Raw genomic sequence first — 56,174 nt, forward strand, 5'->3', positions numbered from 1 at the left:
GTCTGGCCATGGCCCGGGTCAACCTGGACACCGCCGCGGCCATGGCCTGGATCGTGCTGGTGGTCGCACTGCTGCTGGCCGCCGAGCATGGCCTGCTGCGACCGCTGCAGCGGCGCATGGAGCCCTGGCGTCAGCACGGGCGGGGAGGGTTCTGATGCTCAGGCTCGAAGCGGTTGGCCACGTTTTCGGCCGTGATCGAACGCTGGAGACCATCGACCTGACGGTGGCACCGGGAGAGTCGGTGTGCCTGGTGGGGCCTTCGGGCTGCGGCAAGACTACCTTGCTGCGCATTGCTGCCGGCCTGGTCGTGCCCACGGAAGGCATTGTCAGCGATGCGTTTCATCGCAGTGCGGTGGTGTTCCAGGAGCCGAGGCTGCTGCCCTGGCGGCGCCTGCTCGACAATATCGCCCTGGGTCTCAAGGCGACGGCGGTACCGCGTCGCGAGCGCCTGGCTCGGGCCCGGGCGCTGGCCGACGAGCTGGGGCTCGGCGAACGTCACGACCACTATCCCCACGAGCTTTCCGGTGGCATGCAGCAGCGTGTGGCCCTGGCGCGGGCGCTGGCTGTCGATGCCGACCTGCTGCTACTCGACGAGCCCTTTAGCGCCCTCGACGTGGGGCTGCGCAGCGAAGCTCAGACGCTGCTGCTGGGGTTGCTGGGGCGGCGCGGCATCGCCTCGCTGCTGGTCACCCATGACCTGACCGAGGCCCTGCGCCTGGGGCACCGCATTCTGGTGATGTCGCCCTCCCCGGGCCGCATCGTCCACGAGGAGCGCGTCGAGCGGCCCTTCGGCGAGCGCGATGCTGCCTTTCTCTATGAAGCGGCGGGAGCCCTGCTGCGCCAGCCCGCCGTGGCCGACGCTTTCCTCTTCCGTCAATGCGAGGTGACCCCATGATCGACATCCAACGCCGCCAGCTGCTGCAATTCGCTGTTGCTTCGGCCGCCCTGAGCGCTTTTCCGGGGCTGGGCCTGGCGGCCTCCGCCGGACTGCAGGTGGCTTCCCCGCTGGGCCTGCCTCAGGTGATCCTGGCGCGTGCCTTGAGGGATCCGCGCCTCATCGAGCACCTCGGCGAGCGTGAGCTGCGTACCTGGCGCGACCCCGATCAGCTGCGCGCCTGGATTGCCGGCAGCGAAGTCCAGCTCACGGCGACACCCACCAACGTGGCGGCCAACCTCTACAACCGTGGCGTGCCGGTGGTGCTGATGAACGTCAACGTCTGGGGCACGCTGGGGATACTGGGCCTCGACGGCGAACTGGCAAGCCTTGCGGATCTAGCCGGAATCCATGTCGGGGTACCCTGGCGCGGCGACATGCCCGACCTGGTGCTGCGCTACCTGCTGGACCGCGAGGGAATGGAGATCGGCCGTGACCTGCGTGTCACCTATCAGGCCAGCCCCTTCGAGACGGTGCAGACCCTGCTGGCGCAGCGCCTCGATGCCGCCGTGTTGCCCGAGCCGATGCGCACCTCCACGCGCCTGCAGGCATCGTCTCTCGGCCTGGATACGGTCGAACTCGATCTGCAGGCGGAGTGGGCGCGGCTGACGGGAACGCCGCCGGGGCTACCCCAGGCCGGCGTCATCTGTCGACGTGAGCTGTTCGAGTCGCGTCCCGAGTGGATTGTTGCCGTGCAGTCAGCGGTGGCCGGCGCGGTGGACTGGGTGGCGGCCAATCCCGCCGAGGCTGGGCAACTGGGCGCCCGGTACTCGTCGCTGCCGGCCCCGGTGATCGAGGGGGCCATCAAGCGCACGCGGCTCGAGATGCGCAGCGCAACCCAGGCCCGCCCCGAGCTGGAAGGCTTCCTCGGTGCCCTGGCCGAGCTGTCGCCGGCCTTCATTGGCGGGGGGGTGCCCAACGACGGCTTCTACCTGGCCGACGACCTGCCGGCCAGGGGCTAGGGAGGCACGCGATGACGACGACAGCCGCACTCCGTGCCGGCCAGCCGTGGCCGATCCTGGCCTACGCCTTTCGCCCTTTCTTTTTACTTGCCGCGCTCTATGCCCCGCTGGCGCTGTTGCCCTGGGTGGGGCTGCTGTTGCATCAGCTAACGCTGCCGCTCGGCATGTCACCGATGCTGTGGCACGGCCACGAAATGTTGTTCGGCTTCGCCTCGGCGGCGTTGGCCGGCTTCCTGCTCACGGCCATCCCCTCCTGGGCGCGGGTCGAACCGTTGGTCGGCGTCAGGCTGGCGGGGCTGGTGGGGCTGTGGCTGGCCGGGCGGATCGCCTTCTGGTTCGCCGGTGTGCTGCCGGGTTGGCTGGTGGCGGCGATCAACCTGGCCTTCTCGCTCTGGGTGCTGGTCTGGGCGCTGCCGGCCCTGTTCTCCCCCGAGGGGCGGCGGCACCTCAGCTTGGGCCTGCTGGCGGGGCTGTTTCTGCTGGCCCAGCTCGGCTTCTACCTGACCTGGCTCGACCTGCTACCGGCGCAATCCGGTGGCCTGGGCATGCTGCATCTCGCCGCCAACCTGCTGCTGGTGATGATCGCGGTGACCGCCTCGCGCATCGTGCGGGTGATCTCGCAGGTCGCGGTGGGGGAGAGCGGCAGCCCGAGGCCGCTGCGCTTCACGCCGGCCCGCGAGCACCTGGCCGTGGTCACCCTTTGCCTCTTCGCCCTGGCCGATTTCGTCGCCAGGGGGCATCCGGTCACCGGCTGGGTCGCCCTGGCTGCCGCGGCTGCCCAGGCCGACCGTCTCAGCGAATGGCCTTGGGGGCGTGCCATGGGGCGGCTCTACCTCTTGCTGCTGACGCTGGCCTATGCGTGGCTGACGCTGGGCCTGGCGCTGGTGGGTATCGCGGCCTTGAGCGATGGCCTGCCGGCCTATGCCGGACGCCACCTGCTGTTCCTGGGTGCGGTGGGCGGGGCGGTGCTGGCGGTGTTCTGCATCGCCGGGCTGCGTCACACCGGGCGACCGCTGGTGCTGTCGCGGCTGATCTGGCTGGCACTCGTCTGCCTTGTCCTCGGGACGCTGCTGCGCAGTGCGGTGCCGCTCTTCTGGCCGCAGCATTACCTGAGCGGCAGCGTACTGCTGCCCACGCTCTGTTGGCTGCTGACCTTCTGGATTTATGCGCTGAGTTTTGCCCGCATGCTGTTGAGCGCCCGGCCCGATGGTCTGCCGGGCTGAACCGACCTTGGTGGAATTGCCGAAAATCCTCAAGAACGTAGAAACTGTGGATTAGCACCTTCATGCGGGAGCGTGCTAGTTTTTGTCAGGAAGCGGCCGGGCACGCCCGGCTCGCATCCCAGGAACAACCATAAACGATCCGGTTTCAGGACGGAGGATTCCATGCGAGCTCTCAAGTACGCTGCAGCAGCCACGCTGCTGGCCACGGCTCCGCTGGCTGCCGCTCAGCAGCTTTCCATTGCCACCGGCGGTACCGGCGGCGTGTACTATCCCATCGGCGGCGGTTTCGCCGAGATGATCAACAATCACATCGAAGGCTCCACCGCTACGGCGGAAGTGACCGGCGCCTCGGTGGAGAACATGGGCCTGATCATGCGCGGTGACGCCGACCTGGCGCTGGCCCTGGCCGACACCGTCTACCAGGCCTACAACGGCACCGGCGACTTCGAGGGCCGCCAGATCGAGGACACCCGTGCCCTGGCGTCCGTCTACCCTAACGCCGTGCAGTTGGTCACCCTGGCCGATTCCGACATCCAGTCGCTGGAAGATCTGCGCGGCAAGCGCGTCTCGGTCGGCGCACCGGGCAGCGGCACCGAGCTCAACGCCCGCGCCCTGCTGGAAGCCAACGGCATCACCTACGACGATTTCCGTCCGCAGCGCCTGAACTTCAATGAGACCGCCGATGCCATCCGCGATGGCGACATCGACGCCGGCTTCTGGAGCGTGGGGCCGCCCACCAGCTCGATCCTCAACCTGGCGGCGACCCGCGATATCCGTCTGGTTGGCTTCAGCGAGGAGGAGATCGACAACGCTCGCGAAGTCGAGCCCACCTTCGCCGCCTACGAGCTGCGTGCCGGCATGTACGACGGCATGGACGAGGCGGTGCAGACCATCAGTATTCCCAACGTGCTGGTCGTCAACGCCGACATGGACGAGGAGCTGGCCTACCAGCTGACCAAGCTGCTGTTCGAGAACACCGACGAGCTGATTGCCGTGCATCCGGCGGCCAATGACACTACCGTCGATTTCAGCATCGATTCCACGCCGGTGCCGTTCCACGACGGTGCGCTGCGCTACTACGAGGAAGTGGGCGCCGAGGTCCAGGATCACCAGCGTCCGTGATGACCGTATAGCCTGACGCGGTTACTCATGAGTCGCTGCGCCAGGTCTGTCAGCGAGAGTCGCTGCCCACTTTGGGTGGCGACTTTCTGCATGCTGGCCTTGGGCTGCAGCATGGCCTGGGCCGGTGATGCACGTCTGCAAGTGTTGAGCGACGATGACACCCTGCTGGTCGAGCTGCCGATGCCGGAAGGCGAACGCTGGTGCCTGGAGTGGAATCACTCCGTCACGGGTATCCGCGTGCAGGATTGCTATCGCCATGACCAAGGGAGAATGGTGCTGGAACGCAGCCATCAGCCCGATTTTGCCGCCGGACTGGGCCATGTGCCGGGCCGGGGGCGCCAGGTCTCCGACGGCCAGGGCGGCTACTGGATCGAGGAGATCAACGAGCCGGTGGCGGGCAACCGCTACCGACTGAGGGTCGGCTCCGACAGGGTCGACCATAGATTGCTGCATGAGGGTCGCCGGATCAGCCTGAGCGCACTGGCAGCCGGCGAGCGGGTGACGATCCACCTGCGCACCCCTGACACCACCCCTTGAGAGGCGCGCATGAGCGAATCTGCCAACCCTCCCGTCACCGTACCCGGTGGCAATGCCATTCAGCCCCGACCGATCCTGTGGTTGATCACCCTGGTCGCGGTAGGGCTGTCGCTGTTCCAGCTTTACTCCGCCGGTATTCAGCCGCTGGGGTTGTTCTACCAGCGCAGCGTCCACCTGATGCTGATCATGATGCTGGCCTTCCTGATCTTTCCGGTGTTCGGCCCCAACCGCAAGCGCGGCGTGCTGGGCTGGGTGATCGATGCCGCCTTCTTCGCCGGTGCCATGATCACCGGCGGCTACATGGTGCTCTACCTGGATGAGATCATCCGCCGCGCCGGCTTCTGGAGCCAGACCGACATCATCGTCGGCTGCATCGCCGTAGTCACCGTGCTGGAGGCTAGCCGCCGGGCGGTGGGCCTGGGCATGACCATCATCGGCGTGATTGCCATTCTCTATGCCTTTGCCGGGCCGCGCGGCGAGCTGCCGTGGCTTGGCCAGTTCATGCCCGGCATTCTCGAGCACCGTGGCTACAACCTCGACCGGGTGGTGGGCCAGCTCTACCTGGGCCAGGAGGGCATCTTCGGCCTGCCGCTGGGGGTGGCGGCGACTTTCATCTTCGTCTTCGTATTGTTCGGCGCTTTCCTCGAAAGCACCGGCGCCGGCAAGTTCTTCATCGACATGGCCTACGCCGCCACCGGCCGGCAGCGCGGCGGCCCGGCCAAGGCCGCGGTCATCGCTTCGGCTGGCATGGGCTCGATCTCCGGCAGTGCCATCGCCAACGTGGTGACCACCGGCGCCTTCACCATCCCCTTGATGAAGCGCCTGGGCTACAAGCCGCACCAGGCCGGCGGCATCGAGGCGGCGGCATCCACCGGCGGGCAGATCATGCCGCCGCTGATGGGGGCCGGCGCCTTCCTGATCGCCGAGTACACCAACACGCCCTACCTGGACGTGGTCAAGGTGAGCATCCTGCCGGCAATCATGTATTTCGCCACCGTCTATCTGTTCGTGCACATCATCGCCCTCAAGCAGGGCATGCAGGGCATGGCCAGGAGCGAGCTGCCGCAGATGCGCGACGTGCTGCGCGAGGGCTGGCACTTCCTGCTGCCGCTGGCGGTGCTGGTGTGGCTGCTGGCAATGCACATGTCGCCGATGCGGGTGGGCTTCTACGCGGTGGTGACCATGGTCGCCGTGGCCGCGCTGCGCTATGCCATCTGGTTCCTTTTCGTCGCCCCGCGCCAGGGCCAGCCCGTCACCCTGGCCAGCACCGGCCGCGTGGTCTGGGCCGGCTTCCTCAAGCTGGTCGAGGGACTGGAGCTTGGCGCCCGCAACGCCGTGTCGGTCTCCCTGGCCTGCGCCGTGGCCGGCATCATCGTCGGGGTGGTGGGGCTCACCGGCCTGGGGCTCAAGTTCTCCGCCATGATGATGGCCTTCTCCGGCGGTAATATAGTGCTGGCACTGCTGATGGTGCTGCTGGCCAGCCTGATCCTGGGCATGGGCCTGCCGGTCACCGCCAGCTACATCGTGCTGATCGTGCTGGTGGGCCCGGCGCTGACCGCCGAGTTCGGCATCCCGCTGCTGATCGCCCACCTGGTGGTGTTCTGGTACTCCCAGGATTCCAACGTGACGCCACCGATAGCCTTGGCCGGCTTCGCCGGGGCGGCGATCGCCGGCTCCAAGCCCATGGCGACCGGGGTGCAGGCATGGAAGTTCGCCAAGGGCCTCTACCTGATCCCGATGTTCATGGTCTTCAACCCGGAGATCATCATCGGTGGCCCGCTGCACATCCTGGCCTGGAACGGGCTGATCGCGATACTGGCGCTGGGGGCCTTTGCCGCAGCGCTTGAAGGGTACTTGTTCACGCGCATGTCGTGGCTGCCTCGTATCGCCATCTCGGGCGCGATCGTGGCGGTGTTCTATCCCAACTTCATGCTGGAGGCCATCGGGGTGGCGGTAATGATCGTCGCCATCGGCGCCAACTGGTTGGCCAGCCGGCGGGAAACCCACCCGGCCGGCACGGGAACGACATGACGGCTGCGACCGCCTGCACGAGCCGGCGGTCGCTTGCCCGACTGGTCAAGATGACGGCGCCTGCGGGCGCCGTTAGAATACCTGCCCTTCGCCAACCAGCGTCATCACGGGGAACCGCAACTATGCCATCCAACGAGCCGCCACGCGTAGGCGTGATCATGGGGTCGAAATCCGATTGGCCGGTCATGGAGCACGCCGTCACGATGCTCGAGCGCCTGGGCGTGCCCTATGAAACCCGCGTGGTGTCAGCGCATCGTACCCCGGATCTGCTGTTCGACTACGCCAAGGCGGCAGCCGGGCGTGGCTTGCAGGTGATCGTTGCCGGTGCCGGTGGTGCCGCCCACCTGCCGGGCATGGTGGCCTCCCAGACCGCGCTGCCGGTGCTCGGCGTCCCGGTGGAATCCAAGGCGCTGAAGGGGCTCGATTCGCTGCTTTCCATCGTACAGATGCCGGGCGGCATCGCCGTGGGCACGCTGGCGATCGGCAAGGCCGGGGCGACCAATGCCGGCCTGCTGGCGGCCCAGATCGTCGGGTTGCAGGATGAGAAGGTGCGCGCTGAGGTCGAGGCCTTCCGCGCCGAGCAGACGCAGACAGTGCTCGACAATCCAGACCCCCGGCCCGTAGACGAATGAGCCAGCGAGAGGAGACAGCGACATGAATATCGGCGTACTCGGTGCCGGCCAGCTCGGCCGCATGCTGGCCCTGGCCGGCTACCCGCTGGCTAATCGCTTCACCTTCCTCGATACGACCGGCCACCCCAGTGCCGGGATCGGTGATGTCATGGTCTATACCGATCAACACCATCTGCTCGATGACTTCCTGGCCAAGGTCGACCTGGTTACCTACGAGTTCGAGCACCTGCCCGTGGCGCTGGTGCAGGCCATCGAGGAGGTCAAGCCGGTGTACCCCTCGAGCGAGGCGATCCGCATCTGCCAGAACCGCGCCGAAGAGAAGGCGCTGTTCGATCGCCTGGGTATTCCCACGCCGACCTACCGCATCGTGGAGAGCGCCGAGGCGCTGGAAGCGGCGGCCCGGGAGCTGGGCACCCCGGTAGTGGCCAAGTCGGTCACCGAGGGCTACGACGGCAAGGGCCAGGCGGTGTTGCGTGACCCTGCCGAGGCGGCTGAGGCCTGGCGTTCGATCAATCATCCCAAGCTGATCGTCGAGGCCTTCGTCGACTTCGTGCGCGAGGTGTCGATCATCGCCGTGCGCGGCCGCGAGGGCGAGATGGCCTTCTACCCCATGGCCGAAAACGTGCACGTGGACGGCATCCTGCGTTACTCGCTGGCGCCGATGCCGGATCTCGACGAAGCAGTGCAGCAGACCGCCGACGGCTATATTCGCGCGCTGCTCGATGAACTGGACTACGTCGGCGTGCTGACCCTGGAGCTGTTCCAGACCCGCGACGGCAAGCTGCTGGCCAACGAGATGGCGCCTCGGGTACACAATTCCGGCCATTGGACCATGGACGGCGCGGTGACCAGCCAGTTCGAAAACCATCTGCGCGCGATCCAGGGCCTGCCGCTGGGTGCCACTGCAGCGCGCATGCCGACCTGCATGGTCAACGTGATCGGCCAAGAGGGCGATCCGGCGGCAATACTCGCCATCTCCGATGCCCACCTGCACCGCTACGACAAGAGCGAGCGCCCCGGGCGCAAGCTGGCCCACGTCAACCTGCTAGCGTCGACCCACGGCGAGCTGCTGGAAAAGGTCCACGGCTGTGCCTGGCTGCTGCCCGAAGCGCCGGAGCCGCGCTTCAGCTTCGAGGATGCGTTCCGCCAGGGCAACCTCTAACCACGCAATCGACGTAACGTAGCGAGCCCCGCCATTGGCGGGGCTCGCTGTTTTTTGCCTCTCTCTTATGCGCCGATGATGCCGCCGTCCTCTCGGGTAATCACCAGCGTCGCCGAACGCGGAATGGCATTGCCACCGTCCGGCCAGTGGCTGACCAGCTCGCCGGCGGCGAACGCCTCGGCGCTGGTAGTGGCGCCGGGGTGCTGCACGTTGACGAACATGGTGCGCTGGTCCGGGGTAGTGATCACGCCGGTGATCTCCTGGCCGATGGGGCCGGTGAGGAAGCGGCGGATTTCGCCGGTTTCTGGGTTGGCGACCAGCATCTGGTTGTTGCCGAACACCTCGTGGATGCCACTGTTCATCACCGATTCACTGATGTCGCTCTGGATCCATACGCGGCGGTCCGGGTCGATCCACAGCCCGTCGGGGCTGGAGAAGATCGCCTCCTGGCCCAGCGGCTCGCCGGCCAGGTCGCGGCCGCTCTCAGTGTCGCCCGCCAGCACGAAGATATCCCACGCGAAGCGCTCGGCGGCGTGGGTGCCGTCCTCCTGCCAGCGAATGATGTGGCCGAAGTGGTTCTCGGCGCGTGGGTTGGCGGCGTCGACCTGCTCTTCGCTGCGGCGGGTGTTGTTGGTCAGGGTGAAGTAGACCTGGCCTGTGGCCGGGTCGACGGCGCCCCACTCGGGGCGGTCCATCTTGGTGGCGCCGACGTGGTCGGCTGCGCTGCGGGTGTTGACCAGGATGTCGGCCAGCTCGGCGAAGCCGTTCTCCGGCGTCAGGCCGTTCTGGCCCGGGGCCAGGGCCAGCCACTCGCCGCTGCCGTCGTCGTTGAACCTGGCGACGTAGAGCGTGCCCTCGTCGAGCAGCGAGCCGTCGGCGTTGGAGGCTTCGTAGGGTCGCGCCGAGACGAACTTGTAGATGTATTCGAAGCGGGCGTCGTCGCCCGAGTAGGCCACTACCGGCTGGCCTTCCACTGCCGGGGCGAAGATCACCCCTTCATGGGCGAAGCGGCCCAGGTGGGTGCGCTTGATCGGCGTGCTCTGCGGATCGAAGGGGTCGATCTCCACCATGTAGCCGAAGGCGTGGGGCTCGTTGCGGTAGTCCTCGCTGGGTGCGGCGCCACGGGAAGTGGCGTCGAAGCGCACGAACTCGTCGGCGCCGCCCTGGGCGCGGTGCCATTGGTAACGGCCTTCGGCGCGCGTCTCGATGCCGTAGCGGCTCTGGCGACGGTCGATCTCGGCATCCTCGTTGGCAAAGTAGCCAGCCCAGTTCTCTTCGGCGGCCAGGTAGGTGTTCCACGGCGTAACGCCGTGGGCGCAGTTGTTCAGGGTGCCGCGGGTCATGCGGCCGTCGGGACTGTACTTCGTCACCACGTGCTCGGTGCCTGCCACCGGCCCGGCCAATTGCATCGGCGTAAGGCCGGTAACGCGGCGGTTGAGGCGATCCTGCACCACCTGCCACTGGCCGTCGTCACCCTGACGCACCCGCACCACCGAAACGCCATGGGCATTGAGTTCCTTGCGTACCTGGTCGGCATCGCGGCTGCCGTCCTCATGCTGCGGGAAGCCGTTGCGGTCCAGGGGCATTCCAGCGGCTGCGGCATGCAGGAAGCGCGGTTCGATATATTCGTGATTGAGGACCAGCAGGCCATCGCGAGAGCTGCCGTCGATAGCGAAGTAGTGCATGCCGTCGTGGTGGCTGCCGATCTGGTGGGCCTGGTTCTCGCCGCTGGCATCCAGCGAGAAAGCCGGCATGTCGCCGCTGATCGGTGTGCCCCATGGAATGAAGGCCTGCACCCGGTAGCCCTCCGGCACCACCACGCTGTCGCCGGTGCCGACGGGAATCGCCTTGAAGCCGATGCTGGGCGCCTCAACGCCTGGCCCAGCGGCCAGTGCCCGGCCGAAGGGCAGCTGCGTTGCCATGACGCCAGCGACCGCCGCCGCCAGGCTGCCGCGCAGCAGTGTGCGACGGCTCAAGCGCGTCTCCAGGATGTCGCCAAAATAGGCGTTGCCGGAAGCGTTGCTCATCGGCTCGTCGCCGGCGGCAAGGATGGGGTCGACATGGCCGGGGTTCTGCGGCTGGTTCATGTGCTGCCTCGCAATAGGATGGAGATTGGCGAGGCTCGATCATGCCGCCCATATGTGGCGCTTCCGTGTATAGGAGATGGCGGTTGCATGACGTTGCCGTGACTGAGGGAGGCGATGAATGGATATGCGTCATGTCTGATGCTCTTCAGCTTTGTTGAACTGGCAGAGTCTGTACAATCGGCAACAATGGTAGACACGATGGGACACAGGGGGCTCAGCGATGCCTTGGCTTCGCCGAAGCGGTGACGTTTTCCTGATAGTACTGATTTTTCTGCCCCTGCTGGTGGCACTGCCTCGCCTGGGCGGGCCCGGCGGGCCGCCTGGGGAGTGGCTGACCTGGGTCGGCCAGGTGAGCGGTATTCTGGCTCTGGCCATGATGTTGCTGGCGGGTGCGGTGAGCTGCCGGGTGCCGGGATTCGACCGCTATTTCGGTGGGCTGACGCGGCTCTGGCGTATTCACCACTGGTTGGGCTTTGCCTCCTTCATCCTGGTGATGATTCACGCCCTGGCGCTCGGGCTTGCCGCGGTGCCAGCTTCCCTGGATGCAGCGGTGGCCACGCTCTTTCCGCCGCTCTCCCACGGCGCTCTCTGGCTCGGCTGGCTCGCCTGGGCGGCCATGGTGATCTTTCTGGCGCCTACCTTCGACTTCTTCGGCCAGCCTCACTATCAACGCTGGAAACATCTGCATCTGGTGTCGGCGGCGGCACTGCTGCTGGGGCTCTGGCATGCCCTGTTGCTGGCCGGCGAGGCCTGGCCATGGTGGCTGCTGGGTATCGCCGGGCTTGGCGCCATCGCCTGGCGCAAGGGCGTGGCACCGCAGCGGCGTCACGCCTACCGGGTAGAGGAGGTAGTGCCGCTGGCGCGCGGCGTGGTCGAGCTGGTGCTTCGCCCTGAGCACCAGGGCATACGTCACGTGACGGGACAGTTCGTCTACCTGACGCCGCTGGATCAGACGCTCTCCGCCGGGCGTGGCGAGGAGCATCCCTACACCATCGCTTCGGCGCCCTCGGACGGTCGGCTGCGCATCGGGATCAAAGACCTGGGCGATGCCAGCCACGCCCTGCAAACGGTGACTCCGGGAACCCGAGCGCTGATCGAAGGCCCCTACGGGGAGTTCTTCGAACGCCGCTTTCCGGAGCGAGACATGCTCTGGCTCGGTGGTGGCATCGGCATCACTCCTTTCGTGGGTGGTGCTCGCGACCTCGCGACAGGAGCCGTCATGGAGGGGCGCATTCACCTGTTCTATCTTGCCAGCGACGCCGTTCGCGCCTATTACCAGGAAGAACTGGTCGACATTGCCGAGCGGGTCGAGGGGTTCACCTTCACCCAGCACTACTCCCGGGAGAAAGGGGTAATGACCGAGGCCTACCTGCGCCAGTACTGCCCGGACTTCACCGAGCGTGAAATCTACATTTGCGGTCCCCCAGGAATGAATCACCACCTCAACCGACTGCTGCTCGACCAGGGAATTCCCGCCTCACGCATCCACAGCGAGGTCTTTGATTTCCTATGAATATCAATAAGATCGCTTATTCTGCCTTTATCGCCTTCGTGGCCAGCCTGTTTACCCTGGTCTCGATCAGCGCACTCTCCAGTAGCGAGCGTGAAGAACAGGACGATACCGACCTGGATCCCATCACCCTCGATGAACTGGCCGAGCATGACAGCGCCGAGAGCTGCTGGAAGGCCATTCATGGCAGGGTCTACGACTTCACCGACTACTTTCCCGACCATCCCACCGACGAGGAGGTGTTTCTCGAGTGGTGCGGCAGAGAGTCCACCGAGGGTTGGGACAACAAGCGCCCCGGCGTACCCCACAGTGCACGGGCCGAATCAATGCTCGACGAGTACCTGATCGGACGCCTGGTGGACGAGGAGGGCGAGCCGCTCGAGCCCGAGGCCGCCCCCGAAGAGATCGTCGAGGATGAGGAGCGCGAGGCGCGGCTCTCGCCCGCCGAGGATGAGCGCCTGCACCGGGCGCTGCTGGGGTTGCCCCTGGATGGCCGCTATCGTGGCGTGTTCAGCGATGGCGGCGAAATGCAGGTCAACGTGCAGTTCGACCTGCGCGACGGCCGGATGTCGAACATCAGCTACCGGTACCTGGCTTATCGCGGCGTCGATTACCGGCAATTGGAGGAAGATGACGAACTCTATGCGGTGTTGGAGCAGCACCGGCAGCTGGCCGAGCGCCTCGAGGGTCAGCCTGTGACGGCCATCTTCGCGCTCTACGAGCCCGAGCGTCTGGCCGACGATATCGACGGCTACAGCGGTGCGACCCTGCGCGGCAACAAGGTCCACTCCGCTTTTCGGGATGCCCTCAACCGCGGTGTGTACAGCTGGCCCTAGCTCATCGGTACCAACGGGTTGATGCGGCCTGTCGAGTCGGGTAATGCCATGCGTTGAGACGCATGCTCGCCAAGCCCGGCTTGATCGGTTAAAGATAGGAGTCTCCAACAATAACCCCGGGAACCGGGCATGCCCTTACCGCTTCAGGACGAGCCACCGTTTACCGAAGTCGAGTTGGACCTTTCTCACCGACGTCAGCTGGCCCATGAGCAGGTGCGCCTGCTCTACGAGCGGCTATGGCAGCCATTACTCACGAGCGTGCTGGCAGCATGCCTGCTGGTGGCCGCCATGTGGCCGTTCACGTCTCCTGTGCTACTGCTAGTCTGGCTTGCAGCCATGTTTCTGGTATCCGGTGGCCGTCTCTGGTTGGCCTGGCACTACCACCGCCAGCCGGAAGAGGTGCGCCGCAGGCGCCGCTGGCTCTATCGCTTTGCCTGGGGAGCCGGTATTGCTGCCCTGCTGTGGGGGGCGGCCGGCCTGCTCATGTTCACCATGGAGCATCATGGCCAGCTTGCGGCGCTGGCCATCGTTCTCACGGGTATTGCGGCCGGCGGGGTGACCACTCTCTCTTCGGTGGCGTGGATAGCACCGGTCTACGTGCTGGTCGTGCTGCTGCCGTTGCTGGGGCAGTTGTTGGCGCAGGGCGACTCCCTGGCGCTGCTGCTCTCGGCCATGGTGGTGCTGTTGCTGGGCCTGGTGCTGGTGACCAGTCGCCGGCTGCATCGAAACATTAGTGACAATATCGCCTTGCGCTTGATCGTTTCGTCGCGAGAGCGTCAGCTGCGCGTCAGTGAAGCGCGCTACCGTGCTATTTTCCGCCACACCCCGCTGGGGGTGATGCACTTCGACCGCCAGGGCAAGGTGGTGGATTGCAACGAGATGTGCCTCGATATCCTGGGGGCCAGCCGTCAGCGGCTGTTGGGTATCAACCTCCTGACTCAGCTCGAGGACGAGCGTGTGAGCAAGGCGGTACGCGATGCCCTGGAGAGCGGCACCGGCTATTTCGAGGGGACTTACCGCAACCTGTTCAGCGGCAAGAAGACCCCGCTGCGGGCTTTCTACAGCGCTCTGCGCAACGAAGCGGGCGAGGTGGTGGGCGGAGTCGCGGTCATCGAGGACTTTACGGAGCGAAAGCTGGCGGAAGAGACCATCCATCGCCAGGCCTACTTCGACCCGCTGACCGAACTGCCCAACCGACGGCTGCTGATCGAGACGCTGGCTTCGACTATCCGCGATCGGCGTGACGATGGGCGCGTAGGGCTGTTGATGTTCCTCGACCTTGATCGCTTCAAGATCATCAACGACACCCTGGGACATGCGGTGGGCGATGAATTGCTGCGCCAGGTCAGCAAGCGCTTGTTGCTGAGCATCGACGACAGCGCTATGGCGGCGCGCCTCAGCGGCGACGAATTCGTCGTGATGATGCCGACCTTGAGCGCTGATCGAGCGGCCGAGCTGGAGCGGGCCGAGCAGCGAGCCGAGCGGCTGCTTGCCACCTTGAGAAGAACCTATGATCTGGGCGAACAGCGCATCAGCGTCACGCCGAGCATCGGCTACACCATCTTCCCCCTGGGCGACGAAGACGTGGGCGACGTGCTGCGCCACGCAGATACCGCGATGTATCAGGCCAAGCTCAGGGGGCGCGCTCAGATCTGTGGCTACGAGCCCTCCATGCAGACCCAGCTCAGCTGGCGGCTTGAGATGGAGCAGGCGCTGCGCCTGGCGCTGGTGGAAGGACAACTGAGCATTGCCTTCCAGCCTCAGCTCGACCAGGGCGAGCGGATCATCGGTGGCGAAGCGCTGATGCGCTGGAAACATCCTCGGCACGGCTGGGTCTCGCCCGAGGTGTTCATCGCCATCGCCGAGGAGAGCGACCTGATCGTCGAACTCGAGACCTGGATGCTTGAGCGCTGCTGTGAGCTGCTGGCCCGTCTCCCGGCCTCGGTCCTGCCGCGCCTGTCGGTCAATATCAGCGTCCGCCACTTCACTCAGCCCGGTTTCGTCGAAGGCCTTACCTGGGTCACCGGCACCCATGGCATCGACCCGGCTCGACTGGTAGTGGAGCTGACCGAAAGCATCATGATCGACGGCCTGGAGGATGCCATCGAAAGGATGCAGGCCCTCAAGCGGCTCGGCGTGCACCTGGCGCTGGATGACTTCGGTACCGGGTTCTCGTCACTTTCCTACCTGAAGTCCCTGCCGCTGGATGAACTCAAGATCGACCGCAGCTTCGTCAGTAGTCTCGATACCGATTGCAATGATGCGGCCATCGTGGAAACGGTGTTGGCCATGGCTCAGCACCTGGGTATCGATGTGGTCGCCGAGGGCGTGGAGAACGAGGCGCAGCGGCAGTTCCTGCTGCAGCGTGGCTGTGGCCTGTATCAGGGCTACCACTTCCACCGCCCCATGCTGGTCGAAGCCTTCGAGACGTTGCTCATGGGCCAGGGCGTTGCCCCCGTTACGGGCAGTGCCATGTCAGCCGAGTCCTCCGCTGGCCCAGAGCCACAGGGCGATCAGCGCGAAATGACCGGGATACCAGGTAAGCCATAGCCGCCGGGGCATCTCCAGCGGCACCCCCGGGGTGGTTCGGTGAGCGCCGGCGGCCAGCCATAGCACGGCGAGGCAGGTCGCGACGGTAAACGATTTCGCCATGTCCGTAGCGTTCATCAAACCAGCCACGACCAGCAGCGGCGTTGCCAGGGCGGCGGCAATCAGGCGCTCGGTAAGCTCTTCACCGGCGCTGTGCAGATGATGCATGGCAAGCATGAACAGCGGCACCAGCAGCAGGCCGCGATGGCTGTATTCCACCCAGTCGCCCAGCAGATACCAGAGCGTCAGCGTGGCGGTCACCGCCGTTGCCAGCCAGAGGCTGCTCAGGCTGCCGCTGCGGTGACGCTCGAGCAGGTCGCGCAGCCAGGCGCCCCAGGCCAATCCCAGCGCCAGGGTGAAGCAGACGTTCAGGAGAAAGGCATCGGAGGCCCGCGGCATCAGCATGAAGGGCAGCTGTGCCGCAATCCCGATGACCAGGATTCGCCGCGCATAGCGCATGGGGTTGCGGGTATTGAACAAGCCGTGCCAGGCAACCATGGCGGCGAACAGCGGGAAGGCGATACGGCCCAGTGACGAGCCGGCCCAGTCGAGTTCCCACGCGCTGGGGAAAACGTAGCGGGTCAGGTGGTCGATGGTCATGGTGGCCAGTGCCAGCCACTGCCCCCAACCCGTCCAGGTAGATGCAGGGCGTTCCGGCACCGTACCGGCAGCGGTCTGCACGGTCATCGCGACGCTCCTTGTCCTTTTGACGACACCAGTGGGACCGAGGCGCTGTGCCTGGAGTTCCGAAGACCCTTTGCGTTTTCCCTGAACGAAGCGCGATATTGCTACGTTGGACTTGGTCGTCGGCACCGCCAATGGCAGGCTGAAAAAAAGAAAGCTTGCTGAAAGGAGATTCACCGATGCGTATCGGGCTACTGCAGTGCGATGACGTGGCGCCGGAGCTGCGCGAGGCTCATGGCAACTACCCGGAGATGTTCGCGGCACTTTTTCACCGGGTCGACCCGACATTGGAATTTCGTGTCTGGCGCTGCCTGGACGGCGAGATCCCCGACGATATCGACGCCGTGGATGCCTGGATGACCACCGGTTCCAAGCATGGTGTCAACGACGGACTGGCCTGGGTCGACCAGTTGTGCAGTTTCGTGCGCGAGCTGTGGCGGGCCGGCAAGCCGCTGGTGGGCATCTGTTTCGGCCACCAGCTGATGGCCAAGGCGCTGGGTGGCGAAGTGGTCAAGAGCGAGCGGGGCTGGGGCGTGGGCATGTCGTTCAACCGCGTCACCACGCGGGCGGCGTGGATGGAGCCGTGGCAGCCGGGCATCGACCTGCTTGTCAGCCACCAGGACCAGGTCGAGGTCCTGCCCCCCGAGGCTACCGTCGTGGGCGGTAGCGACTTCTGCCCCCACTACCTGATGCAGATCGGCGAGCACTTCCTCGGCGTGCAGGGCCACCCCGAATTCACCAAGGCCTATTCCCGCGACTTGATGGACCTGCGTCGCGAACTGGTCGGCGACGAGCGGGTGAGCCAGGGAGAAACATCGCTGGCAGCCTCGGTGGACGATACGCTGATGGCGCGCTGGATACTAAACTTCCTGCGCCGCGCGATAGAAGCGAAAAACTGAGTTATAACGGCCCGGCTCAGCAAAAACGCCCGGCGCCGCAGCCGGACAGCCAGCCGGGGGCTTCGCCCTTGAGGCTCTCGGCCAGCAGGCGTCCGGTGGTGGCGGCCAGGGTGAGGCCCAAGTGGCCGTGGCCAAAAGCGTAGCTCACGCCGGGCAGTGTCGATGCAGGGCCGATCACCGGCAGCGAGTCGGGCAGCGAGGGGCGCAGGCCCAGCCAGGTGTGGCTCGGTTCGCCGAGGGGGCCGAACAGCTGCTCGGCATGCCGGCGAATATAGTCGAGACGCCGGGGATTGATCGGGTCGTCGTTGTGACCCAGCTCCACGGTACCGGCAATTCGCAGGCGGCCCTGCATCGGTGTGAGATAGAAAGCGTACTCCCCCGGGCTACAGGGGCGGCTGACCAGCTCCTTGGCAGTGGGGAACTCCAGATGATAGCCGCGCTCGGAGATCAGCGGGATGCGGTCGCCGGCGGCCAGCGCCAACGGGCGCGACCAGGTGCCGGCGGCGATGACCACCCTTTCGGCCAGCCAGGCGCCCTGAGCGGTATCGATGTGAACACGGCCGCCGTGGGATTCGAGATCCAGTGCCTTGGTGCGCACCAGCCGAACGCCGCGGCGTTGCAGGCGTTCGCTCAGCTGCTGGGCCAGCGTCAGCGGGTCGCTGACGTGGCAGGCGTCGGGAAACAGGATGCCGCCCTGGGCAAGTCCCTCGAGGGCCGGCTCCAGCCCCGCCAGCGCCTTGGCGTCGAGATGCTCCTGCAGAACGCCGAAGCGCTCGCGCTCGGAAAGCTCGGCCTGGGCCTCGCGCCAGCCCTTGGCACTGAGATAGAAGCACAGGCTGCCGCGCCGCTGCAGAAGGGTGCCGTTGTCCTCCAGGTCGTCGAGGATGGTTAGCCAGTCATTCACCGCAGGCCTTAGCAGCTCACCCAGGACCTGGGTGGCCTGGGCGGCACTGCGAGGATTGGCGCGCTGCATGAAGCGCCACAGCCAAGGGGCGAGCCCGGGCAGATGTCGCCAGCGCAGATGGAAGGGCGAGTGTGGCGACAGCAGAAGCCCCGGGGCTTGCCGCCAGATGGCGGGCTGGGCCAGGGGCTCGATGGCGTAGTTGGCCAGCACGCCAGCGTTGCCCGACGAGGTGGCCGAGCCCGGCGGCTCCGGGTCCAGCAGCGTGACCTCGAAGCCACGCCGCTGCAAGTGCCAGGCACAGGCCAGGCCGACGATGCCTGCGCCGATGACCAGTATCTCTGCGTGTTGCGGTGACTCCCTCATGGCAGCCCTTCATTCACCGGACTTTTCTCGAAGGCCTTATCATGCATGAGATCACGCAGTGGCTTTTCAACGCCTGATCGTCTGCCGGCTCTACCACGAGAGAACGGCGCTATCACAGCGCGGCTCGGTGCCGCCACTCAGCACGCCTGAGGCGTTATCGCGCAGAATGATCTGACCGCGTCCGAAGCTGATCGAATCCGCTGTTTTCACGATCCGGTGGCCGCGTCGTGCCAAGGCCTGGGCGAGATGGTCCGGGAAGTGCGGTTCCACTTCGACTGTCCGCCCTTCGGTCCATTTCCAGCGCGGTAGGTCGAGAGCGGCTTGAGGATTCAGCCGATCTTCGAGCATGGAGGTGATCACCTGGACATGTCCCTGTGGCTGCATGTAACCGCCCATGACCCCGAAAGGCCCCACGGCTTCGCCGTTGTGGGTGATGAATCCGGGGATAATGGTGTGATAGGTACGCTTGCCTGGCGCCAAGACGTTGGCGTGCTCGGGGTCGAGGGAAAAAGTGCAGCCACGGTTCTGAAGACTTATCCCGGTACCCGGTATCACGATGCCCGAACCGAAGCCCATGTAGTTACTCTGAATGAATGACACCATGTTGCCGTCGTCGTCGGCAGTGGCGAGGTACACCGTGCCACCCTTGATCGGATTGCCGTGCTGGGGATGGAGTGCCTGCTCGCCGATCAGCTCGGCACGCGCCTGCAGGTAGTCGTCAGCGAGTAACCGTTCCACGCTCGCTTGCATGGCATCACGCTCGGTGATGTAGCGCTTCCCGTCCATGTAGCCGAGTTTGGTGGCCTCGATGCGCCGATGAAGAGTCTCTACCGGGTCCCGACTCTCCTCACCCAGGCGCTCGAGGATTCCCAGCGCCTGCAAAGCGATCAGCCCGCTGCCGTTGGGTGGGATTTCCCAGATGTCGTGGCCACGATAGCGGGTACTGATCGGCTCGACCCACTCGGGCTGGAAGGCGGCGAGGTCTTCGCGGCGCAGCAGGCCGCCATGCTCACGAAAGAAGGCATCGATCCGCTGGGCCAACTCGCCCTTGTAGAACGCCTGGCCGCGGGTCTCGGCAATGGCTCGCAGCGTGCTGGCGTGATCGGGTGCCGCCCAGCGTTCGCCAGGCCGGGGGGCGCGGCCATTGGGTGCGAAGGTATCGAACCAGGGCTGGAAGCTGCCATCGTCGTAGGGGCGGTAGTCTGCGCAAGCTTCCTCCCACATCAGGCTGACGATAGGCGAGACGGGGAAGCCGCTTTCCGCAATGGTGATGGCTGGAGCCAGCAAGTTGGCGAAGGGCAGCTTACCGAAGCGCTCGGAAAGGGCGGCCCAGGCGGCTGGCGCGCCGGGCACGGTGACGGGCAACAGGCCATGTTTCGGTATCTTGTCATGGCCCTGTGCCCTGATCGCCTCGATAGTTGCTGCCCGGGGGGCGGGTCCGCTGGCATTCAATCCATGTAGCTCGCCGTTGACCCAGACGATAGCGAAGGCGTCGCTGCCCAAGCCATTGGAGGTGGGCTCCACGACCGTCAGGGCAGCAGCGACAGCGATGGCAGCGTCCACGGCATTACCGCCCTGCTGCAAGACTTGAATGCCGACTTGTGCCCCGAGGGGTTGCGAGGTCGCGACCATACCGCGGCTACCGAACGTGACCATGCGTCGTGAAGGGCTTGGGTAGTAGTGGGCATCATGGTTCATGGGAAGGCTCCTTCATGGGCTGGGCTGGGCCGGGCTCTTGGCCTGTAGCTGCCGCTGTATTATACGGCCATGCCCCAGCAGGCGCAGGCCGTTGGCCACCACGATCAGGCTGGCGCCCATGTCGGCGAACACCGCCATCCACAGGGTGGCGTGGCCGGTGAAGGCGAGCACTATGAACACCGCCTTGAGGCCCAGGGCGATAGCGATGTTCTGCATCAGCACCCTGTGCGTACCCCGCGAGAGGCGCAGGAAGTCGGCCAGGCGGCGCGGGTCGTCGTCCATCAGCGCCACGTCGGCGGTCTCGATGGCGGCATCGCTGCCCAGTGCGCCCATGGCGAAACCGATATCGGCGCGGGCCAGTGCCGGGGCGTCGTTGATGCCATCGCCCACCATGCCCACCGGCCCCTGCTGAGCACGCGCTTCGATCATTGCCAGCTTGTCTTCCGGCAGCAGGGCGCCGTGGGCCTCGTCGATGCCGGCCTGGGTCGCCACCGCGGCCACGCTGGCCGGGGTGTCGCCGCTGAGCATCAGCGTGGTCACGCCCAGCCGGTGCAGCGCCTCGATGGCCTCTCGGCTCTCTTCACGCAGCGGGTCGCCGACGGCGAACAGTGCCAGTGGGCGCGCCTCTTCCCCGAGGATCACCAGCGTCTCGCCGCGAGCCTCGTGCTCGGCGAGATGCGCGTCGAGGGTTTCGTCCAGCGCGGCGAACTGCTGCATCAGGCGGCGGTTTCCGAGCCACAGCCTGCGCCCGTCGTGGCTTGCCACCACGCCGCGGCCGGGCAGTTCGCGCACGTCGCTCACTTCACACGGGGCGATATCATCGGCCTCGGCGGCGCGGGCCAGGGCCGCCGATACCGGATGCGAGGAGCGTACGGCGAGGCCTGCTGCCAGCGCTCGCAGGCGCTCACGGTCGAGCATGTCCAGCGCGCCGTCGAGCGGGTGCCAGGCCCGCTGTGAGGGGCGGCCCTGGGTCAGGGTGCCGGTCTTGTCGAAGGCGATGGCGACCAGGCGATGGCCCTGCTCCAGAAAGTTGCCGCCCTTGACCAGGACGCCCGCGCGGGCGGCGGCAGCCAGACCGCTGACCACGGTGACCGGAGTGGAGATCACCAGTGCACAGGGGCAGGCGATCACCAGCAGTACCAGGGCGCGGTAGATGCCGTCGAACCAGCTGACGCCGAACAGCCACGGCCAGGTGAGTCCCACCAGCAGGGCGATGGCGAACACCGCCGGGGTATAGACGGCGGCGAAGCGGTCGATGAAGCGCTGGGTGGGAGCGCGGCTGGCCTGGGCCTGCTCCACGGTGTGGATGATGCGCGCCAGGGTGGTGTCGCTTGCCGCTCGGGTGGTGCGATAGAGGAACTCGCTGCCCTGGTTGACGCTGCCGGCAAACACGTTCGCGCCGGGGGCCTTGTCCACCGGCAGGCTCTCACCGGTGATGGGCGATTCGTCCAGCGCCGGGTGACCCTCGGTCACGCTGCCGTCCAGCGCCAGGCGCTCGCCGGGGCGCACCCGTACTAGGCTATCCACGGCGACCTCGCTGGCCGCCACGCCGAGAAAGCTGCCGTCGGCCTGGCGCACGCTGACGCTCTCCGGTGCCAGCGAGAGCAGCTCGCGAATGGCATTGCGCGCCCGACCCAGCGAGCGCGCCTCGATGCGCTCGGCCAGGGTGAACAGCACCAGCACCATGGCGGCCTCGGCCCACTGGCCGATCAGCAGTGCGCCGGTTACCGCCACACTCATCAGGGCATTGATGTTGAGCGTGCGGTGGCGCAGGGCGATGAAACCCTTCTTCCAGGTCGGCAGGCCGACCAGGGCGATGGCCGTCAGCGCCAGCGCGGCGGCCAGCCACGGCTCGGCCAGTTCCAGCCAGTGGCTGACTTCGGCCGCCAGGGCCAGCAGCGCGGCGGCGCCCAGCTTCCACCAGTTCTCCGTGCTGCTGGCCGTCGGCGTGCGCTGGGCCGGATCGTGGCGCCGCGCGCTCATGCCGGTGGAGGCGATACGACGCTCGATGGTGTCTTCCATGACGTTTTGGTGATGCACCGTCAGCACGCGATTGACCAGATCGAAGTCGAGCCGCTCGATGCCCGGCGTGTCGCCCAGCGCCCGGCGCAGCAGCGCCTCTTCGGTGGGGCAGTCCATTGCCTCGATATGCAGGCGCAGCGACTGCGTGCCGGGCGGCGGCCGGTCGCTCTTCTGTGAGGCAGGCGCGGTGCAGCTCGAGCAACTGGTGTGTTCGGTCATGGCAGGACTCCGTGTCATCGTATAGGCTGATGACACACCCTGTAGCCACTATAGGGTCAAATCTTTTTCGAGGCCTCACATGAAAATCGGTGAGCTGGCCACCCGCACCGGCTGCGCGGTGGAAACCATTCGCTACTACGAGCGCGAGGGGCTGCTGCCCGAGCCCGCCCGCTCCAGCGGCAACTATCGCCTCTATGCGGAGCCCCATGCCGAGCGGCTGCGCTTCATCCGCCACTGCCGCACGCTGGACATGACGCTGGAGGAGATCCGCACCCTGCTCGATTATCACGACCGTCCGCGGTTGCCGTGCAACGCGGTGAACGGCTTGATCGACGAGCATCTGGCCCACGTCGAGGCGCGCATCGAGCAGCTTCAGGCGCTGCGCGAGGCTCTCGTTACCCTGCGCTCGCGCTGCAACGGCGAGACCGACTCCAGCCACTGCGGTATTCTCCAGGAGCTGGCCCAGCCGATAGAGGAACGGCTCGTGGAGCCGAGTCACGTACCGGGCCCCCACAAGGGCCATTGATCGAGAGACACCGATGTCGAACAAGGATGTTCCTGCGTACTACTCCCAGTGGGTTTCCAGCGAGCGTATTCCCGACCTGCTGGCCGGACGCCTGCACGCCGCCGACGATCCCCGCTGGGTCGAGTCCGGTGCTCCCAGCGCCGAGGCGTATGCGCGCTGGGCCTCGCATATCTGCGGCATGGCCTGCACCAAGATGCTGCTCGAGGAGCTGCGCGGCGTGCGGGCGAGCCTGTTCGAGCTGCTCGAAAGGTGCCGGGAGGTCGGCGGCTACGAGGTGTCGGAGGCGGGCATCAAGGGCCTCTACTACCGGCCCCTGGTGCAGCTGCTGAGGGAGCGTCACGCGCTGGCGGCCGAGGTCGTGGAGCACGTCGAGGCCGAGCGGCTGGTCGAATGGTTGGAGGAGGGGCACCGTGTGATCGCCTCGGTGCACCCTTCGATTCGCACACCCGAGCAGGACCCGCCGCAGCGGGGCGGGCATCTGGTCTATCTCTTCGGTTGCGACGAGAGTGGGCGTCTGCGCTTCCACAATCCCTCCGGCCTGCCCGGAGCGAATCAGGCGGACGCCCGCCTCGCGCCTGCGGTGTTCGAGCGTTTCTTCGCCGGACGCGGAATCCTGATACGACGCGGCTAGCCGCGTCGATACACCCGCCGGCCCAGGGCCCATACCTCGTCGATGGCCCACTTGCCCTCGCTCAATACCAGCAGGTCGGCGTCACGGCCGGGCTCGAGGCGTCCCTTGGCGGTGAGCTTGAGGGCGTCGGCGGCGTGAGCGCTGGCGGCGCCGACGGCATGCTCCAGCGGCACGCCGTGCTTCTCGATGCATTCGCCGACGACCTCGAACAGGCTGGCGAGGCGGCCGGGTTCGAGCCCGACGAAGCGGCGCTCGGCGTCAAAGCGCGGCAGCGAGGCATTGGCATCGGAGGAGAGCGTGATGCGTGACGGCTCGACGCGGGCATGCAGCGCGCGGGCCACGGCCTCGGCGGCGGGTACTTCGCCCCCGGCCAACAGCTCCGCGGTGGTGCTGGTAGTGAAGTCGATGCGCCCGCCTTCCCGGGCGAAGCGCAGGCCGTCCTCGAACAGCGCCGGGGTACGGTTGATGTGGGTGGGCAGGAACTGGGCGAGCGGAATGGCGCTACCTCGGGCCGCCTCGCGCAGCGGCTCCAGGTGAGTGGGGGCATCGCCGGTATGGATGAAGACGATACCCGACTTGCCCGCCAGCATGCCGGCGGTGCGTGCCTCGGCGGCCAGGCGCGCCAGCTCGAAGGCGGAGGGCTGCGAGCCGCGATGATCGCTGATCGCCACTTCGCCCAGGCCGATGAATTCGGGGATGAACAGGATGTCGCTGCCCACCGAGCCGGTCAGTGTCACCGGCGGCAGCTGGTAGGAGCCGGTGTAGCAGTAGGTGGTGAGGCCAGCTGCGGCGAGCTCTCGGGCCTTGCCCAGCAGGTTGGCCGGTGTCCGGGTCAGGGCGTCGGTGCCCAGTGCGCCAATCAACGTGGTGACCCCCGAGGCCAGGGCGTTCTCGAGCGTCAGTTCGGCGGTGCGGGTGCCGAAGCCACCCTCGCCGCCGCCGCCGATGAAATGCACCAGCGGGTCGACCAGGCCGGGGATGACCCGACGCCCCGCCAGGTCGATCTCCTCGATGGCCGGGCCGGCGGCAGGCATTGGCTGGTCGACCGGCACCACGGCGGCGAGGCGTGCGTCGGCGATCAGCAGATGGCAGAGCCCAAGGTTGCGTGGTGCATGCAGCTGGGCATTCTTCAGCAGGGTCAGCATTCCGGCTCCTCGTGAAGGCGAACGCCGACTATTGCCGGCGTTCGCGGAGAGTGTCGTTCTGGCTTAGAGCTTGATGTCGTAGTTGAAGTAGCGCTCCATGATCTCATCATAGGTGCCGTCTTCCTTGAGTGCGGCAAGCGCCTCGTTGAAGCGCTCCGCCAGCGCCTCGTCGCGCATGCGGAAGGCCACGCCGACGCCCTTGCCGAAAATGTGCTCGGGCTCCTTGATGAAGTCGCTGATGCGTTGAAACTGGCTTCCCTCGGTGTCGATACCCATGCTGGACTCCGCCACCGGGTAGTCCATGAAGGTGAGGTCGAGACGGCCTGCACGCATGTCGGTGACGACGTCGTCGGCGCTGGTGTAGCGACGGATTTCCACCAGGTCGCCGTAGAGCTCGCTGACGTAATTGTCCTGCAGCGTGGCGCGCTGCACGCCGACCACCAGCCCCTCGAGGCTGTCGCGGTCTTCGATGTCGATGTCGCGGTCACGCGTGGTGATCCAGGCGCTCGGGGTGGTGTAGTAGGGCTCGGAGAAGAGTACGCGCTCGGCACGCTCCTCGGTGATGGCCATGGACGACATGATGGCGTCGTAGTTGCGTGCCAGCAGGCCGGGAATGATGCCGTCCCAATCCTGCTCCACCCAGGTGCAGGTGACTTCCATGTACTCGCATGCGGCGTTACCCAGCTCAATCTCGAAGCCGGTTAGTTCACCATCCGGCTGACGGTACATGAAGGGCTCGTAGGGAATGTCGACGCCCAGACGGATTTCGGAATAGTCGCGGGCCTGGGCGGTACCGGCGGTCAGGCCGGCCGCCAGAGTGGCAGCCAGAATCATGTTGAGAGCACGCATGAGTCTTCCTCCTGGGAAGGTGTCGTTTTCAACGAGTTTTCATTGCCGAAGTCGGCAGGGTCGTCGCGATTCAGGCGCGACAAGGCACACGAGCGTTGCCATTCAGGCAAGGACGTGTCGATGGCCGGGCGTGCCGATGCGACCGGGAAGGCCGCGGGAAGGGGACTTATTCGTCGAACCACTCGCTGAGGTAGAAGCTGTCGAAGTAACAGCAATAGACCTCAGACATGGGCTGTGGGAAGCGATCGATCATGGACGGTGTCCTGATGCGTTTCGTACAGCATCGAATTTCCTGGATGTCGCGGCCCTTGTCAACCACCCGCCTCGACCGCTGCCGGCCAAGGCGGGAGGCCCTGTTACGCTAGTCCGTGAAATAACGGTCGTGGATCTCGTCGTAGGTGCCGTCTTCCTTGAGCGCGGCCAGCGCCTCGTTGAAGCGTTCCGCCAAGGCTTCGTCGCGGGGGCGGAAGGCGATCGCGATGCCGTCGCCGAAGTACTCGTAGGGCTCGCGAATCATCTCGCCAACCACGCGGTACTCGCTGCGCTCGCTGTCGAGCAGGGTGGTCTTGCCCACCGGGTAGTTGACGAAGACCAGGTCGAGACGGCCCGACTCCATGTCCAGCAGCATGTCGTCCACGCTGGAGTAGCGGCGTACGGAGGCCACGTCGCCGTAGAAGTCGGTGGCGTAGCTGTCCTGCAGGGTGCCGCGCTGCACGCCCAGGGTGCGTCCGGCCAGGCTCTCCTCCGAGGGCATCTCGATGTCGGTGTCGACGGGGCCGAACCAGGCCGAGGGCGGGGTAAAGTAGGCATCGGAGAACAGCACCTGGGCGCGGCGCTCCTCGTTGATGGTCATCGACGACATGATGGCGTCGTAATTGCGTGCCATCAGCCCAGGAATGATGCCGTCCCACTGCTGCTCGATCCACTCGCAGGTGATGCCCATCTGCTCGCACAGGGCATTGCCGAGGTCGATGTCGAAGCCGGTCAGTTCGCCATCCGGGGTGCGGTACTGCATGGGCTCATAGGGTACATCGACGCCGAAGCGGACGTGATCGTAGCTGTCACGGGCATGTGCCTGGCCGAAAACCAGCACCACGCCGGCCAGCGAGGCGAGAAAAGCGTTCTTCATGACAATCCCTTGTTATTGTCTTGGTTGGAGGCGCCGCGCCCAGGGGCGCGGCGCTCGAGCACTGACGCTTCGTCGAGCTTACTCTTCGCCGAAATAGCGCTCGTAGATCTCGTCGTAGGTGCCGTCTTCCTTCAGTGTGGCCAGGGCCTCGTTGAAGCGCTCGGCCAAGGCCTCGTCACGCGGACGGAAGGCGATGCCGAAGCCTTCGCCGAAGTACTCTTCCGGCTCGGTGACCATCTCGCCGACCACCTCGAACTCGCCTCTGTGGTTGTCGAGCAGCGTAGCCTGGCCGACGATGAACTCGAGGAAGACCAGGTCCAGGCGCTGGGCCTGGAGGTCCAGCACCATGTCATCGGCGGTGGAGTAGCGGCTGACGTTGGCCACGCGGCCGTAGTTGTCGGTGACATAGCCGTCGAAGGTAGTACCACGCTGTACGCCGATGCTCTTGCCGGCCAGGGTCTCCTCGTTGATCTCTTCGACATCGCTACCCGCAGGAGCGAACCAGGCACCGGGGATGGTGATATAGGGATCGGAGAAGAGCACGGTCTGGCGGCGCTCTTCATTGATCGTCATGGAGGACATGATGGCGTCGTAGTTGCGTGCCAGCAGGCCGGGAATGATGCCGTCCCACTCCTGTTCGATCCACTCGCAGGTCACGCCGATCTCGGCGCAGAGGGCATTGCCCAGGTCGATGTCGAAGCCGGTCAGCTCGCCGTCGGCGTCACGGTACTCCATCGGCTCGTAGGGGATATCGACGCCGAAGCGCACGTGATCGTAATCGCGAGCCTGTGCAGTTCCGGCAGCCAGGGCCAAGCCTAGCAGGGATACGGTAAACAGTTTTTTCATGGTTTGTTTCCCTTTGTAGTATTCGTGCACCGTTTCGGTGACGTCGCGCCTGAATTTAGCGCAGCTGCGCCGCGCTCGAAAGTCCCGATGCGCGGTTTTTCCAACGACTGTTTGACGTTGTTCAGTTGCCACCCTGCGGTTTGAGATGAGCCAACAGCCTCTTTTCCAGGTAGCGGAAAAAATAGAGGATGGCGAATGTCAGGCACAGGTAGATCGCTGCCGCGAAAAGGAAGGCTTCGAACGGCGCGTAGAAGCGCGCATAGACGAAGCGCGCCGCGCCGGTGAGGTCCATCAGCGTGACCACGCTGGCGATGGCGCTGGCGTGAAGCATGAAGATCACCTCGTTGCCATAGGCAGGCAGGGCACGGCGAAAGGCGCTGGGCAGTACGATGCGTCGCATCATCAGCCCCTGTGACATGCCGTAGGCTTTGGCTGCCTCGATCTCACCCCGCGGCGTGGCCTTGATCGCGCCGCGGAATATCTCGGTGGTATAGGCAGCGGTATTCAAGGTGAAAGCGATCAGTGCCGGGTAGAAGGCTTCGCGCAGGATCGGCCACAGGAAGGTCTGCTGGATGCCGTCGAAAAACACCACGCCGTAGTAGATGATGTAGAGCTGGATCAGCAGCGGTGTGCCGCGAAACACATAGGTATAGACATAGATCGGCAGGCTGATCCAGCGACGGTTCGAGCTGCGCCCGATGGCCAGCGGTATCGCCAGCACCAGGCCGGCGACCAGCGAAAGGAACACCAGCTGAGTGGTGACGACCAGCCCATCCCAGTAATAGGCGATGGTCTGGGGAGTAAAGATACGGTTGTCTGCAAGCAGCTCGTTGAGCCAGGCCAGGTTCTCCATCTCAATGCCCCCCGAAGCCGACGTTGTAGCGCTTCTGTAGCCTGGCGAACAGCCATTCCGACACGCTGGCGATCAACAGGTAGACGGCGGCCACCGGAATCAGGAAGGTGAACGGTTCGTGGGTGGCACGCGAGGCTTCGGCGGCCACACGCACCATGTCCGAGAGGCCGATCACCGACACCAGCGCGGTGGTCTTCAGTAGCACCATCCAGTTATTCGAGATCCCCGGTAGCGCATGGCGCATCATTTGCGGGAAGCGAATGCGCCGGAATACCAGCCAGGGACTCATGCCGTAGGCCTTGCCGGCTTCGATCTGGCCATGCTCGACGGCCATGAAGGCGCCGCGAAAGGTCTCGCCCATGTAGGCGCCGAAGATGAAGCCGATGGTGAGCACGCCGGCAGCGAAGGCATTCAGGTTGATGTACCAGTCCAGCCCGGTGCGGTCGTAGATGGCGTCGGTGACGACGTTGAGCGCCATCTGGCCGCCGAAGAACAGCAGCAGCATCAGCACCAGGTCGGGCACGCCGCGAATGATGGTGGTATAGAGCGTGGCCACCTTGTGCAGCAGCCAGCTGCGCGACATCTTTGCGCTGGCCGTGAGCAGACCCAGGACCAGGGCGAGAATCAGCGACAGTACGGCGAGCTGGAGGGTCACACCGGCCCCCTCCAGCAGCCGTGGCCCGTAGCCATGTAGATCGATCATGCGGTAACCCTCAATACTTCGGCGCCAGGAACTGCTTGAGCCGCGGCGAGGTGGGATTGACCAGTACCTCCTGGGGCGGGCCGGCTTCTTCGACGAGGCCCTGGTGCAGGTAGATCACCTGGCTGGAGACGTCTCGCGCGAAGCCCATCTCGTGGGTCACCACCACCATGGTGCGGCCCTCGTCGGCCAGGTCGCGCATGACCTTGAGCACGTCGCCAACCAGTTCCGGATCCAGCGCCGAGGTGGGCTCGTCGAACAGCATCACTTCGGGGTCCATGGCCAGGGCGCGGGCGATGGCCCCGCGCTGCTGCTGGCCACCGGACATCTGGGCGGGGTAGGCGTCGGCCCGGGCAGTCAGGCCGACTCGCTCGAGCAGAGCGCGGGCATGCTCGATGGCCTCCTTCTTCGGTTTGCCGAGCACATGCACCGGCGCCTCGATGATGTTCTCCAGCAGGGTCATGTGGGACCACAGATTGAAGCTCTGGAACACCATGGAGAGCCGAGCGCGCATGCGCACTACCTGCTTCCAGTCGGCCGGCTCGCGGCCGTGCCGGGTCTGCTTGAAGCGGATCTCCTCACCATGCACGATCAGGTCACCCTCGTCGGGCTGTTCGAGCAGGTTCATGCAGCGCAGGAAGGTACTCTTGCCGGAGCCGGAGGCACCGATCAGGGTGATCACGTCCCCTTTCCTGGCCTCGAGCGAGAGGCCCTTGAGGACTTCGGTATCGCCGAAGCGCTTCTTGATGTTGCGCACTTCGAGTGGAATCGGGGTATCGGCCATGAGACGGGCTCCAGGTCGGGACAGGTCGCCTGTGGCGACGGGCCGGTTCAATCGGGCAGGCTCGAAAAGGGGCGATTCTAACAGGCCTGGAGGCTTTGGGCAGTGTGGGGGCCGCTGCGTTCCATGAGAGGCGGTTCTGGAAGGAAAAATGTCTTGTGCATGGCAAGGCTCCTAATGGTTATTGTTGTGTTGCAGCGTCGTTGAAGTTTTCTTGTCGCCGATCATGCCGGCAGCAGCCGTCATTCCGGAGGCGGTACCGGGCAGGCCAGCAGGGCCGCACGGGCTCCTAGCTCCACCTTGGCATTGGGGAACACCACGCTCAGTGGCGTCTCCTCGACGATGACGTCGCCAGCTTCGCCATCCTCGGCGAGCCGCGTGCCAGGCGGAAATTCGCTGAAGTTGGGCGTGTCATCGGCAAAGCAGAGGCGAAAGTCCGGTGAGTGCCGCCGGATTTCGTGGGAGACACGGAAGAAGGCCATGCGGGCCGGGTCGCCTCCCCGCGGTTCTCGTCCCTCGAGCAGGGCTTCGAGCAGTCGGGCCATGGGCGCCAGCGGGGCCAGATCGTTGTGGCCGAACGGGGCGACGCGTCCCAGCTCCAGGGTGAAGGCCTGGGCCTGATGGTAGTGCTTGGAATAGTGGGAAAACGTCCAGCTGTGCTGATGTTGATGCAGCACCGCCTGGATACCCGCCTGTGCCAGCCAGCGCCACTGCTCGGGGCGGGTGACCGTTTCGGCGAAAGGGTCGACCACGAAACGCGGGTAGCGGCTGTCGCGGATCGCCGTGTGCAGGTCGTAGTGGAGGCGCTCATGCTCAGGGTGACGGGCGAAGAAGTCGTCCACGGCGCGCATCAGCAGCCGCGCGCGGTCCGGTTCCATGCCCGACTCGCCGAGGTCGTGGCGAAACAGGCGATTGAGATTGGTGTCGACATAGCGCTCGGCCCGGCGGATTGCTTCGAGGTTGCCCAGCAGTATCAGCACCGGAGCGCCAAGCGGCAGCAGTCCCGCTTCCACGCGGGCCAGGCACTGGCCGATCAGCTCGATGGGGGCAGTCTCGTTGCCGTGGATACCCACCGAAAGTACGCAAGCCCTGGCCGTCTCCCGGCACTCACTGGGAGTCAGCTCCAGAACGCCTGGCGCGTGAGGGGTATAGGTGCCGCCACGCACTCTGCCGCTGCGCGACTCAGGCCAGGTCTCTTCAAGGCTCAGCTCGATCCATTCCGACAGCATGCTGTATCCAGGGCGGTTGAGGGTCCTTGGCTACCTTCCTGCGCAGAGGCGGATATCTCAAGCTCAGGCGTCGGGCTGGTGAAAGCTCGGGTGCGATAATGAAACCCTCATTGGCGCCACGGCTCGCAGCGCTCGCCCTGATCAACCTCGATGAACTCCTCCACCGGAAAGGCCATGCGATCGGCTTGCTCCACCAGTTCGCGATGGACTTCGGGGTCGAGCTCCGGATCGCGTGCCAGGATCCACAGGTAGTCGCGGGTGGGGCCCGAGACCAGCGCCCAGCGGTAGTCATCGTCGAGCACCAGGACGTTATAGCCGCCAAAGAAGGGGCCGAAGAAGCTGACCTTGAGGTGCGCCACGTCTTCTTCCCTGACGAAGTAGGCGCGGCCCTCGGCTTGATCCACTTCACCCGCCGCCAGGTTGACGCCGCGGTTGATGACGCGAACGCCGCCATCCTCGCGCAGGGAGTAGTCGGCGGTGACGCAGTCCAGTCCACGCTCGAAGGAGTGGTCGAAGCGGGCAATCTCGTACCACTCTCCCAGGTAGCGTTCGAGCTCGAAGCCGGTCACTGGCTGGGTGCCCTTGGGCGTGCCTGTACACCCGCCAAGCAGAGTGGCGGTGAGCAGGAGGGGGACGATACGGTCTGGCCAAAGGGGCATGTCATGTCCTCGACGATCTGCGCTGTGGCAGACTTTGGTGCAATGGGGGCGCGGGCGGGCCGGGCCTAAGCTGGCACCTTGCCATCCTGACGGCGAGGAGCCCGATATGCCAAACGAATACGGATATGATTCCCTCGGCTATGCCCGTCAGCTCAATGCCCACTACGATGCCGAGGTCGACCGGGACGGCGGCGACTTGCTGCAGCGCTTGCGGCAAGCCTTCATTGTCGCTGGATGCGATCCGGACAGCTTGAGCCTGGACGATGTGGCCGGCATCGACCAGCTCCACCTTGGTGGGCGCAGCGCCAGCCGTGCCCTGGCGTCTCTGGGCGGGCTCCAGGGGGGTGAAAGGGTGCTTGATGTTGGCTGCGGCACGGGGGGGGCGAGTCGCTTGCTTGCCGCCGAGTATGGCTGCGACGTAGTCGGGGTGGATATCACTGCGGCTTTCATCGAGGTTGCCAATTGGCTCAGCGCGGCGACCGGTCTGGCTGGGCACACCCGCTTCCTGTGCGCAGACGCGGCCAAGGTGCCGCTTCAGACTGCGAGCCTCGAGGTCGTGTGGTGTCAGCATGCACTGATGAACATGCCCGATGTTCCTCGGGTGCTCGGTGAGTGGCAGCGTCTGCTCGTGCCCGGTGGGCGTGTCCTGCTGCATGAGGTGGTGGCCGGCGACAATCCCGAGCCGTTGGCTCTGCCGGTACCTTGGGCGCGCAGTCATGCCACCAGTCACCTGCGTCACCGGGTGCAGCTCGAGCGGGCCATGGCACTGGCCGGCTTCGAGCCGCAGCGAGTGGATGATGTCACCGATGCGGCCCTCGCCTGGCGGCAGACCCATAGCCGTCGCGAGAGCCAGGCCGCGGAACAGGGGCAGTCAGCCTCTTGCCTGCCTGGGCCGGCACTGATCTTCGGCGCTGTATTTGCCCGGATGGGGCGCAACCTGCGCGACAACCTGGCCGCCGGGAGGGTGCGGATTCTGCAGGGAGAGTGGCGGGGGTCACGACGATAATTTCGAAACGCCTGGACGAAATGCTTCGCTTTTCTTCATTCGGAGACTTTCTATGCTGGAGGCACTCACCGACCCAGATCGGTGTTTGGAAAGCCACGATGAAAGGAGGCAGATGATGACCAAGGTGCTCGTACTCTATCACTCCATGTACGGCCACATTCACACCCTGGCCCAGGCCGTGACGGAAGGCGTCCATCAGGTGGCTGGCGCCAAGGCCGACATGAAGCGCGTTCCCGAGACGATGGATCCCGAAGCCTTCGCCCAGGCAGGCGGCCAGCATTTCGACACTCCCGAGGCCTCGCCCCAGGATCTTGCCGACTACGACGCGGTGATATTCGGTACCCCTACGCGTTACGGCAACATGAGTGGGCAGATGCGTACCTTCCTCGACCAGACCGGAGGTCTGTGGGCCAAGGGGGCGCTACGCGGTAAGGTCGGTAGCGTCTTCACCTCTACCGGCACCGGCGGCGGCAACGAAACCACCATTCTCACGTCCTGGACCACCCTGGCCCACCAGGGCATGCTGATCCTGCCGATTGGCTATGGTCTCGAGTCGCAGTTCGATATCTCCAGCGTCCAGGGCGGTTCTCCTTATGGAGCCTCGACGCTGGCCGGACCCGATGGCAAGCGCCAGCCCACCGAGCACGAGCTGGAGCTGGCTCGCCTGCAGGGGCGCAGTGTTGCCGAGGTAGCCGCCAAGTTGGCGGCCTGAACGACAGCCTGAAACAGGCAGGCGCGGCAGAAGCCGCGCCTGTTGTTTTCTCGCCGACCCGGCCACGGTGGCCGAGGTAAGAGTGAAGTCAGCGATCAGTTCATCTGTTGGGCTTCGTCCAGGTTCTCGTCTCCATCCAGCTCCTCGAAGTTGTCTTCGTCGAGGTCGTCGCCAGCGCGTTCGCCGCTGCGCGATTGCAGGATGACTTCGCCTTCGGAGCGGATCTCCAGGTCCTGAACGGGATAGGCCATTTCATCCTCGCCGAAGCCGAGGAAGCCTCCTTCACTGATGATGGCGTAAGTCTCGTCACTCTCGGTGTCGCGGACCACGCGGTCGACATCACCGACCTCTTCGCCGTCCTGGGTCACCACATCGCGGCCTTCCAGGTCGCTTACCTGCATGTCCTGGTCAGCCTGGTCCTGGCCGTCGTCCAACAGGCCGTCCTGGTCGCGATCCTCGTCGGCGGCCTCGTCGTCCTCATGACGCATTTCGGCGGTGGCATCATCGGCCTCTTCCACCTGCACGTCCGCCTCGCCTTCCTGCTCGACGGTGACTTCGGGCTCGGCCTGGTCAACCTCGACATCGGGCTCAGGCTGCTCGATGGTCACATCGGGTGACTCCTGCTCGACGGTCACCTCGGGTGGCTCTTGCTCGACCTCGACTTCGGCCGGATCCTGGTCGACCTCGATGTCGGTGGTATCGTCGGCACCCTCGGCATCCAACTCGCCTTCCTGCTCGGCCTCGAAGTCATCATCGTCATCGTCGCCATAGGGCTGTTGGCCCTGATCCTGCGGATCGAAGCCGGTCTCGCCAGGTTCACCCGCTTGCTCTCCGTTGAACTCCGCCTGATCCTGGGCGTCTTCATCAGTCATTTGCTGCTGCTCGCCCTGCTGTGCCTCTTCTTCCTGGGCAAGGACGCCGTGAGCCAAGCCAGTGCTCAGGGCGCCTACTGCGATGGCAATTGCTGTCCTTTTCATGCCGTACCTCCTTTTCATTACGCGTTGCCCTAGTGAGCTTGCATTCATCAGGCTAGACAACGATTCGGCACAATGAGCCTGCACTTACCGGGAGGTAACGAAACAAATCAGGCTGTCACCGGGGAGCGGTTTGGCGACATGAGCAGGAACGTCCGCTGCGTCGATGCATCTACCACGAGGATGGCCAGGCAGAAAAATGCCCCGCCACGAAGAAATGGCGGGGCGCTCAGGCTGCAACGTTGCTGGCCGACTGCGACGGCCGAGCTGGTTCAGGGCGGGCTTGGCTGGCGCACGCGCAGCAGGTAGCTGAGCGGGCTCAGCACCAGCCAGGCAATCACGGCCAGCCCGATCACGGCACCGATCAGCGCGGCCCAGTCGAAGACGGTGGCCACATAGGTCAGGCTTGAATTGGTGAACAACGGAATCCACCACAGCCCGGAAAGACCGATGGCAATCGCCGCCAGGTTGGCTCCCAGGCAACGGTAGCCGAGGAGGCGGTAGCCGCGTAGGTGCGCCAGCACCTGAACGACCACCAGCAGCAGCAGGCCGGTCACCATCAGCCACAGGAAGGGGGCCAGGGCGTACCAAAGAATGGTAAGGGCTCCAGTCACGGTCATGTCGACATCTCCTCAGGCCTGGCCTTCCAGAACGGCATAGTACGCGGGCTGCAGCATGCGATCCTTCATGACCCAAGCTGCCCAGGATTCATCCCTGGGATCGATGAAGGGGAAGGAGGGCAGGAAGGCGAAGTTGTCCTCGTAGCCAAATTCCACCAGCATCGCCTTGCCGATACCGGTGATCATCGGGCAGGAGGTATAGCCGTTGTGACGCAACGGCAGCGCCTGGCCCTGGATCTGAGCTATCAGGTTGGCTTCGACCACCGGCGCCTGGGCCTTGACGCTTGCCGCGGTCTTGTTGATCGGGGCGCCAATCACGTCGCCGATACCGAAGACCTCCGGATAGCGATTGTGCTGCAGAGTGTAGATGTCCACGTCCAGCCATTCTCCGCGGAACGGACCGTCCTGGGCGATCAGGTCGCTGGCCTTGACGAAATCCGGCGCGCTCATCGGCGGGACCACGTGGATGAAGTCGTAGTCGGTGACTACCTTGCGTTCACCCTCTGCGGAGAACTCCGCTTCGCGCAGCTCGTGGTGCGAGGTGAACTCGCTGTCCGGTCCGACGAAAGTGAACTCCGCTTCCCGTGCCTGCGGATCGATCGCCGATATACGGTAATGGTGGCGGCGGGTCACGCCCTGGTCATCGAAGCGTTGCTTGACGAAGTCGTTGACGTAGGGCTGGGAGAAGAGCCCGGCACCCGGTGCCATGAACTCTACCTGGAAGGCATCACGCCGCCCGCTGGCTTCGAGGCGCGAAAGGGTGGTGAAGGTCATCTTCAAGGGAGCGCCGGCGCATTTCACTGGCGTGGGAGCTGCGGTGAAGATGCCCTTGCCGCTGCCTTGGGCGATCCAGCTGTCGATGGCGTCCCGGGTGCGGGCGGCGCCCTCGATGCTGGCGTACACGCTACCGATGCCGTGGCTGCCGACCAGGTCGGGAGACATCCCATCGATCAGGTGGTAGTTGAGCTGAAGCCCGGTGGCGACGACGAGATAGTCATAGTCGAGCTGCGAGCCATCTCCCAGCTCGACCTTGCGGTTGGCGGCGTCAATACCGGCGGCGGGCTGTCGCACCCAGTCCACGCCGCCGGGAACGAAGCGGGAGTTGGGCCGCATGGTCTTCTCGGGCCGCCACACGCCCGAGGCCACCAAGGTCCAGCCGGGCTGGTAGTGGTGTACCTCGCGGGGCTCGACCAGGCTGATGCGGGCTCCGTCGAGACGGCGAGAAAGACGGTTGGCCATGGCCATGCCGCCAGCCCCGCCGCCGATGATGACGATTCGGGCATTGGTGGAAACGGACCGGGCTTGAAGACCGGAAGAGTAGAGAAGCCCGGCTGCACCGGCGCCAGCACTCAGCTTGAGGAACTGGCGCCGATCCAGGCGTGACGGATCGCGAGCGTGTCGGGACATGTGAGGCGAGTCTCCTGCAGGTTTGGCTAATGTTCTTGTTATATGCTTATAACTCTAGCCATTCCTGTCGGCTCCGTCTCGCTTTTCATGCGGCAAATTGACGCAGATCAAACCAAAGTTGAGGCTACCCTGCCAGTCGCTGAGCGATTGCCCGGCCGAGCGACTGCGTATTTCCCTGGCCGCGAATGTCAGGCGTCAGCACCGCCGGGTCAGCCTCTTCCAGTACCGCTTCGAAGGCAGTCACGATGGCGTCGGCGGCCTCCTTGTGGCCCAGATGCTCGAGCATCATGGCGCCGGACCAGATCTGGCCGATGGGGTTGGCGATGCCCTTGCCGGCGATGTCCGGCGCACTGCCGTGAACCGGCTCGAACAGGCTGGGGAACTTGCCCTCGGGGTTGATGTTGGCCGAGGGTGCTACGCCGATGGTGCCGGTGCAGGCCGGCCCCAGGTCGGAGAGGATATCGCCGAACAGGTTGCTGGCCACCACTACGTCGAACCAGTCGGGGTGCATGACGAAGTTGGCGGTGAGGATGTCGATGTGGAACTTGTCGACGCTGACCTCGGGATAGTGGCCCGACATGGCCACGACCCGCTCGTCCCACCACGGCATGGTGATGGCGATGCCGTTGGACTTGGTGGCCGAGGTCAGCTTCTTGCGCGGCCGGCTCTGGGCCAGCTCGAAGGCGAACTTGAGCACCCGGTCTGTGCCGTGACGGGTCATCACCGTCTCCTGGATCACCACCTCGCGATCGGTGCCCTCGAACATCTTGCCACCGACGCTGGAGTACTCGCCCTCGGTGTTCTCGCGTACCACGTAGAAGTCGATGTCGCCGGGCTTGCGGTCGGCCAGCGGGCTCTTGATGCCGGGCAGCAGCTTGCACGGACGCAGGTTGATGTACTGGTCGAACTGGCGGCGGAACTGCAGCAGCGAGCCCCACAGCGAGATATGGTCCGGCACCGTGTCGGGCCAGCCCACCGCGCCGTAGAAGATGGCGTCGAAGCCCTCGAGCTGCTCGAACCAGTTGTCGGGCATCATCTTGCCGTGCTTGGCGTAGTAGTCGCAGCAGGCGAAGTCGAAGTGCTCGAAGGAAAGGTCGATGGCGAAGCGCTTGGCGGCAGCCTCGAGCACGCGCAGGCCTTCCGGCATCACTTCGTTGCCGATGCCGTCGCCGGGAATGACGGCGATACGATGGGTCATGGTGGGATCCTCGGGTGGTTGTGAGTCAGTCGTGGGTCATGAAATGGTTGATACGGTCGAGCAGGACGTCGGGCGCCTCCTCGGGGATGTAATGGCCACAGGGCAGGGCCTCACCCTCGACCCGTTCGGCCACGGCGCGCCATTCTGTCAGCGGGTCGAAGCAGCGCTCGATGATGCCGTGCTTGCCCCACAGCACGCTGACCGGACAGGCGATACGGCGACCCGCTTCACGGTCGGCGCGGTCGTGCTCCAGGTCGATGGTATTGGCGGCCCGGTAGTCCTCGCACAGGGCATGCGCCGCGCCGGGCTGGGCCAGGCAGCGCTGGTACTCGGCGATGGCCGCCGGGTCGAAGGCGTCGAGGCTGGCATGCCGCCCGCCCATGGTGCGGGTGATGTAGCCCTCGGGCGAGGCCTCGATCAGGGTCTCCGGCAGCGGTGAGGGCTGGATCAGGAAGAACCAGTGAAAGTAAGCGGTGGCGAAGGTGCGGTCGGTCTGCTCGTACATGGCAAGCGTAGGGGCGATGTCGAGCAGCATGAGTTTCTCCACCGCCGCGGGATGGTCCATCGCCAGGCGATGGGCGACCCGCCCGCCGCGGTCATGGCCGCACAGGAAAAAACGCTCGAAGCCCAGTTCGCGCATGACCGCCAGCTGATCCGCGGCCATGGCACGCTTGCTGTAGTTGGCGTGGTCCGGCTCGCCGGGGGGCTTGGACGAATCGCCGTAGCCGCGCAGGTCGGTGGCCACCACGGTGAAGCGACGCGCCAGCGATTCGGCCAGACGATGCCAGATGACGTGGGTCTGCGGATGGCCGTGGAGCAGCAGCAGCGGTGGCCCCGAGCCGCCGATGCGGCCGTGAATGTGGATGTCGCCGTGGGCGATGTCGAACCTGCGGAATCCCTCGAACATGAGCGTTGCCTCCGGATCGTTGGCTGCCCCCAGTCTAGCTCTTGGAATGCTGGGAATAATCGGGCTGAATGGAAAGGTATTGTTGAATCAGGGTGGATAATGTATGGCGCAGATCGATGATCTGACCTTCTTCCGTCAGTTGGCCCGCGCGGGTAGCCTGACAGCCACGGCGCGGGAGCTGGGCCTCTCGCTGTCGGCGGTGAGCAAGCGACTCAAGCAGCTCGAGTCGCGCCTGGGGGTGGAGTTGGCCAGCCGCACCACCCGGCGGCTGACGCTGACGGCGGAAGGGGAGCGCTATCTCACCCGGGGCTCGGCGATCCTCGAGGAGCTGGCCGAGCTGGAAGAGGCGCTGGGCGAGCAGCGTGCGGCACTCTCGGGGCCGCTCAAGGTGAACGCCACCTTCGGCTTCGGCCGTCGCCACGTGGCGCCGCTGCTGTCAGCGTTCTGCACGCTCAATCCTGGCGTCGAAGGCGTGCTGGAGCTCACCAATTATCCGCTGAGCCTCGGTGAGCAGGGCTTTGACCTCGGCATTCGCGTCGGCGAACCGCCCGATTCGCGCTTGGTGGCGCGCCGCATCCTGACCAATCGGCGGGTGCTGTGTGCCGCTCCCGGCTACGTGGCGTGCATGGCAGCGCTGACGACACCGGCGGATCTTGCCGCGCACCCCTGCCTGGTACTGCGCGAGAACGACAGCGACTATGCCGTGTGGCGCTTCCAGCGTCGCGACGACCCTCGGCGCGAGCAGGCGGTCAAGATAGCGGGCCCTCTGGCCAGCAACGACGGTGAAGTGATCGTGCAGATGGCGCTCGACGGACACGGCGTGGCGCTGCGCTCCTGGTGGGATGTGCATGAACATCTGGCCAGCGGCGTGCTGGTCGAGCTGTTGCCGCAGTGGCGGGGCGTTTCGGCCGACTTTTCCGCCGTCTATCAGCAGCGCCGGCACGTGCCGGCACGCCTGCGTGCCTTCGTGGCGTTCCTCGAGGAGCGGATGCCGGGTCGGGTACCGCCGATACCCGAGCCTGGGCAGCCGTGAGTCAGGCGCGTCGGCGCCGCTGCTGACGGGCATCCGCATAGCGCTTTAGTCCGTAGAGCAGCGCCAGGGCGAGCACGATGCCGACGGCCGCCCAGGCCAGCTCGCGACGGTCCTCGGCGGTAAGCAGCGTGCCGAGCTGACTAGTCAGCAGGATGATACCGGCCAGCCCCGGCGTGGCCCCGATGAAGGTGCCGAGCATGTAGTCGCGAAAGCGGATGTGGAAGGCGCCGGCCAGCAGGTTGGTGAGGGTGAAGGGTGCCAGGGGCAGCAGGTTGAGCACGGTCATGGTGCGTACGCCGTGCCCGGCCAGGTATCGTGACATGTTGATCAGGCGCGTGCCGCCATAGTACAGCAGGGCATCGCGCCCGAGCCGCCGGCCCAGCCAGTAGGTCGCCACCGAGCCGGCCAGGGTACCGATCAATGAGTAGAAAAAACCCCACCAAGGGCCGAACAGCAGGCCCGCCAGCACCACCAGCACGCTCAGCGGGAACAGGGTCAGTGAGGCGGCGAGGAAAGCCACCACCACCACCACGCCTGCCCAGGGCGTATCGCGCCAGGCCAGCGAGCCCTGCAGCAGGGCGAAGAGGGTATTGGCATCGAACAGGCCGTGCGCGGCGAGCCAGCGCCAGAGGAAGCCCAGCAGGGCGAGGGTCGCCAGAGAGAGGAGGACGAGAAGCACCTTGCGGGACATGCGGACGGCCTGCACGAGAACGTGGTTTCAGCATAGGCGGCCCCCTCTGCATCGACCAAATGACGGCGGCGTACGCTCAGGTGCTATTGCCCACCAGCAGCTCGAAGCCCACGTCGTGCTGTCGGCGTAGCACACGCTGGCCCTCTAGGCGGCGAATCACCTCCATGGCGGCAAGTTCGCCCATGGCCTGGCGCGGGGAGCGAATGGTGGTCAAGCGCGGAGTGACGTGCTGGCCAAGCGGCAGCCCGTTGAACCCGGCGATGGCAATCTTCTGTGGTACCTCGAGACCCAGGCGCTGAGCGTGGAGCAGGGCGCCGGTGGCCAGGTCGTCGTTGGCGAAGTGAATCGCCCCGATGCCGGGGTGCTCGGCGAGCGCCCGCTCCAGCCCGGTGGCGCCGGCGTCGAGCCCGCCCCGTTCGAGTTCGAGCAGCGGTGCGGCGAGGCCGGCCTGCTCGAATACTTCGCGATGACCCGCGTAGCGCATCCCGGCGCGATAGTCGCCAGCCAGTCGTGCGCCGATGAAGAGCGCCTGGCGATGGCCCCGCTCGAGCAGGTGTCGCGCCATGCAGCGGCCGGCTTCGGTATGGTCCAGCCCCACGTTGAGATCCAGCGCCTCGCCCAGCTCCATGACCTCCATGATCGGCTTGTCGCAGTTGGCGAGCAGAGTGCGGCAAGCCTCGTTGTGGCGCAGCCCCGCGGTGACCAGCGCCGAGCAGGACCAGCCGAGAAAGGTGCGAATCAGCTGGTATTCCCGCTCCAGGTCGTACTCGGTATTGCCCAGCAGGATCTGGTAGCCCTGGGCCTCGAAGGTTTCCTGCAGCCCCTGGATCACTTCGATGAACACGCTGTTGGCCAGCGAAGGCACGATGACGGCAATGAAGCGCGAGCGGGCCGATGCCAGGCTGCCGGCCACCAGGTTGGGTACGTAGCCCAGGCGCTCCACCGCCTCGAGGACCCGTGCCCGGGTGCGCTCGTTGACCTGATCGGGGCGATTCAGCGCCCGCGACGCGGTGATGGCCGAGACGCCGGCGGCATCGGCTACCTGCTTGAGCGTGGGCTGCTCGGTGCTGCGTCGTCGACGCGAGTTGTGCACATCGTTAGACAATGGTCGTATCCTCCTGGCCACCCCTTGCTGCGAGTCGGTGAATCTACTACAACGATGTTAGCGCTAACATGATAGCGCTAACATAGCGAATCCGGCCAGCACAAAAGTGACACCGGAAGCCGCGGTCTTCAGCGGGCAAAGCACGAAGGTGAACAGACAAACGGGAGAGCAGCGGTGAGCGACGGTACGACTCCAAGAGTGGGCGTCATCGGTCTGGGCGCCATGGGCCTGGGTACGGCAACGGCGCTGCACGAGCGTGGCCTGACGGTGGTCGGCTGCGACGTGGCCGCATCGGCCTGCCGCGCCTTCGAGAAGGCCGGCGGACGCTGCGTGGCGACGCCCGCCGAGCTTGCCGCACAGTGCGACGTGGTGCTGGTCGTGGTGGTCAATGCCGCCCAGGTCGAGCAGGTGCTGTTCGGCGAGAACGGGCTCGGCCACGCTCTGGCGCCGGGCGCGCTGGTGATCCAGTGCGCCACCGTGGCGCCGAGCCTGGCCGAGGGGCTGGGCGCCCGGCTGGCAGAGCGCGGCCTGCTGATGCTCGACGCGCCGATCAGCGGCGGGGCGGCCAAGGCGCGGGCAGGGCGGCTCTCGGTGATGGCATCCGGCAGCGCCGAGGCCTTCGACAAGGCCGGACCGGTACTCGATGCCATGGCCGAGGTCGTGCATCGCCTGGGCGATGCCCCGGGCATCGGCTCCAGCATGAAGCTGGTCAACCAGCTGCTGGCTGGCGTGCATATCGCCGCCGCTGCCGAAGCGGTCGCGCTGGGCGTCCGCATGGGGCTGGAGCCGCGCCGCGTGTATGAGGTGATCAGCCAATCCGCCGGTAACTCCTGGATGTTCGAGAATCGCGTACCGCACATTCTCGAGGGCGATTATACCCCGCTCTCGGCGGTGGACATCTTCGTCAAGGATCTCAACATCGTTCACGAGACCGGCCGCGAGCTGGCCATGCCCACGCCCATTGCCGCCAGCGCACTGCAGCAGTTCACCGCCGCCAAGGGCGCCGGTTTTGGCTGCGAGGACGACGCGGCGGTGATCAAGGTCTACCAGCGCCTCTCGGGCATTGCCCTGCCCGAGGCGGCCAACGACGAGGGAGCTTGAGCATGGCGATCGTGCTGGGTGCCATTGCCGACGACTTCACCGGGGCTACCGACCTGGCCAACAATCTGGTGCGCGGCGGCATGCGCTGCGTGCAGCTGATCGGCGTGCCCCAGCGCCCCCTGGCCGAGCTGGTCGAGGACGCGGAGCGGATCGATGCGGTGGTGGTGGCGCTGAAATCGCGCTCCTGCCCGGCCGACGAGGCCATACGCGATTCGCTGGCGGCGCTGGAGTGGCTGCGCGGCGAGGGCGCCCGCCAGCTCTTCTTCAAGTACTGCTCCACCTTCGACTCCACCGAGGCCGGCAACATCGGCCCGGTCGGCGAGGCGCTGCTGGAGCGTCTCGATGCGCCGCTGAGCGTCATGGTGCCGGCCTTCCCGGCCAACGGTCGCACCGTCTATCAGGGGCATCTCTTCGTCGGCGACAGGCTGCTCAACGAGAGTGGCATGCAGCACCACCCGCTCAACCCGATGCACGACGCCGATCTGGTCCGCGTCCTGACGCGTCAGAGCCGGCACCCGGTGGGGCTGCTGCCGTGGTCGATGCTGGCTCAGGGCGCCGAGGCCGCCCGGGCACGGCTCGACGAGCTGGCCGGCCAGGGTGTGCGGCAGGCGATCTGCGACACCCTCGACGAGCGCGACCTGGCCGTGCTGGCCGAGGCGACGGCCGACCTGCCGCTGGTGACCGGCGGCTCGGGGCTGGGTCAGGCGCTGCCCGCTGCTTACCGCCGGCGCGGTTGGCTGGGCGAGGTCGAGGCGGCGGGGGCGCTGCAGCCGGCGTCGGGCAACGCTCTGGTGCTGTCGGGTAGCTGCTCGCGGGCCACCCTGGCCCAGGTCGACGCCTTTCTCATGCGCTTTCCCGGCTTTGCCCTCGATCCGGCTGCATTGGCTGAAGGGCCGGATCATCTGGAGCGGGCGCTGGCTTTCGCTCGCTCTCTCCTGGTCGGAGGCGGGCCAGTGCTGATCTATGCCTCGGCCGATGCCGAGCGGGTGCGCCGGGTACAGCAGAGGCTGGGGCGCGAGCGGGCCGGCGAACTGGTGGAGAAGGCGCTGGGCGAGCTCGCCCTACGGTTGGTCGACGAGGGCGTGGGACGCCTGGTGGTAGCGGGTGGCGAGAGTTCCGGGGCCGTGGTGTCGGCGCTGGGCGTCTGCGCTTTGCGCATCGGCGAGCAGATCGATCCCGGCGTGCCCTGGACCCAGGCCACGCTGGCCGGCCGCCAGGCGCCGCTGTCGCTGGCGCTGAAGTCGGGCAACTTCGGCGGTGAGGATTTCTTCCTGCGCGCCTTCGAGGTACTGCCATGAGCGTCCAAGACGCAAATCGACTGCGCGAGCAGATCGCCACGCTTGGCAAGTCGCTGTTCGATCGCGGCCTGACCATGGGCTCGAGCGGCAACATCAGCGTGCGCCTGGACGACGGTGGCTGGCTGATGACACCGACCAACGCCTGCCTGGGCCGGCTCGATCCGGCGCGGATCTCGCGCCTCGACCATGACGGCCGCCTGCTCGACGGCGACGCACCGACCAAGGAGCAGTTCCTGCATATGGCGATGTACGCCGAGCGCCCCCGCGCCGGCGCCATCGTGCATCTGCATTCGACCCATTCGGTGGCGGTCTCCTGCCTACCCGACGTCGATCCCTGCGACTGCATCCCGCCGCTCACCGCCTACTACGTGATGCGGGTGGGGCGCTTACCCCTGGTGCCCTATCACGTGCCGGGAGATCCGGCACTGGGCGACGCCGTGCGCGGCCTGGCCGGCAAGCACAGCGCCGTGCTGCTGGCCAACCACGGCCCGGTGGTTGCGGGCAAGAACCTGGAGGCGGCGGTTTACGCCACCGAAGAGCTGGAGGAGACCGCCAAGCTCTACCTGCTGCTGCACGGCCACAATCCGCGCGGGCTGACGCCCGAACAGGTCGCCGAACTCGAAGCGCGCTTTCCACGTGACTGACTCAGCCACACGACCCAAGAACACGAGACGCGAAACATGATTCGACTGGCCGCCAACCTCAGCATGCTGTTCACCGAGCACGACTTCCTCGACCGCTTCCAGGCGGCGGCAGCGGCGGGCTTTCGCGGCGTGGAGTACCTGTTCCCCTATGCCTACGCTCCCGAGGAGCTGGCAGGTGCGCTGAGGGAGGCCGGCGTCGAACAGGTGCTGTTCAACATGCCACCGGGGGACTGGGAGGCCGGTGAGCGCGGCCTGGCCAGCTTGCCCGGGCGTGAGGCGGAGTTTCGCGACGGCGTAGTCGAGGCGTTGCGCTACGCCGAGGCCCTCGACTGCCCCCGGGTGCACGCCATGGCCGGGCTGCTGCCGGTCGGTGCCGATGCCGAGACGCGGGCGCGTCACCACGCTACCTACGTGAGCAACCTGCGCTTCGCTGCCGCCGAGGCGGCCAAGGTGGGATGCCAGGTGCTGATCGAGCCGATCAACACCCGCGACATGCCGGGTTACTTCCTCTCGCGCCAGGCCCAGGCCATGGCGGTGCTCGAGCAGGTCGGGGCCAACGGCAGCCTGCGTCTGCAGTTCGATCTCTATCACTGCCAGATCATGGAGGGCGATCTGATCCGTCATCTGGAGCGACAGTTCACCTCCATCGCCCATATTCAGATCGCCGGCGTACCGGAGCGTCACGAACCGGACGTCGGCGAGGTGCACTATCCCGCCCTCTTCGAGCGGCTGGAGCGGCTCGGCTACCGGGGCTGGATCGGCTGCGAGTACCGACCCGTGGCGGGCACCCAAGAAGGACTGGGCTGGGGGCGCGACTACGGGCTCACGGTCTGAGTGCAACGACAAACATGGCGACAAACACAACGACAGGATGCCAGACATGCACATCGTCATTACCGGCGGCGCCGGTTTTCTCGGCCAGCGTCTTGCCACTCGGCTACTGGCACGCGGCGAGCTGAGAGGTGAGGCCATTCAGCGTCTGACGCTGGTCGATCAAGTCGAGCCGCCGTGCCCGCCCAGCGACACGGTCGACGTGGCAGGGCGGGCGCTGGACATCACTGAGCCCGGCGCGCTGGACACGGTGCTCGATGCGCGTCCGCAGGTCGTGTATCACCTGGCCGCGGTGGTCAGCAGCGCCGCCGAGGCCGACCTGGATCTCGGCATGGAGGTCAACTTCGATGCCACCCGGGCACTGCTGGAGGGCTGTCGCGGGAGGGGGCTGGCCAATACCCGTCTGATCATGGCCAGCTCGGTGGCCGCCTACGGTGGCGAGCTGCCCGCGGTGCTCGACGACATGACTGCGCTGCAGCCGCAGAACTCCTACGGCACCCAGAAGGCGATGTGCGAGCTGCTGATCAACGACTATAGCCGTCGCGGCCTGGTCGATGGCTGCGTGCTGCGCCTGCCGACCATCATCGTGCGTCCGGGACGACCCAACGCCGCCGCCTCGAGCTTTGCCTCCAGCATCCTGCGCGAGCCGCTCAACGGTGAGGAGGCCATCTGTCCCGTGGCCACCTCCCTTCAGCTGTTCGTGATGTCGCCGGCCAAGGTGATCGAGGCGCTGATACATGGCGCCGAGGTGCCGGGCGAGGCGCTGGCGCCGTTTCGCGCCTTCATGCTGCCGGGCATCACGGTCAGCGTGGCCGAGATGCTCGACACCCTGCGTCAGGTCGCGGGTGACGAGGCGCTGGCGCGGGTGCGCCACGAGCCCGATCCGCGAATCGAGGCGATCGTCGCCAGCTGGCCGGCACGCTTCGAGACCCGCCGGGCGGAGGCGCTGGGCTTCGCCGGCGACCGCAGCCTGCACGATATCGTCATGGCGTTCATCGAGGAGCGCAGCCGATAGCGAGCACATAGCCGCGGCCGACAGGCCGCCGATAACAACCCGAGGTGTTTCACGACGAAGAGGTCACAACAATGAAAACGCAGTTCGTACGCCACGCCCTCACCGCTGCCATCGGCGGTATCACCGCCGCCGCTCTGGTCGCCAATGCCCAGGCCGCCCAGGAGGTCAGCCTGGGGCATACCCTCTCATCCACCTCCCACTATGCGGTAGGTGCCCAGGCCTTCAAGGAGACGCTGGAAGAACTCAGCGACGGTGCCTTCACGGTTTCCGAATATGCCTCCGGCGCGCTGGGCGGCGAGCGCGAGATGATCGAAGGCCTGCAGATCGGCACCGTGGACGTGGTCATCACCTCCACCGGCCCGCTCGGCAACTTCGTGCCGGAGACCTACGTGCTCGACCTGCCGTTCCTGTTCGAGAGCTACGATCAGGCCCGCTGCGTGCTCGACAGCGAGCTCGGTGACGAGCTGCTGGAGAAGATGACCCAGCACGACCTGGTCGGCCTGGCCTGGTCGGAGAACGGCTTCCGTCACCTCACCAACAGCCGTCGCGAAGTGACCAGCCCCGGCGATGCCGAAGGGCTGCGGGTGCGCACCATGGAGAACGAGGTGCACCAGGAAGCGTTCCGTCAGATGGGCGCACGGCCCACTCCGATGGCCTTCCCGGAACTCTTCACGGCGCTGCAGCAGGGCGTGGTGGATGGCCAGGAGAACCCCATCACGGTGATCGTCGCCACCAACTTCTGGGAAGTGCAGGATCATCTCTCGCTCACCGGTCACGTCTATTCGCCCGCCGCCGTGCTGGGTTCGCCGCTGCTACTCGATGGGCTCAGCGACGAGGAGCGCGAGTGGTTCCATGAAGCCGCGCGTGCCTCGGCCGAGGCGACTCGCGGCGAGGTGTCGCGGCTCGAGGAGGAGGGTGTGGCCCTGCTGCGTGACAACGGCATGACGGTCAACACCGAGATCGACATCGGCCCCTTCCAGCAGGCGGTCGAGCCGGCCTACGAGATCTTCACCGGTCAGCACGGCAGCGAGATGCTGGAGAGGGTCCAGGAGAAGGCGGCCAGCTGCTGAGAAAACGTGATGGCCTGTGCGGCGTCACTGCGTCGTGCAGGCACTCCGCTTCGCTGAGTTACCCAACTGTGCTTCCGGTGCATGCCGGGAGCACGTCGGCAGGAATCGTGAGCCCATGGTCGACCTCTTTCTTCGTTTCGAACGTCAGCTGACGCGCCTGGCCATGGCGGTGGCGGTGGTCATGCTGGTGGTGTCGGTGTCGTTCAGCTTCTATCAGGTGCTGACTCGCTTTATCTTCAATGCGCCCTCCACCTGGACCGAGGTGGCGGCGCGCACGGCGATGATCTGGTGCGTGTTCATGGCCGCGGCCGCGACCTTTCGCGGTGGCTACATGATGGCCGTGGAGGCGATCTACAAGGTGGTGCCGCAGCGCCTGCTGCTGGTGCTCGAAATCGCCATCGTGCTGTGCTGCCTGCTGGTATTGGTGGTGCTGATTCACTACGGCATCCTCATGACCCGGCGCGTCGCCAACCAGACCATGTCGGGGATGAACATCTCCATGGCCTACGCCTATGCCGCCATTCCCATCGGCGCCGGCTTCGCCATCGTCTCGGTCGTTGCCCGGCTGCTGGCCCAGTTGACCGGCCGCGAGGCGGTGGGTCCCGACCTGGGCGAAGCCGAGGTGGAGATGCACGATCTGCGCCAGCAGACCATGCCCGAGGCCGCTGAGGATGGCGAGCGCGGAGGGCCGCGCTCATGAACCTGGTCATCGGTCTGTCGCTGATCATCCTGTTCGCTTTCGGCGTGCCGATCGCCGTGTCGATCATGCTGGCCTCGATCATCGGCATCGAGTACTTCACCCGGCTGCCGCTGCTGCTGGTGCCGCAGCAGATGTTCATCGGCATCGACAAGTTCCCGCTGATGGCGATTCCGTTCTTCATTCTCGCCGGCAATCTGATGGCCGCCGGCGGTATTTCACAGCGTCTGGTGGACTTGGCCAAGTCCATCGTCGGCGGCGTGCAGGGCGGCCTGGCGATGACCTGCGTGCTGACCTGCATGATGTTCGCCGCGGTGTCCGGCTCCAGCGTGGCGACCACCTTCGCCATCGGTGCCATCCTGATTCCGGCCATGGTACGCCATGGCTATCCCAAGCCGCTGGCGGCTTCGATTCAGGCTTCTTCGGCGGAGCTCGGGGTGCTGATCCCGCCGTCAATTCCGCTGATCCTGTTCGGTGTCAGCACCGATACCTCCATTGGCCAGCTGTTCTTGGCCGGGGTGGGGCCGGGCCTGCTCATCGGCACCGCACTGATCCTGTTCCTCTATCTGTTCTGCAAGGTGCGCGGTTTCGGCCTGGAGGACCATAAGGACAGCACCAGCTTCGTGATCTCGTTCCAGCGTGCCTGGGCGGCGCTGCTGATGCCGGTGGTGGTGATCGGCGGGATCTACGGTGGCGTGTTCACCCCGACCGAGGCCTCGGCGGTGGCGGTGTTCTACGCCCTGCTGGTGGGCGGGCTCTACTATCGCGAACTCAAGGTGGCCGACCTTTGGCCGATCCTGCGCCAGAGCGTGATCTCCACCGCCGCGGTGATGCTGATCATCGCCGCGGCCTCGCTGTTCAGCTTCCTGATCAGCCGGACGGGCCTGCCGGGCCATATCGCCGGCTGGGTCACGGAGGTGTTCGACAGTCCCATGGCCTTCCTGCTGGCGGTCAACGTGCTGCTGCTGATCGTCGGCATGTTCATCGAGACTTCCGCCGCCATCCTGGTGCTGGCGCCGATCCTGACGCCGATTGCCATCCAGTTCGGCGTTCACCCGGTGCACTTCGGCTTGATCATGGTGGTCAATCTGGCGCTGGGCATGATCACGCCACCATTGGGTGTGAACCTGTTCGCCGCCTGTGCCGTGGCCAAGATCTCCATCGATCAGATGCTACCCTGGCTGGTGCGCTTCGTGCTGGTGGTGCTGGCCTGTCTGATGGCGATCACCTATATGCCGTGGATCTCGCTGGGTCTGGTGAGGTTGGTCTACTGAGGAACGATCTCCAGGACAAAGACAACGACAAGGAGAATGTATGACCGTGCTACCCGTAACACCCCGCAGCGATGCCCTGATCGGCGGCGAGTGGGTACCGACCCAGGCGCTGCTCGACGTGGAGACACCCTCCAGCGGCCAAACCATCGCCCAGATCGCCCGCTGCCAGGCCGAGGAGGTGATGGTGGCCGTCGACGCTGCGCGCCGCGCCTTCGCCGGTAGCCTGGGCGAGTGGTCGCGCTGGAGCGCGAAACGGCGCGGCGAGTGGCTGCTGCAGTTTGCCGACGCCATCGACGCCGACCACGCCAACCTGGCGGCGCTGGAGTGCGCCGACACCGGCAAGCCGATGGCCCAGGCCGAGGGCGACATTCGCGCCTGTGCGCGCTACTTCCGTTTCTACGGCGGCGGTGCCGACAAGCTGCACGGTGAGACGCTGCCCTTCGACGAGGGCTTTGCCGTGCTCACCCTGCGCGAGCCCTATGGCGTGTGCGCGCAGATCATCCCCTGGAACTATCCGGCGCAGATATTCGGGCGCTGCGTGGCGGCGGCGCTGGCCACCGGCAACAGCGTGGTGCTCAAGCCAGCCGAAGACGCCTGCCTGAGCGTGCTGCGCCTGGCCGAGCTGGCCTGCGAGGCGGGCCTGCCGCCAGGCGTGCTCAACGTGGTGCCGGGGCTGGGGCGAGAGGCGGGCGCGGCGCTGGCCTCGCATCCGGCCATCGATCATCTCTCTTTCACCGGTTCACCCGAGACGGGTACCCAGGTGGCCCAGGCCGCGGCGGCGCACCATGTACCGGTGACCCTGGAGCTGGGTGGCAAGTCGCCGCAGATCGTCTTCGCCGATGCCGACATGCCACAAGTGCTGGACACGGTGGTGCGCGCGATCATCCAGAACGCCGGCCAGACCTGCTCCGCCGGCAGCCGTCTGCTGCTGGAAGCGAGCTGTGCCGAGGCGGTGCTGGGCGAGCTGATCGAGCGCTTCTCGGCGCTGCGCTGCGCTGCCGGTGAAGCCAACGCCGACTGTGGCCCCTTGATCAACGCCCGCCAGAAGGCCGGCCTGGAGGCGCGCCTGGAAGCCGCCCAGGCCGACGGCGTGCGCGTGGCGGCGAAGGGTGAACTGGCCGCCGGAGCCCCGGAGGGCGGCCATTTCGTGGTGCCTCACCTGCTCACCGACATCCCCGCCGGCCATACCGTGCTGCGTGAAGAACTGTTCGGCCCGGTGCTGGCGGTGCAACTCTTTCGCGACGAGGCCGAGGCGCTGCGCCTGGCCAACGCCACCGACTTCGGCCTCTGTGCCGGTGTCTGGACCCGCGACGGCGGTCGCCAGCTGCGCCTGGCCAAGGGCATCCGCAGCGGTCAGGTATTCATCAACAACTACGGCGCCGGGGGCGGCATCGAACTGCCGTTCGGCGGCGTGGGGCGCTCCGGGCATGGCCGCGAAAAAGGCTTCGAGGGGCTGCGCAGCTACACTCGGCTTAAGACCGTGGCGATCCGACATGGTTGAGACGAACGATTCTCAGCGAGAGGAGAGAGGCATGAAGGCATCACGCCGGGTCGGCCTGATCGGGGTCGGCCTGATGGGCCATGGCATTGCCGCCAATATTCTGCGCGGTGGCCATGCGCTCTGTTTTCTGGATCACCCGGGCAACCAGCCGGTGGAAGACCTGCTCGGCGCCGGTGCGGTGGCCAAGGGCAGCGGACGCGAGGTGGCCGAGGCCGCCGAGGTGATGATCCTGTGTGTGACTGGCTCGCCCCAGGTGGAGGCGGTTTTGTTCGAACCGGGCGGGGTGCTCGGAGGGCTGGCGCCGGGCACGGTGGTGATCGACTGCTCCACGGCGCTGCCGAGCTCCACTGAACGAGTCGCTGCTCGCGTGGAAGCCGCCGGTGGCCGCTTCATGGACGCCGCCATGACCCGCACGCCCAAGGAGGCCGAGGAGGGGCGGCTGAACCTGATCGTCGGCGCGCCCGAGGCACTGTTCACCGAGGTGCGCCCGCTGCTCGAATGCTTTGCCGAGAACATCGCCCACGCCGGGCCGGTGGGGGCGGGGCATACCCTGAAGCTCTTGCACAACTTCGTCTCGCTGGGCTTCACCGCGGTGCTGGCCGAAGCCGCGGCGGCGTCGCGTCGGGCCGGTATCGACGATGCGGCGCTGCTCGACGTGCTGGGCAAGGGTGGCGGCGGTGGGGTGGTGCTGGAGCGGCTGCGGCCCTACATCGAAGCCGGCGATCCGTCCGGATTCCGCTTCAGCGTGGCCAATGCGCTCAAGGACATCGGCTACTACCGCACCATGACCGAGGATCTTGCCGCCGAGGGCGGGGTGGCCGAAGCGGTGCTGGCGCTCTATCGCCAGGCCAGCGATGCTGGCCATGCCGACAAGTCGGTGCCGGAGCTGGTCGGGTTACTGGAGGGGAAATGAACTCAGGCTTCGCTGGCGAGCTGAGCCAGAGGTAGCGCACCTTGAAATCGAGGTGGTCATTGTTGACGAATGCGATTGATCTGCTCCAGGAACTCGGCGCTACTGCTCCTTACTGACATGCCAGCTTCCCGATGCGGAGGCGTGTGCGTGCCAGGCTATCGGCACGCATGGAGGCCTCTTCCGGATCCCAGCAGCTGTAAACGAACTGGCTCAGCCGCTCGTTGTAGGCCAGACCCTGCCTGGGGCCGTGGCCATGATCGGCCACTATGTCCTGCTTGAGCGAAGAAGGCGAGTGACGAGCTACCAGGTTGAGCAAGGTTTGCTTTGGGTCGTTGAGGTCTTCCGGTGACTCCGGGAGCTTGGAGGGAGGGATGTGCGCAAATCTGGCAAAGTTATGCTTGTCGGCAAGCAACCAGGCTTCGACTTCACGAACCGCGACCCGGAAGAGCAGCTTATCTGGCTTCGCCTGTTGGCCAAGCCACTCCCCGATCAAGCTGGGAGCACACTCCTTGCGATCCAGGTCGGTCAGCAACACTACCGGGATATGAGGTGCCAGGTGGATCAATTCCGGCAGCTTCTTTTTCAGGTCGCCCGATCCTTTCGGTGGTATGGCAACCCCGATGCCCAGTTTGCCATCCGTCTCCTCGACTAACCTTTCCAGTACCGCAGCGCTCAGGCGATCCTCAACAGCGGTATAGATCGATATCATTCCCATAGCCCCAACTGCTCGATGCCCTTGGGGCGTGTCTTGGGCAGTACCACATCGGCCACGCTCAGGCCTGCATCCAGCCCCAGGGCCTCGACCTCATCGACGGAACGCACCGTAGTGCCTTCACGGCTGGGTTCGAGCACTACTACACCCCGTGGGTCTATACCTAGGTTGTTGAGCAGCGCCTGGCTATGGGTACTGATCAGTATCTGGCGCTTGGTTTTACGGGTGCGCTGCACTCGTTCGACCATCGCTGGGATTTGCTCCACAACGGCCTGGTGCAGCGACAGCTCGGGCTCCTCGAGCAATAACAATCCATTGCCATCTTGCAATGACCAGAGCATACCCAAAAGCCTAAGCGTGCCGTCGGAAAAGTGCTCCTCACCCTGCCAGCCAGCATTAGGGCGATGGTGCTCGTACAGTGCCCGGAGATGTGGGTGACCCATATCATCCTTCTCGAACCGCAGCTCCTTGAACTGCGGCACGGCAATGCTCAGCGCGGCCTGGATGCGCTTCAGGCGTGCATCTCGAGTATTTTTTTGTGTCTTGGACAGCCGCTCAAGGAAACCTTGGCCGAAAGGGTCATCCTCAAGCCGGTGGCCACCGATCTGCTCACCGAACTTGAGCAGCTGTGGCACCAAGTGAAGGTAGGTGGTTTCCGAGAACGCCCCGACAAGTTCACGAAAGTCACGATTGGCGGTAGCTTGCTCAAGGTGGGTCTGGGTTAGCACGAGGGGATCATCAAGCTCTCCTGCCAATGGGCGAGAAAGAATTTGCTTCCCGTGGTGCCAGACCTCCTCGGTGGTGACCAGGATGCGCTGCGCACCCTTGCCCTCAGGCCTGAACCCCAGCACATATTTCCAGCTTGGCGCTTCGTCCTCAAAGCCCTCCGCCAAGTGTGCCACGATCTTTACTTCGGGATCCCGACGGTGGTGCAGACAACGTAGTTTGGTGATGCCGCCGCGATCCTTGACTGCTTTCTGAAGCCCACCGCCATCTGGTTTGCAGATATCTCGCAGGAAGCGAAAGACATCGAGCAGGTTGGACTTGCCCGAGGCATTGGGACCGATGATGTAGGAGACGCGTGCAAGGTCCATCTCGGCTTGGCGGAAATTACGCCAGTTTTTCAATTCCAGATGCGTGATGACCATAGTGCCCTCAATCCAGCCGAACGACTTTCAGCGATTCGATGCCGCGGTTACCGACGTAGTGCTGCCATTGCTGGGTAGGAGTGAGAGAGTCGGCTCGCGTAGCTGGGTGTCAGTCTGGCTCATGGAGTGTCCCTGTCGCTCCAGCGGCGATGAGTGTACTTAGCCGATAGGTTATACAGACCATCATGATGAATCGGTAGGATAGCCGCAAGAGACCATATATCTTCCTTGAACGCAAAGTCATGGATGGCAATACACGGACCTAACGCAGTTCATCGGCAGGAAGCCGCTTCAACGGGTCCTGGCGGAAGTAGCGGGTGAGCAGGTCGTAGAGCTCGGGGTAGGCGCCACTGAGTACGTCGGGGCCGCTGAAGAAGTACTCGCAGCACACCGCGAAGCACTCGCCGGGATGGGTGGCGGCGTAGTCGTCGATGGGCGGCGCCTCGCCGCGCTCGAGATGGGCCTGGAGGTCGTCCCACACCGCGGTGAAGACGCGATGCCACTCCTTGGGATCCATGTCCCGGGGCAGCGGCGGGAAGCCGTCGATATCCAGCGAGTTGCCCATGTCGAGCTTGTGGGCGAGCTCGTGGATCACCACGTTGAAGCCGCTGAAGTCGCCGCTCTCCATCAGATCGGGGAAGGCCACCACCACCGGCCCCTGGGCCGAGGTCTCGCCGGCGCGCTCGTCCTCGTAGGCGTGCATCACACCGAATTCGTCCATCTCCTCCACCTGACGGTGGAAGGCATCGGGCAGGATCAGGATTTCGTGGAAGCCGGCGAAGGCCTCGTCATGCTCGTCGTCCGACCAGCCCAGCGTCAGCAGGCAGGCCTGGGCGGCCAGGGCCAGCTGGGCAGGCTCGTCGAAGGGGGTGTGGGCGGCCAGGTCGGGATGCATGCTGGTGCGCTTGGCATGCAGGAAGTGCCAGGCGCGCCGGCCCAGGCGCTGGCCTTCCTCGTCGCTGAGAAAGGCCAGCAGCGGCAGGCGCGAGCGGGCCTCGGCCCAGGCTTCCGCAGGAAGCGGGTGGCGGGCCTCGAAGCGCTCGGCCCGCCAGCGACGCAGGCGGTCGAACATGGCCTCAGCTCTCCTCCTGCCGCGCGCCGGACTTCCACGACCAGTCGCGCCAGCGCAGGTCGAACAGGTCCTTGCGCCGATCCTTGAGATTGGTCACCGAGCCTTCGGCGCGCACCACGGTGAGCCGGGTGAGGTCGAGATCGGAGAAGATCACCATCTCGGTGTTGGGCGTGGTCTCGGAGAGCACCGCGTCGTGGGGGAAGGCGAAGTCCGAGGGCGTGAAAACCGACGACTGGGCGTACTGGATGTCGAGGTTGCGGATCGACGGCACGTTGCCCACGCTGCCGCATAGCACGACGTAGCACTCGTTCTCGATGGCCCGGGCCTGGGAACAGTGGCGCACCCGCAGGTAGCCGTTCTTGGTGTCGGTCCAGAACGGCACGAACAGGATGTCCATGTCCTGGTCGGCCAGCAGCCGGCCGAGTTCGGGGAACTCTACGTCATAGCAGATCAGGATGCCGACGCGGCCGGCGTCGGTCTCGAACACGCGCAGCTCGTCGCCGCCCTCGATCACCCACTCGCGGCGCTCCTGGGGCGTGATGTGCAGCTTGGATTGCTTCTCGACGTCGCCGTCGCGATGGCACAGGTAGCTGACGTTGTAGAGCCGGTCGTCCTCGCCCACCTCGATCATCGAACCGGCAATGATGTTGATATTGTAGGAGACCGCCATGCGCGAAATCTCGGTCTTGAACTGCTCGGTGAAGCCGGCCAGGTAGCGGATGGCGGCGAGCTGGTCCTGCTGGGTGGCGCGGTCCTGCAAGCCCATCAGCGGCGCGTTGAACAGCTCCGGGAACACCGCAAAGTCGCTCTGGTAGCTGGAGATGGCGTCGACGAAGTACTCCACCTGCTGCAGCACCGACTCCACCGAAGCGGATTCGCGCATCTGCCACTGCACGGCGCCGACCCGAACCTGGGTGGGGCGATTCTCCAGCACCCGTTCGGCGGGCTCGTAAAGAATGTTGTTCCACTCCAGCAGGGTGGCGTAGCCCTGGGACTTCTCGTCCTCGGGCAGGTACTTGCGCAGCAGCCGCTTGACCAAAAAGTCGTTAGCCAACTGGAAGGAGAGAATCGGGTCGTGGATCTCCTTGCGCGCCACTCGGTCGAGGTACTCGGTGGGGCTCAGCTCCGGGTGCTCGTGGAAGTTGGGGATGCGACCGCCGGCGAGTATCGCCCGCAGGTTGAGCGAGCGGCACAGCTCCTTGCGTGCCTCGTAGAGACGCCGGCCCAGGCGGTAGCCGCGATAGTCGGGGTGGATCAGCACGTCCAGCCCGTACATGGCATCGCCCTCGGGGTCGTTCAAGATGATCTCGCGGTTGCCTACCAGGTCGTCGTACTTGTGCGGGTTGGAGAACTCGTCGTAGTCGACCCGCACGGTGAGCGCCACGCCCACCAGCCGCTCGTCGTCCTCGATGGCGATCTGGCCGTCGGGGAACTCCTGGATCAGCCGGTCGATGGAGTGCTGCGGCCAGGCGCCGCCGATGTC

The 56,174-nt window shown here is 65.6% G+C and carries 52 protein-coding genes and 1 pseudogene (2 of these 53 cut by a window edge); 28 read left to right on the forward strand and 25 right to left on the reverse strand.

From position 1 onward, the window contains the following. From H1D44_RS09090 to H1D44_RS09130, 9 genes are all read left to right on the forward strand, one after another. Positions 1–155 carry the 3' end of an ABC transporter permease gene (locus H1D44_RS09090; RefSeq protein WP_181514535.1) on the forward strand. The gene continues 637 nt to the left of window position 1, outside the view, so only the last 155 of its 792 coding nucleotides appear in the window; the start codon falls outside the window, past its left edge; its stop codon occupies positions 153–155. Next, positions 155–895: an ABC transporter ATP-binding protein gene (locus H1D44_RS09095; protein WP_181514536.1), complete on the forward strand. Its 741-nt coding sequence runs from the start codon at positions 155–157 to the stop codon at positions 893–895. Before H1D44_RS09090 ends, H1D44_RS09095 begins: the two co-directional genes overlap by 1 nt. Then, positions 892–1,896, forward strand: coding sequence for an ABC transporter substrate-binding protein (locus H1D44_RS09100; protein WP_181514537.1), 1,005 nt, complete (start codon positions 892–894; stop codon positions 1,894–1,896). Before H1D44_RS09095 ends, H1D44_RS09100 begins: the two co-directional genes overlap by 4 nt. 11 nt (positions 1,897–1,907) lie before the next feature. Beyond that, the gene (locus tag H1D44_RS09105) at positions 1,908–3,119 is read left to right on the forward strand and encodes an NnrS family protein (protein WP_181514538.1); all 1,212 of its coding nucleotides are present in this window, start codon (positions 1,908–1,910) and stop codon (positions 3,117–3,119) included. 162 nt (positions 3,120–3,281) lie between these two features. Next, positions 3,282–4,241 carry a TAXI family TRAP transporter solute-binding subunit gene (locus H1D44_RS09110; protein ID WP_181514539.1) on the forward strand — a complete coding sequence of 320 codons (960 nt, stop codon included), beginning with the start codon at positions 3,282–3,284 and terminating at the stop codon, positions 4,239–4,241. Between the two features lie 90 nt (positions 4,242–4,331). Further along, positions 4,332–4,778, forward strand: coding sequence for a DUF1850 domain-containing protein (locus H1D44_RS09115; protein WP_181514540.1), 447 nt, complete (start codon positions 4,332–4,334; stop codon positions 4,776–4,778). Positions 4,779–4,787: 9 nt separating this feature from the next. Beyond that, positions 4,788–6,809 carry a TRAP transporter permease gene (locus tag H1D44_RS09120; RefSeq protein WP_181514541.1) on the forward strand — a complete coding sequence of 674 codons (2,022 nt, stop codon included), beginning with the start codon at positions 4,788–4,790 and terminating at the stop codon, positions 6,807–6,809. Between the two features lie 122 nt (positions 6,810–6,931). Further along, positions 6,932–7,441: a 5-(carboxyamino)imidazole ribonucleotide mutase gene (gene purE / locus H1D44_RS09125; protein ID WP_181514542.1), complete on the forward strand. Its 510-nt coding sequence runs from the start codon at positions 6,932–6,934 to the stop codon at positions 7,439–7,441. Between the two features lie 22 nt (positions 7,442–7,463). Next, a complete protein-coding gene (locus H1D44_RS09130; protein ID WP_181514543.1) occupies positions 7,464–8,603 on the forward strand; it encodes a 5-(carboxyamino)imidazole ribonucleotide synthase in 1,140 nt (379 codons plus the stop codon). Positions 8,604–8,668: 65 nt separating this feature from the next. On the opposite strand, the gene H1D44_RS09135 is transcribed toward H1D44_RS09130, so the two are convergent. Then, positions 8,669–10,690, reverse strand: coding sequence for a PhoX family protein (locus tag H1D44_RS09135; RefSeq protein WP_181514544.1), 2,022 nt, complete (start codon positions 10,688–10,690; stop codon positions 8,669–8,671). Between the two features lie 220 nt (positions 10,691–10,910). Between H1D44_RS09135 and H1D44_RS09140 the strand changes: the two genes are divergently transcribed. The 3 genes from H1D44_RS09140 (at position 10,911) to H1D44_RS09150 (ending at position 15,586) form a co-directional block, all read left to right on the forward strand. Beyond that, entirely contained in the window at positions 10,911–12,203 is a 1,293-nt protein-coding gene (locus tag H1D44_RS09140) for a ferric reductase-like transmembrane domain-containing protein (RefSeq protein WP_181514545.1), read from the forward strand. After that, positions 12,200–13,036 carry a cytochrome b5 domain-containing protein gene (locus H1D44_RS09145; protein ID WP_181514546.1) on the forward strand — a complete coding sequence of 279 codons (837 nt, stop codon included), beginning with the start codon at positions 12,200–12,202 and terminating at the stop codon, positions 13,034–13,036. Before H1D44_RS09140 ends, H1D44_RS09145 begins: the two co-directional genes overlap by 4 nt. A gap of 129 nt (positions 13,037–13,165) precedes the next feature. Continuing rightward, positions 13,166–15,586: an EAL domain-containing protein gene (locus tag H1D44_RS09150; RefSeq protein ID WP_181514547.1), complete on the forward strand. Its 2,421-nt coding sequence runs from the start codon at positions 13,166–13,168 to the stop codon at positions 15,584–15,586. Here the strand turns inward: H1D44_RS09150 and H1D44_RS09155 are convergent. Further along, the gene (locus H1D44_RS09155; RefSeq protein ID WP_181514548.1) at positions 15,512–16,312 is read right to left on the reverse strand and encodes a TraX family protein; all 801 of its coding nucleotides are present in this window, start codon (positions 16,310–16,312) and stop codon (positions 15,512–15,514) included. The two genes, H1D44_RS09150 and H1D44_RS09155, sit on opposite strands and share 75 nt — an antisense overlap. A 176-nt stretch (positions 16,313–16,488) precedes the next feature. On the opposite strand from H1D44_RS09155, the gene H1D44_RS09160 reads away from it, so the two are divergent. Continuing rightward, a complete protein-coding gene (locus H1D44_RS09160) occupies positions 16,489–17,208 on the forward strand; it encodes a glutamine amidotransferase-related protein (RefSeq protein WP_181514549.1) in 720 nt (239 codons plus the stop codon). Positions 17,209–17,224: 16 nt separating this feature from the next. On the opposite strand, the gene H1D44_RS09165 is transcribed toward H1D44_RS09160, so the two are convergent. The 3 genes from H1D44_RS09165 to H1D44_RS09175 form a co-directional block, all read right to left on the reverse strand. Continuing rightward, complete coding sequence (locus H1D44_RS09165) at positions 17,225–18,475, reverse strand: NAD(P)/FAD-dependent oxidoreductase (protein WP_181514550.1); 1,251 nt, start codon at positions 18,473–18,475, stop codon at positions 17,225–17,227. A 90-nt stretch (positions 18,476–18,565) separates the two neighbouring features. Further along, positions 18,566–20,173 (reverse strand): gamma-glutamyltransferase family protein, encoded by a 1,608-nt coding sequence (locus tag H1D44_RS09170; RefSeq protein WP_181514551.1) that lies wholly within the window; start codon positions 20,171–20,173, stop codon positions 18,566–18,568. A gap of 12 nt (positions 20,174–20,185) precedes the next feature. Further along, complete coding sequence (locus H1D44_RS09175; protein WP_181514552.1) at positions 20,186–22,414, reverse strand: heavy metal translocating P-type ATPase; 2,229 nt, start codon at positions 22,412–22,414, stop codon at positions 20,186–20,188. A 79-nt stretch (positions 22,415–22,493) separates the two neighbouring features. Between H1D44_RS09175 and cadR the strand changes: the two genes are divergently transcribed. Together cadR and H1D44_RS09185 are read left to right on the forward strand one after the other, a co-directional pair. Beyond that, positions 22,494–22,940 (forward strand): Cd(II)/Pb(II)-responsive transcriptional regulator, encoded by a 447-nt coding sequence (cadR, locus tag H1D44_RS09180; RefSeq protein ID WP_181514553.1) that lies wholly within the window; start codon positions 22,494–22,496, stop codon positions 22,938–22,940. Positions 22,941–22,953: 13 nt separating this feature from the next. Next, a complete protein-coding gene (locus H1D44_RS09185; protein ID WP_181514554.1) occupies positions 22,954–23,571 on the forward strand; it encodes a cysteine peptidase family C39 domain-containing protein in 618 nt (205 codons plus the stop codon). On the opposite strand, the gene iadA is transcribed toward H1D44_RS09185, so the two are convergent. The 9 genes from iadA to H1D44_RS09230 all read right to left on the reverse strand — a co-directional run bounded on the left by iadA (position 23,568) and on the right by H1D44_RS09230 (position 31,762). Further along, positions 23,568–24,716, reverse strand: coding sequence for a beta-aspartyl-peptidase (gene iadA / locus H1D44_RS09190; protein WP_181514555.1), 1,149 nt, complete (start codon positions 24,714–24,716; stop codon positions 23,568–23,570). The two genes, H1D44_RS09185 and iadA, sit on opposite strands and share 4 nt — an antisense overlap. Positions 24,717–24,779: 63 nt before the next feature. Beyond that, positions 24,780–25,565, reverse strand: coding sequence for a transporter substrate-binding domain-containing protein (locus H1D44_RS09195; protein WP_181514556.1), 786 nt, complete (start codon positions 25,563–25,565; stop codon positions 24,780–24,782). A gap of 361 nt (positions 25,566–25,926) precedes the next feature. Next, positions 25,927–26,694 (reverse strand): transporter substrate-binding domain-containing protein, encoded by a 768-nt coding sequence (locus tag H1D44_RS09200; protein ID WP_181514557.1) that lies wholly within the window; start codon positions 26,692–26,694, stop codon positions 25,927–25,929. A gap of 78 nt (positions 26,695–26,772) precedes the next feature. After that, entirely contained in the window at positions 26,773–27,540 is a 768-nt protein-coding gene (locus H1D44_RS09205) for a transporter substrate-binding domain-containing protein (protein ID WP_181514558.1), read from the reverse strand. A gap of 121 nt (positions 27,541–27,661) precedes the next feature. Continuing rightward, on the reverse strand, positions 27,662–28,393 hold the full coding sequence (locus tag H1D44_RS09210; RefSeq protein WP_181514559.1) for an ABC transporter permease: 732 nt from the start codon (positions 28,391–28,393) through the stop codon (positions 27,662–27,664). A gap of 1 nt (position 28,394) precedes the next feature. Beyond that, complete coding sequence (locus H1D44_RS09215) at positions 28,395–29,096, reverse strand: ABC transporter permease (protein WP_181514560.1); 702 nt, start codon at positions 29,094–29,096, stop codon at positions 28,395–28,397. Positions 29,097–29,106: 10 nt separating this feature from the next. Beyond that, positions 29,107–29,877 carry an ABC transporter ATP-binding protein gene (locus H1D44_RS09220; protein WP_181514561.1) on the reverse strand — a complete coding sequence of 257 codons (771 nt, stop codon included), beginning with the start codon at positions 29,875–29,877 and terminating at the stop codon, positions 29,107–29,109. Positions 29,878–30,116: 239 nt separating this feature from the next. Next, entirely contained in the window at positions 30,117–31,103 is a 987-nt protein-coding gene (locus tag H1D44_RS09225) for a succinylglutamate desuccinylase (protein ID WP_181514562.1), read from the reverse strand. A gap of 107 nt (positions 31,104–31,210) precedes the next feature. Continuing rightward, a complete protein-coding gene (locus tag H1D44_RS09230) occupies positions 31,211–31,762 on the reverse strand; it encodes a lipocalin family protein (protein ID WP_181514563.1) in 552 nt (183 codons plus the stop codon). Between the two features lie 106 nt (positions 31,763–31,868). Here H1D44_RS09230 and H1D44_RS09235 point away from each other — a divergent pair, with 106 nt between their 5' ends. Then, the gene (locus H1D44_RS09235; protein WP_181514564.1) at positions 31,869–32,768 is read left to right on the forward strand and encodes a class I SAM-dependent methyltransferase; all 900 of its coding nucleotides are present in this window, start codon (positions 31,869–31,871) and stop codon (positions 32,766–32,768) included. Between the two features lie 115 nt (positions 32,769–32,883). Further along, positions 32,884–33,480, forward strand: a complete 597-nt coding sequence (wrbA, locus tag H1D44_RS09240) for an NAD(P)H:quinone oxidoreductase (RefSeq protein ID WP_181514565.1) — start codon at positions 32,884–32,886, stop codon at positions 33,478–33,480. 95 nt (positions 33,481–33,575) lie between these two features. On the opposite strand, the gene H1D44_RS09245 is transcribed toward wrbA, so the two are convergent. The 5 genes from H1D44_RS09245 to H1D44_RS09265 all read right to left on the reverse strand — a co-directional run bounded on the left by H1D44_RS09245 (position 33,576) and on the right by H1D44_RS09265 (position 38,586). Beyond that, positions 33,576–34,457, reverse strand: a complete 882-nt coding sequence (locus H1D44_RS09245) for a PRC-barrel domain-containing protein (protein WP_181514566.1) — start codon at positions 34,455–34,457, stop codon at positions 33,576–33,578. Positions 34,458–34,726: 269 nt separating this feature from the next. After that, complete coding sequence (locus H1D44_RS09250) at positions 34,727–35,074, reverse strand: hypothetical protein (protein WP_181514567.1); 348 nt, start codon at positions 35,072–35,074, stop codon at positions 34,727–34,729. 12 nt (positions 35,075–35,086) lie between these two features. Then, positions 35,087–36,481 carry an FAD-dependent oxidoreductase gene (locus H1D44_RS09255; protein WP_181514568.1) on the reverse strand — a complete coding sequence of 465 codons (1,395 nt, stop codon included), beginning with the start codon at positions 36,479–36,481 and terminating at the stop codon, positions 35,087–35,089. Positions 36,482–36,605: 124 nt separating this feature from the next. Continuing rightward, on the reverse strand, positions 36,606–37,679 hold the full coding sequence (locus tag H1D44_RS09260; RefSeq protein WP_181514569.1) for a tartrate dehydrogenase: 1,074 nt from the start codon (positions 37,677–37,679) through the stop codon (positions 36,606–36,608). Between the two features lie 25 nt (positions 37,680–37,704). Next, positions 37,705–38,586 carry an alpha/beta fold hydrolase gene (locus tag H1D44_RS09265; RefSeq protein WP_181514570.1) on the reverse strand — a complete coding sequence of 294 codons (882 nt, stop codon included), beginning with the start codon at positions 38,584–38,586 and terminating at the stop codon, positions 37,705–37,707. A 103-nt stretch (positions 38,587–38,689) separates the two neighbouring features. On the opposite strand from H1D44_RS09265, the gene H1D44_RS09270 reads away from it, so the two are divergent. Further along, positions 38,690–39,619 (forward strand): LysR family transcriptional regulator, encoded by a 930-nt coding sequence (locus tag H1D44_RS09270; protein ID WP_181514571.1) that lies wholly within the window; start codon positions 38,690–38,692, stop codon positions 39,617–39,619. A 1-nt stretch (position 39,620) separates the two neighbouring features. Here the strand turns inward: H1D44_RS09270 and H1D44_RS09275 are convergent, their stop codons facing one another. After that, a complete protein-coding gene (locus tag H1D44_RS09275; protein ID WP_181514572.1) occupies positions 39,621–40,310 on the reverse strand; it encodes a TVP38/TMEM64 family protein in 690 nt (229 codons plus the stop codon). Between the two features lie 76 nt (positions 40,311–40,386). Then, a complete protein-coding gene (locus tag H1D44_RS09280; protein ID WP_181514573.1) occupies positions 40,387–41,415 on the reverse strand; it encodes a LacI family DNA-binding transcriptional regulator in 1,029 nt (342 codons plus the stop codon). 171 nt (positions 41,416–41,586) lie between these two features. Here H1D44_RS09280 and ltnD point away from each other — a divergent pair. The 10 genes and pseudogenes from ltnD to H1D44_RS09330 form a co-directional block, all read left to right on the forward strand. After that, positions 41,587–42,516 (forward strand): annotated as a pseudogene (gene ltnD, locus H1D44_RS09285) (L-threonate dehydrogenase); the annotation flags it as partial. 2 nt (positions 42,517–42,518) lie between these two features. Further along, entirely contained in the window at positions 42,519–43,814 is a 1,296-nt protein-coding gene (gene otnK, locus H1D44_RS09290) for a 3-oxo-tetronate kinase (protein ID WP_181514574.1), read from the forward strand. Then, a complete protein-coding gene (gene otnC / locus H1D44_RS09295) occupies positions 43,811–44,458 on the forward strand; it encodes a 3-oxo-tetronate 4-phosphate decarboxylase (RefSeq protein ID WP_181514575.1) in 648 nt (215 codons plus the stop codon). The genes otnK and otnC overlap by 4 nt, the downstream gene beginning before the upstream one ends. Before the next feature lie 36 nt (positions 44,459–44,494). Then, positions 44,495–45,292 (forward strand): 2-oxo-tetronate isomerase, encoded by a 798-nt coding sequence (otnI, locus tag H1D44_RS09300; RefSeq protein ID WP_181514576.1) that lies wholly within the window; start codon positions 44,495–44,497, stop codon positions 45,290–45,292. A gap of 46 nt (positions 45,293–45,338) precedes the next feature. Further along, positions 45,339–46,304: a D-erythronate dehydrogenase gene (gene denD, locus H1D44_RS09305; protein WP_181514577.1), complete on the forward strand. Its 966-nt coding sequence runs from the start codon at positions 45,339–45,341 to the stop codon at positions 46,302–46,304. A 71-nt stretch (positions 46,305–46,375) separates the two neighbouring features. Further along, complete coding sequence (locus tag H1D44_RS09310) at positions 46,376–47,374, forward strand: TRAP transporter substrate-binding protein (RefSeq protein ID WP_181514578.1); 999 nt, start codon at positions 46,376–46,378, stop codon at positions 47,372–47,374. A gap of 115 nt (positions 47,375–47,489) precedes the next feature. Beyond that, positions 47,490–48,074 carry a TRAP transporter small permease gene (locus H1D44_RS09315; RefSeq protein WP_181514579.1) on the forward strand — a complete coding sequence of 195 codons (585 nt, stop codon included), beginning with the start codon at positions 47,490–47,492 and terminating at the stop codon, positions 48,072–48,074. Beyond that, complete coding sequence (locus H1D44_RS09320; protein ID WP_181514580.1) at positions 48,071–49,345, forward strand: TRAP transporter large permease; 1,275 nt, start codon at positions 48,071–48,073, stop codon at positions 49,343–49,345. The genes H1D44_RS09315 and H1D44_RS09320 overlap by 4 nt, the downstream gene beginning before the upstream one ends. Before the next feature lie 40 nt (positions 49,346–49,385). Next, positions 49,386–50,846 (forward strand): aldehyde dehydrogenase family protein, encoded by a 1,461-nt coding sequence (locus H1D44_RS09325; RefSeq protein WP_181514581.1) that lies wholly within the window; start codon positions 49,386–49,388, stop codon positions 50,844–50,846. Between the two features lie 31 nt (positions 50,847–50,877). Next, positions 50,878–51,759 (forward strand): NAD(P)-dependent oxidoreductase, encoded by an 882-nt coding sequence (locus H1D44_RS09330; RefSeq protein WP_181514582.1) that lies wholly within the window; start codon positions 50,878–50,880, stop codon positions 51,757–51,759. A 109-nt stretch (positions 51,760–51,868) separates the two neighbouring features. On the opposite strand, the gene H1D44_RS09335 is transcribed toward H1D44_RS09330, so the two are convergent. The 4 genes from H1D44_RS09335 to H1D44_RS09350 form a co-directional block, all read right to left on the reverse strand. Continuing rightward, positions 51,869–52,474 carry a DUF4276 family protein gene (locus H1D44_RS09335; RefSeq protein ID WP_181514583.1) on the reverse strand — a complete coding sequence of 202 codons (606 nt, stop codon included), beginning with the start codon at positions 52,472–52,474 and terminating at the stop codon, positions 51,869–51,871. Continuing rightward, complete coding sequence (locus H1D44_RS09340; protein ID WP_181514584.1) at positions 52,465–53,619, reverse strand: AAA family ATPase; 1,155 nt, start codon at positions 53,617–53,619, stop codon at positions 52,465–52,467. Before H1D44_RS09340 ends, H1D44_RS09335 begins: the two co-directional genes overlap by 10 nt. A 262-nt stretch (positions 53,620–53,881) precedes the next feature. Next, positions 53,882–54,691, reverse strand: a complete 810-nt coding sequence (locus tag H1D44_RS09345) for a M90 family metallopeptidase (protein WP_181514585.1) — start codon at positions 54,689–54,691, stop codon at positions 53,882–53,884. A 4-nt stretch (positions 54,692–54,695) separates the two neighbouring features. Continuing rightward, positions 54,696–56,174, reverse strand: the 3' portion of a protein-coding gene (locus H1D44_RS09350; RefSeq protein WP_181514586.1) for a bifunctional GNAT family N-acetyltransferase/carbon-nitrogen hydrolase family protein. Its footprint extends 90 nt past the window's final position; 1,479 of the gene's 1,569 nt are visible here — the last part of the coding sequence; its start codon lies beyond the right edge, outside the window; it ends in the stop codon at positions 54,696–54,698.

It is taken from the genome of Billgrantia kenyensis (assembly GCF_013697085.1).
In the GTDB taxonomy this organism is placed as follows: domain Bacteria; phylum Pseudomonadota; class Gammaproteobacteria; order Pseudomonadales; family Halomonadaceae; genus Halomonas; species Halomonas kenyensis.

Coding starts and splice junctions, on each gene's coding strand:
- H1D44_RS09095 (WP_181514536.1), top strand. CDS start 155: ATGCTCAGGCTCGAAGCGGTTGGCCACGTTTTCGGCCGTGATCGAACG.
- H1D44_RS09100 (WP_181514537.1), top strand. CDS start 892: ATGATCGACATCCAACGCCGCCAGCTGCTGCAATTCGCTGTTGCTTCG.
- H1D44_RS09105 (WP_181514538.1), top strand. CDS start 1,908: ATGACGACGACAGCCGCACTCCGTGCCGGCCAGCCGTGGCCGATCCTG.
- H1D44_RS09110 (WP_181514539.1), top strand. CDS start 3,282: ATGCGAGCTCTCAAGTACGCTGCAGCAGCCACGCTGCTGGCCACGGCT.
- H1D44_RS09115 (WP_181514540.1), top strand. CDS start 4,332: ATGCTGGCCTTGGGCTGCAGCATGGCCTGGGCCGGTGATGCACGTCTG.
- H1D44_RS09120 (WP_181514541.1), top strand. CDS start 4,788: ATGAGCGAATCTGCCAACCCTCCCGTCACCGTACCCGGTGGCAATGCC.
- purE (WP_181514542.1), top strand. CDS start 6,932: ATGCCATCCAACGAGCCGCCACGCGTAGGCGTGATCATGGGGTCGAAA.
- H1D44_RS09130 (WP_181514543.1), top strand. CDS start 7,464: ATGAATATCGGCGTACTCGGTGCCGGCCAGCTCGGCCGCATGCTGGCC.
- H1D44_RS09135 (WP_181514544.1), bottom strand. CDS start 10,690: ATGAACCAGCCGCAGAACCCCGGCCATGTCGACCCCATCCTTGCCGCC.
- H1D44_RS09140 (WP_181514545.1), top strand. CDS start 10,911: ATGCCTTGGCTTCGCCGAAGCGGTGACGTTTTCCTGATAGTACTGATT.
- H1D44_RS09145 (WP_181514546.1), top strand. CDS start 12,200: ATGAATATCAATAAGATCGCTTATTCTGCCTTTATCGCCTTCGTGGCC.
- H1D44_RS09150 (WP_181514547.1), top strand. CDS start 13,166: ATGCCCTTACCGCTTCAGGACGAGCCACCGTTTACCGAAGTCGAGTTG.
- H1D44_RS09155 (WP_181514548.1), bottom strand. CDS start 16,312: ATGACCGTGCAGACCGCTGCCGGTACGGTGCCGGAACGCCCTGCATCT.
- H1D44_RS09160 (WP_181514549.1), top strand. CDS start 16,489: ATGCGTATCGGGCTACTGCAGTGCGATGACGTGGCGCCGGAGCTGCGC.
- H1D44_RS09165 (WP_181514550.1), bottom strand. CDS start 18,475: ATGAGGGAGTCACCGCAACACGCAGAGATACTGGTCATCGGCGCAGGC.
- H1D44_RS09170 (WP_181514551.1), bottom strand. CDS start 20,173: ATGAACCATGATGCCCACTACTACCCAAGCCCTTCACGACGCATGGTC.
- H1D44_RS09175 (WP_181514552.1), bottom strand. CDS start 22,414: ATGACCGAACACACCAGTTGCTCGAGCTGCACCGCGCCTGCCTCACAG.
- cadR (WP_181514553.1), top strand. CDS start 22,494: ATGAAAATCGGTGAGCTGGCCACCCGCACCGGCTGCGCGGTGGAAACC.
- H1D44_RS09185 (WP_181514554.1), top strand. CDS start 22,954: ATGTCGAACAAGGATGTTCCTGCGTACTACTCCCAGTGGGTTTCCAGC.
- iadA (WP_181514555.1), bottom strand. CDS start 24,716: ATGCTGACCCTGCTGAAGAATGCCCAGCTGCATGCACCACGCAACCTT.
- H1D44_RS09195 (WP_181514556.1), bottom strand. CDS start 25,565: ATGCGTGCTCTCAACATGATTCTGGCTGCCACTCTGGCGGCCGGCCTG.
- H1D44_RS09200 (WP_181514557.1), bottom strand. CDS start 26,694: ATGAAGAACGCTTTTCTCGCCTCGCTGGCCGGCGTGGTGCTGGTTTTC.
- H1D44_RS09205 (WP_181514558.1), bottom strand. CDS start 27,540: ATGAAAAAACTGTTTACCGTATCCCTGCTAGGCTTGGCCCTGGCTGCC.
- H1D44_RS09210 (WP_181514559.1), bottom strand. CDS start 28,393: ATGGAGAACCTGGCCTGGCTCAACGAGCTGCTTGCAGACAACCGTATC.
- H1D44_RS09215 (WP_181514560.1), bottom strand. CDS start 29,096: ATGATCGATCTACATGGCTACGGGCCACGGCTGCTGGAGGGGGCCGGT.
- H1D44_RS09220 (WP_181514561.1), bottom strand. CDS start 29,877: ATGGCCGATACCCCGATTCCACTCGAAGTGCGCAACATCAAGAAGCGC.
- H1D44_RS09225 (WP_181514562.1), bottom strand. CDS start 31,103: ATGCTGTCGGAATGGATCGAGCTGAGCCTTGAAGAGACCTGGCCTGAG.
- H1D44_RS09230 (WP_181514563.1), bottom strand. CDS start 31,762: ATGCCCCTTTGGCCAGACCGTATCGTCCCCCTCCTGCTCACCGCCACT.
- H1D44_RS09235 (WP_181514564.1), top strand. CDS start 31,869: ATGCCAAACGAATACGGATATGATTCCCTCGGCTATGCCCGTCAGCTC.
- wrbA (WP_181514565.1), top strand. CDS start 32,884: ATGACCAAGGTGCTCGTACTCTATCACTCCATGTACGGCCACATTCAC.
- H1D44_RS09245 (WP_181514566.1), bottom strand. CDS start 34,457: ATGAAAAGGACAGCAATTGCCATCGCAGTAGGCGCCCTGAGCACTGGC.
- H1D44_RS09250 (WP_181514567.1), bottom strand. CDS start 35,074: ATGACCGTGACTGGAGCCCTTACCATTCTTTGGTACGCCCTGGCCCCC.
- H1D44_RS09255 (WP_181514568.1), bottom strand. CDS start 36,481: ATGTCCCGACACGCTCGCGATCCGTCACGCCTGGATCGGCGCCAGTTC.
- H1D44_RS09260 (WP_181514569.1), bottom strand. CDS start 37,679: ATGACCCATCGTATCGCCGTCATTCCCGGCGACGGCATCGGCAACGAA.
- H1D44_RS09265 (WP_181514570.1), bottom strand. CDS start 38,586: ATGTTCGAGGGATTCCGCAGGTTCGACATCGCCCACGGCGACATCCAC.
- H1D44_RS09270 (WP_181514571.1), top strand. CDS start 38,690: ATGGCGCAGATCGATGATCTGACCTTCTTCCGTCAGTTGGCCCGCGCG.
- H1D44_RS09275 (WP_181514572.1), bottom strand. CDS start 40,310: ATGTCCCGCAAGGTGCTTCTCGTCCTCCTCTCTCTGGCGACCCTCGCC.
- otnK (WP_181514574.1), top strand. CDS start 42,519: ATGGCGATCGTGCTGGGTGCCATTGCCGACGACTTCACCGGGGCTACC.
- otnC (WP_181514575.1), top strand. CDS start 43,811: ATGAGCGTCCAAGACGCAAATCGACTGCGCGAGCAGATCGCCACGCTT.
- otnI (WP_181514576.1), top strand. CDS start 44,495: ATGATTCGACTGGCCGCCAACCTCAGCATGCTGTTCACCGAGCACGAC.
- denD (WP_181514577.1), top strand. CDS start 45,339: ATGCACATCGTCATTACCGGCGGCGCCGGTTTTCTCGGCCAGCGTCTT.
- H1D44_RS09310 (WP_181514578.1), top strand. CDS start 46,376: ATGAAAACGCAGTTCGTACGCCACGCCCTCACCGCTGCCATCGGCGGT.
- H1D44_RS09315 (WP_181514579.1), top strand. CDS start 47,490: ATGGTCGACCTCTTTCTTCGTTTCGAACGTCAGCTGACGCGCCTGGCC.
- H1D44_RS09320 (WP_181514580.1), top strand. CDS start 48,071: ATGAACCTGGTCATCGGTCTGTCGCTGATCATCCTGTTCGCTTTCGGC.
- H1D44_RS09325 (WP_181514581.1), top strand. CDS start 49,386: ATGACCGTGCTACCCGTAACACCCCGCAGCGATGCCCTGATCGGCGGC.
- H1D44_RS09330 (WP_181514582.1), top strand. CDS start 50,878: ATGAAGGCATCACGCCGGGTCGGCCTGATCGGGGTCGGCCTGATGGGC.
- H1D44_RS09335 (WP_181514583.1), bottom strand. CDS start 52,474: ATGGGAATGATATCGATCTATACCGCTGTTGAGGATCGCCTGAGCGCT.
- H1D44_RS09340 (WP_181514584.1), bottom strand. CDS start 53,619: ATGGTCATCACGCATCTGGAATTGAAAAACTGGCGTAATTTCCGCCAA.
- H1D44_RS09345 (WP_181514585.1), bottom strand. CDS start 54,691: ATGTTCGACCGCCTGCGTCGCTGGCGGGCCGAGCGCTTCGAGGCCCGC.